This is a genomic window from Psychrobacillus vulpis (assembly GCF_006861825.1).
GTDB classification, from domain to species: domain Bacteria; phylum Bacillota; class Bacilli; order Bacillales_A; family Planococcaceae; genus Psychrobacillus; species Psychrobacillus vulpis.
This window is the reverse complement of record NZ_VDGI01000001.1, coordinates 305722-363392: the sequence shown is the minus strand read 5'-3', so window position 1 is coordinate 363392 and position 57671 is coordinate 305722. Positions and strand designations below refer to the sequence as shown.

Genomic DNA, 57671 nt, shown 5'->3' with positions numbered 1-57671 from the left:
ATACATTATATTGCACTATTTTTATTATTGTAAACAAAGTTTTAGGAGGCTAAGGGATTGAAATCACCATTTATCTCATACGCTGCTTTATTTTTTGGTGTGTTTGCACTATCTACCTCAGCAATTTTTGTGAAGTTAGCAGATGCACCTTCGACGATTACGGCGTTCTATCGAATGTTTTTTGCAGCAATAATACTTTTACCATTTTTATTAATAAACAAAGAGAGTAGACAGGAGATATATTCGCTATCTAAAAAACAATGGGGACTTGGATTATTATCTGGCTTATTTCTAGCAGTCCATTATGTATTGTGGTTTGAATCATTAAACTACACCTCTGTAGCTAGCTCTACTGTCATTGTTACTTTACAGCCACTCTTTTCAATGGTTGGTGGCTATTTTCTATTTAAAGAGCGCTTCAGTAAAGGGGCTGTAATAGGATGTCTTGTAGCTATTGGTGGGAGCGTCGTTATTGGATGGCAAGACTTTCAAGTTAGTGGGCAAGCTCTATTTGGTGATGTATTAGCCTTTATTGCAGCAGGTATCATTACAGCTTATTTCTTCGTTGGGCAGCATGTTCGTAAAGAGCTATCTCTTGTCCCATATTCAATTATCGGTTATGCGAGTAGTGCATTATTTTTAAGCATATTTGCATTCGGTCAACAAGCACCATTCGTTAATTATTCTGCACAAACGTGGTGGTCCTTTATTGGATTAGCGTTTATTGCAACGGTTTTAGGGCAAACAATTTTCAATTGGCTGTTAAAATGGCTTAGTACCTCTGTTATTTCTATGAGTATACTAGGTGAAACAATTGGAACTTGTATCCTTGCATATTACATTTTGGATGAGGTTATTTCTTTACAACAAGGTTTAGGCATCATGCTCATATTAATAGGTCTAGCATTATTTTTGCTACAACAAAGAGTAGTAGACAATAAGAAAAATACATATGAAAGCAAATGAGTATATTGACGATCTGATAAATGGAAAGTGATTTCATAAATAAGAGGCTGGGACATAAGTAGAAATTTCAAAGAAACTGACGGAAATTTTCGATAAAAATCTGATACTTTATAAAATTGATTGGAGTGTAGGGTCGACTCCTTCGGGAATAGCACGAGTGAGAGACTACAGGCTCGAGCCGTGCCCGCGGAAAGCGTACCCGAAACGAAAATCAATTTTTTTGGGGGTGTCCCATCTTCTTTTTGACATCATAACCGGTCAATCTAATAAGTGTTTATAAAACTTATCTGCTGCGACAGATAAAGAAATATTTTTTCTAGTTACTAATCCAATATTCCTCTTTTCTATTTTTTCATTTAAATAAACTTCAAATAATTCACCTTTTGATAACTCTTTCGAAACCAATTCTTTAGTTACAAATGCAATACCCATACCGATTTTTGCGCATTCTATTAGTAATTCTACACTTCCAACCTCGATTTCAGGATTAAGACTGAGTCCCTGTTTTAGAAATAACTGATTAAGAAAGCTCCTAGAACTACTTGTTTCTGAAAAAGAGATAATAGGATAGTTTAGCATCTCTTCAAGAGAAATATTTTTATTAGCCAACTCCTTATATTTTTCCCCAACTACAAAAGTGCTGCTTATACTTAAAAATTCAGTTAGTTGAATTTGACTATCGTTAATCGGCAAGTGAACGATACCAAGATCAATTCGCCCGTTATTCAATTTGTCTAATATTTGTGGTGTTGAGCCATGTTGAAGCCTGATTTGGATATTCGGAAATTCATTTTGAAACGTTTGTATATAGGGTAGTAAATAATGTTTGCATGTTGAATCACTGCCTCCGATTGTGACATGTCCACTTTCTAAATTTTTCAACTCTGAAATTTTCTGTTCGGCAGTATCAATTAATCCAAAAACTTTGTGAATATATTCAAACAAAGTTTCCCCCTCATTAGTTATTGCGACTCCCTTTGACGTTCTAATAAATAATTGTACTCCTAGTTTTTCTTCTAACTGTTTAATTGCATGACTGACACTTGGTTGAGTAATATACAATTTTGTTGCCGCTTTAGAGAAATTATTTTCTAGTGCTGTTACATAAAAAACATGATACAAGTCTAAGTTCATGGTATAGATCCCACCTATAGCTGTTATGAAATATATGAATTTCATTTATATTAGTCTCTTCATTATAATAAAGACACTAGTTTTTAGGAATAAGGAGGTACTTACTATTGCCAAAAAATGATTTTGATATAAAAGCTCGTAGTCCTTGGACACTATTAAATGGAGTAAAAATAATGGAAATATCACCGAGTGAAAAGAGGATAAACGGAAATCTTACGATTAGTGGAAGTAAAAGTTTAACAAATAGAGCTTTAATCATAAGTGCTCTAGCTAATGGAAAATCAAAAATAACAGGTATTTTAAAAAGCGACGATTCGTATTGGTGTATAGATGCTTTGAGAAAACTAGGAATAAATGTAGAGATTCAAGATGAGACAGCTTATGTTGACGGTAAGGGCGGAGAATGGGACACAGGCAGTTTATACATCGGGGCAGCAGGTACGGTTGCAAGGTTTTTACCTGGTGCATTAGCAATATCTAGTAAAGGGATATGGGAAATTGAAGCTAGTGAAAGTATGAGTAAAAGACCCATTTCAGATTTAATAGACGCTTTGAAAGAAATTGGTGCCGATATCGAGTATTTGAATCATGAAGGTTACTATCCATTGTCCATTAAGGGGACAGAATTAGTTGGGGGGAATGTGAGCATTTCTGGTAAGGTTTCTAGCCAATTTATAAGTGGCTTACTTATAGCATCACCTTATGCAAGAGAAACGATCACAGTAAATATTAAGGATCACATAGTGCAGCAGGCATATGTGATTTTAACATTACAATTAATGGAGCAATTCGGCGCTAATGTGCAATATGATAATAAACTAAATAAAATAATTGTTCATCCTTCGCATTATAATCCACAAGAAATAGAGTTAGAGGCAGATGCCTCTACAGCCTGTTACTTTCTTGCTCTTGCAGCATTGACGAATGGTAGAATTCGCATCAATAATCTAACATATCAAACAAGACAGCCAGATATAAAAATGGTAGATGTTTTTGAAAAAATGGGCTGCAAAGTAACAAAGGGGTCATCTTTTATTGAATTAGAAGGAGTTGCCCAATTAAAAGGGGGATTCGAAATTTCTATGAGGGAGATGTCCGATCAGACTTTAACATTGGCATCTATCGCTCCATTTGCAAATGGGCCAATAACGATTAAGGATGTTGAACATATACGCCATCACGAATCAGATCGTATTAGTGTTATATGCGAATCTTTAACTAGACTTGGGGTTAGAGTAGAGGAATATAAAGATGGCTTAAAAGTATATCCTAGTAAACCAAAGCCCGCTTTGTTAAATACTTATGATGATCATCGAGTCGCTATGTCCTTAGCGCTTATTGGTTCAAAAGTCGAAGGCATACAATTAAACGATCCGGGTTGTGTATCTAAAACTTGTCCTAACTATTTTGATTTGTTGGAGAGCCTAGGTTTGAACATATTACGTCATTAACGAATGGTAAAATGAGTGATTAGGAAAACATGCAGAGTGTGCATTGATGAGAATTTTTTCAAAACACACTCTCTTTTATTCATATCTTAAACCATTGGCAATTCGTTCGATAGCTTCCCAGTCATCTACGATGATTTGTTTCTTGTCTTTGTGAATAGTGTTCGTAACACTTAATTTATCGATAATACGATTTAAGTGGCGAGTTGTTGTGCCGATAAGGGAAGCGATTTCGTGATGATCAGTTGTGTGAATTTCTTTCCCGAACAGATTAGAAGTGTTTCTCGTCGTACATAGGTAACTTGCAAAACGAGTCTCCACTGAAACAAGTAAATTGATACGTGAAGCGGTTGTACATGTTTGTAGTTTGTAAGACATGTGGTTTAGAAGCTCTTGTAAAAAAGTAACTTCTTGTAGCAAATTACTTTTAACATACTGTTTATCGAGAAATATAAAATCTGTTCGTTCTTCCGTGCTAACTTGTGACTGTACATCAACGTGTTGAAGGAGCTCAATATCTCCCATAATGGAAACGGCAGAACAGAATCGAAGTAATAATGCTTTTCCTGTAATAACACTCGTCGTTATTTTGGTACGTCCAGACATTTGAATATATAAGCCGTCAATAGCTTCCCCTTCATGTAACACAATTTCTTTTGCTTCGTATCGTCGAATTTGAAATGGATGATCACAATGTGTAAAAAGTTTTTGGATATGTTCATTTTTTAAGTAAACTTCAAGCAGTAAACAATCTTCAATTTTTTTCATCATTTTTTCTCCTTTTTCGGACTTCTGTCCTGTTCATTATAAAAGAACTCTTTTACATTAAAAAGGAGGGAGGGATATATATGAAATTTGTTTTTGATCTAGATGGGACGATTTGTTTCAAAGGGAACCCATTATCAAAAGGGATAGTTCACGCTTTAGACGGAATTCGTGCAAAAGGGCATGAAGTCATATTTGCATCTGCTCGGCCAATTCGAGATTTATTGCCTGTATTGCCAGATCATATGCATCATTGTTCGATGGTTGGTGGGAACGGTGCGTTCGTTGCAAAAGAAAAGGAAATTATAAAAGTGACCACCTTTGATGCTAAAACAACGGAGGCCATTCGTTCTTTAATCGAGAAATATCAGCTTACCTATTTAATTGATAGTCATTGGGATTATACTTATACCGGTAGCCAAAAACATCCTATTTATCGCAACATAGATCCAAATCAGTTAGCGACAAATGTGCCGATAGACTGCATCGAAGAGATGGTAAAAGTTGTGTTATTCCCTAATGATAATGAAGAACAATTAGTGCAAGTACTACATAATCTCCCTGTTCAGGTGTATGAGCATTATCAAGAAGGCATTTTGGATATTAGCCCTCTTGGTATTGATAAATGGAAGGGATTACAGGTTTTAGGTGTAGAAGAAGGAGCATACATTGCATTTGGAAACGACTCGAATGATGTCTCCATGTTTTTACATGCAAAAGAGGGTATATGTATTGGGGAAAATGAAGCATTACGCTCCGTTGCAACGATGCAACTACATTGTGTTGAACAAAGTATTATAGACAAAATTACGGAGTTTTCGAAGATATTCGCTTAATTAAAAGAATCACTTTGATCATCAAAGTGATTCTTTTAGCTACGAAAGTTCTTTTCTATAAGTGGTATAAACGATAGTTAAACAGGCTCCCAAGAAAATGACAAAGTATATTATAGTGATTAATGCTGCTGTTTCAAATCCTGCTTGTAGCCTTCCCCCGTATTCGCACGATGGAGGGTCTAACTATTGGAACTTAGGAGCGATGGTGGAACAACTAATTAGAAGAGCCGTTGCAGGGGATGACAACGCTTTTTTACAATTGATGCAAATACATGGGGAGATGTATCAATAGATAGACTTGGTCAGGGTTATACAGAACATTTGAAGAAGGTTCTTTCGTAAATCCTGTCACATTTACACTGCAAGTCTATCCAAATTATCTAGAAGAAAGCGTTAAAATTAGAGTAAATAAATAAAGAGGCGTTTATAAGGGTGACATGTTGTATCATCGCCTGTTGTATAAGAAGGACTATTATATTAGAATTAACGGTAATGAATGGAGGAAATGTAATTATGTCAGCATTACCAAATTGCCCTAAATGTAATTCAGAATACACATACGAAGATGGAAGTCTTCTAATTTGCCCAGAATGTGCTCATGAATGGTCGTTAGAGGCAGAAAATGAAACTAATATAGATCAAAAGATTGTCAAAGATGCTAATGGGAACGTCTTAAATGATGGTGATTCTGTGACAGTTATCAAAGACCTTAAAGTAAAAGGAAGTTCATCCACTTTAAAAATTGGAACTAAAGTAAAAAGTATTCGATTAGTTGATGGAGATCATAATATTGATTGCAAAATTGACGGTTTTGGTGCAATGAAACTAAAATCTGAATTCGTTAAAAAAATATAAGTACATGCGATTTTTAGAACAAACGTCCATTAAGTTATTTATTTAACTTAATGGACGTTTTACTTTAATTGAAATTTATTACAGAATAATGAAAATTTTCATATGATACGAGTGATATAATGACAGTTATAAAAGTGTCCAAGAAAAGATAGTAGAAAGATAGTGGGTGTAAAATGAAGAAGATTCATTATAGTTGGGTAATATTAGCCGTCACATGCGGGAGGTTACTGCATAATCCCAACGGATTTGTCTAAATCTAAATTTGATTCGAAGACAGTTCTAATTCTGTTTTTATAAAGAATTAGAACTGTTGTTATGATTATTAAGATTCCTCTTTATTCGTAGGAAGTCTAATGGCACTCAATTGACGTTCTTGTTCTTGCTCTGCAATGATATCATTATCTTCAGCGTTATCCCGTGTGACTTTTTGTGTGAGTATTGCTCCAACCGCCACTAAAATCATAACCGCAATATAATATCCCTTTTCATTGAGCTGTAAGCTGTCCTCATTATAAAGACCGATACTAAACATGAAAACACCTGCAAAGAGTGTGAAATAAGCTAATACAGTAAATGCTACTGTATTTCGTTTTCTGTATTTCTTTTGATTCGCTGTAATCTCTCCTTCTATATTTAATGCTACTTCTTATTATATGAAGTCATCGTGTAAAAAGAATTTCAGGACGGTAGAAAAATATTCTATCCCCTATATAAGTTAAATTCGACTTTGATAAAAGTGGAAAAGCATACATACACTTTAGGGAGTATTCATATAGAAAAAATAAGAAGGAGTTATTACTTTTGATTGAAAAAGCACTTCTTTTCATGATTATATTGAGAGTTTTTTCAGGAAGTATAGATATAACAGCTGCAATGTTGATGTTAAAATTTAATGACTTAGAAAAAGCATTTCAAATTAATACGCTACTTGCTTTAGTTGGCCCTTTTGTGTTAATCGTTACGACAGGGATAGCATTATTTGGACTTGCTGAAAAGATCTCCTTAACTAGAATGATTTGCCTCTTTAGTGGAATTTTACTCATTCTTTTCAGTTTAAAATCGAACTGAGGACAAAATACTTCAAGCGAAACAATGTTAATATTCCTTATTTTAAAAAAAGGACTGACTCAGCGTTCATTGCTGTTCAGTCCTTCTTGTTTTTCTGTGGCATGAGTTACTATTATTTATCTACTATTTTTTCAAAATATGCTCCTGCTAATTTCATTCTAGCTCCGTACCAAAACATCTCTCCATCTACTAGTACGATTTTGGTGTTCGGAAGAAAAGCTTTAAATTCAGCTATATGCTTTTCTTGAAAAGGAAATGGTTCGGAAGCGAGCAAAAGGACATCAATGTTCGCTTCCGTAAATTGCTCTTTTGAAACTATAGGGTACCTTGAATCTTCTTTTCCAAAGGGATTATAGAAACCAAGCATATGTAATACATCATTAATATAAGTCGTTCCACCTACAACCATATATGGCTTTCGCCAAATAACATAAGCTGCGTTTAATTTCTTCTTGTGTAAAGGTGTTGGGAACGAGTCTTTGCAACTGGCTATGAGATAATCCGCTTCTTGTTGTTGATTTGTCAGAAATCCGAGGGTATGGATAAAACGATAGGCATCTTTAATTGATTGCACCTCCAGAACGAAAACAGGAGCAATTTTTTCAAGAGTATGCACTATTTCTTCTGTATTTTCTTCCTTCTCAGCAAGAATAAGGTCTGGTTGTAGCTCGCGTATTTTTTCTACGTTTACTTCTTTTGTACCTCCAACGATTGGAACTTTTTCAACAATTCCTTGTGGAAAAATGCAATATTTAGTGCGACCAACGATTTCTTTATCCAGCCCTAGGGCGAAAAGCGTTTCTGTAATCGCTGGACAAATGGAAACGATACGTTTTGGGGGCATAGAAATGTTCATTTGTCTCCCGAGATGGTCGGTTATTAGGTTTGCCATCGAATTCCTCCCTATATTAATAATCGTAAAAGCTTATCGTTATTTATTTCGTTACAAGAGGAACGTTATCCTTTCTTTCCGTGAAGAAGAACTATAGATAGAGGGAAATGTACAAAAAAACGAACTGTCCGTTTGGAAGTTCGCGAGTATTTAATCTATACGTGTTAAAGTATCTAGAAATAGCTTCTCCAGTAAATCATCACTCATTACGGAACGAATCATAGCTTGCATGTATTCAGAACGATTCATTGTGTCATATTTCCATAAGAACCCTTTCGATTTAGCGTAGGTTTGAAGGAATATACGAGTTGTACGACCGTTTCCTTCTCTAAAAGGATGGAGCATGTTGAGCTCAGATTTGAAGTAAGCTAATCTATTGGCTGCAAACTCTAGAGTGTCCCAATTGGGTTCAATTTTAAATTGATGGAATAAATCAGAGGCGTATGCTTCCATGAACTGTACTTGGCAAAAACGTGTACCGTCTTTCATCAATTGTACGTTTCGAAATTGACCTGCAAATGGGTATATGTCCTGGAAAAGGTGATAGTGAAGGGCAACAAAATCGTCTTTTGTAAAAGCAATAATTTTGTATGCACCTTGTTCGATTTGTGATGCTCGAATGGAGAAAGTAAAAGCTTCAGCTTCCTCAAGCTCTTCGAAATCGTGTATATCTAAAAGATTTGCTTTTAAAAGATAGTCATCATTTTCAAATTCATTGTACTTTGTCATTTGCCAAGGCTTCCTTGATCAAAGTCGGCGTTACTTTCCTACCGGAATTGACGATTTCAATAGCCTTTTCTTGTAGCGAATGACTCAAATATAAGTTTTCAAGCTGCATATTTTTTAAAACACGGTTAAACTCAGGAGAATTCAATTGAATTTTCTTCATCGGAACGACTCCTCTCTATACCTTAATTATAAGCTTTAAAACAGGATTTTTCTACTTAATACAATTGGGAGTTTATTCAACAAATTCCGGCAAAGAATGACTTTGTTGGGGTGAAATAAATTTCCACTGCAATGGATTTATCTGATGAAGAGCTAGGTACAAGACTTTAATTCGAAACTATAAAAGGCTATCGTCTATGTCGGTAATATTTCGACGTAGGTGATAGCCTTTTCTTAAGCCGGATAATATAAAATCATACTTATACGAGCTAGGGTTTCTCCTGAATTATGATACGTATGGGGTCTGTCTGCCTTGAATCGGATAGAATCACCACTTCTTACAGTGTACTCATTGTTATTTACCCGTATTGTTAGTTCTCCTTCAAAAATAGTTAAGAGCTCTTCAGTACCTTCCATATGTGGATCAGCACTTAGAAATCCACCTTTATCTATCTCGACGGAATAAACTTCGAAGCGTTTATCATCTTCAAAAGGAAAATTAGGATAGACCCGATATTTCCCATTGTCTTCGGATAAGGTTTGAATGTCACTTCTTAAAACAATTTTTGTATCTGACTGTGGAGTATTGATGAGTGAAGTAAAAGAAATCTTTAATCCATTCGCTATTTTCCAAATAGTTGTGATTGTCGGGGTCGATTCTCCTCTTTCAATTTGACCTATCATCGTTTTGCTTACTCCAGTTAATTCTGCAACCTTTTCAAGACTTAATTTTTTATTTTCTCTTAAAGCCTTTAAATTTTTTGCAATGATAAGATGTATTTCTTCCATAAACACACTCCTTTTCTTCTTGTGCTATATAACGTATATAATGTACAATAAAGAGTAAGTCGTTATATTGACCATATAGTGCATTATAACATATTTACAAGAAAGGGGTTCTAATATGCCATTGTTTTCACTTCTGTTATTTGCTTTTGTTGCTAGTTTTACCCCGGGACCAAATAACATTATGGCCATGATGTTTGCTAACACATACGGATTCAAAAAAACATTTAAATTTTGCTTAGGTGTTGGTGTGGGATTTTTTATCATTTTAATCATGAGTGCTTATTTTAATCTACTTCTTCATAATTTCATTCCAAAAATTGAATTTATGATGACGATTATAGGTGCAGCTTATATGTTGTATATAGCTATAAAAATTGTTACTAGTAAAAATAATGGTAACGATGATAATGTGGGCAATAATAACAGCTTTTTTGTAGGAGTTGTTCTACAATTTATAAATCCTAAAGCCATTTTATATGGCATAACAGTCATGTCAACTTTCATTCTTCCATATAACACGTCGCATCTCAGTTTCCTATTTTACTCTGTTTTCCTAGCTACTATTGGTATACTGTCAACTAGCAGCTGGAGTATGTTTGGTTCGATTTTTAAAAAGTTTATATCAAAGTATCGAAGTCAATTTAATATAGTCATGGCACTACTTTTAGTGTATAGTGCTATTTCGATTCTAATGGGATAATGAGTCGCCTTTTTATATAAAGGGGAAAGTCTAGAACATGATATACAAAATGTTATTATAGTATATTTTTATATGGACCATTATACAAAAGCTGTTTAACTGAGGAGAATTCCTTGTTAAACAGCTTTTTTTAGACTGATTATTTGATTAATTTCATGCCATTTAAAATTGGAGGAAGTGCTTTTTGGATATATTGCTCTGCTGTAAGTTTGCTATTATGCTGCCAATCTACAGAAGCACCATAAATACCCCAGCTTAACATCACAGAAGCAATTCGAAGTGTTTCTGGATCTTCCTGTGGTTGATTTTTTATTAAATGTTTGCAAAAAAGCTCTTCAAGCTGTGCCTTAAGTTTTGCTTCGATAGATGACATAAAGGCATCGTAACTGCGTTTACACTGTGTGGAAAGATCGGATTGAAATGTTGTAATCGACAGAAAGATTTTTATAATAGATTCTTCTGAAAGTTCATCATGCAAATTGATATCATTAAAGATTTTTGTCATGAGGTCTTCCGTTAAAACGGCATCTAATAATTGATATTTATCGGTAAAGTGAGAATAGAAAGTAGCTCGATTTACAGTAGCTTCGTCTGTTATGTCTTTTATTGTAATATCTTTGAACTCTTTTTTCATGGATAGCTGTACAAATGCGTCCATGATTAGATTTCGTGTACGAGTAATACGTGGATCAATTCGAGTTTGTGACATCTAAATACCTACTTTCTCCATTTTTATTAGACATTTTTGCGAATATGTTGCTTAAACAACTAATGATGAATATTATTGATTGAAATTGTATTGATTACCATATAAATTAACTATACAACACTTGTCGAATAAACAAAAGATGTTGTTTAGAAAAGTGTTAAATGAATATTTCATATGCCCTCACTTGTCAAAAGGGGATGAAAAGGGTGGTATGAGCGTTTCAAAATAAAATGTCGTGAATTAGAAGAATACATCGGTAAAATGCCAATTGTTTATCCTTAATCAGTAGAAGGCAGTTTTCTGTTCCAAGTCAAATTTAGATAATAAAAGGAGGAAAGTAAAATGACAATATTGAGTTGGATTTTACAAGGGTTGCTAATTGCGATGTTTCTAATGGCAGGATTGGGTAAAATAGTTGGTTCGCAAATGCATAAAGAAGCATTTGATAAATGGAACTTACCACAATGGTTCTGTTTAGTAACAGGACTTGTTGAATTGACGGGGGCTGTTTTATTAATCGTTGGATTTTGGAACACAACAAGTGGGATTGCAGGAGCATTAATTTTAGGAACTACAGCAATTGGTGGTGTATTAACACATGTTCGTGTGAAGGATAGTATGAAAGATACAATCATGATCATCGTGCTAGGCATCTTCGCATTTATCCTATTGTTTTTACTGATGTAATAAAGCAGAATACTGTTTTCAAAGGTTGAAGAGCAATTGATGTTTTAGCTAATGAAGTTGCGCCGCAAGTAAGGTCCATTTCGAGTCTAATAAATAGAATTCGTAGTAATTCTTATGGTAATATAATTAATTGTTACAATGATACAACTATTATCTAGTAAATATATATAGAAATTTTGGAGGAAAGAAATAATGAATATTTTAGTAGTTAAAGCAAATAACCGCCCAGCTTCAGAAGCTGTTTCAAGTAAAATGTATGAAACATTTATGGAAGAAGTAAAAGATGTAAAAGGCCTTAATGTAACAACTTTCGATGTGTTCGCAGAAGATATGCCATATTTTGGTCAAGACTTATTTAATGCATTTGGAAAAATGCAAAATGCAGAAGAGTTATCAGATGTGGAGAAACGTATTCTAGCTGCTAAACAAAAAGCAATGGATGCTTTAACAGCTGCTGATGTAGTTGTTTTTGCTTTCCCACTATGGAACTTAACAATTCCAGCGAAATTACAAACATTTGTTGATTATACGTATCAAGCAGGATATGCATTTAAATATAGCCCAGAAGGTCAAATGATTAGCTTAATGCCAGAGAAAAAAGCAATTCTTTTAAGCGCACGTGGAGGAGTTTATTCTACACCTGAAGCAGCACCGATGGAGATGGCTGCTACTTATATGCGTAATGTATTTGGTGGAGTATTCGGAATGTCAGTGGAAGAGGTAATTATCGAAGGACACAATGCAATGCCAGATAAAGCTGAACAAATTATTGCAGAAGGTCTTGTAAAAGTAACAGAGATTGCAAAGTCATTATCTGCTGAACCAGTTAATGCTTAATCTAAACTAGATTTAATTCATTTTCGCTTGTAAGAATAATATAGTTGTTTTAATAGTTAATCCCTTTTTGTTAATAAACAAAGAGGGATTTTTTTAGCATTTAATTAGAAATGAGGCTTTATCACAATTCAATTGTCCCAAACTACCACATATTCATAGCGAATTTCGATTGAAACATTAAATATATTTGCACCACTAGTTTCCAACAAAAAATGCACCATCGAAATTTCTATACATATTTTATGAGGTGTCGGATTAGTTCGTATTCGTTTTTTATCCTAATGACACAAATTATCCATATTTAGCTTTAATTCCTATTTCATCGCAATATGACACCTTGTCCCTCTCATCTGGAAATGTGTTAGTTTACCCTTTTTTGTATATTTTATAGTTATAGAAAAATTAATGGTTAAAAATTTCCTTATTATTGTCGATATAAGATTTGCTAAAAAAAAGGGAGATTTTCTATGAATATATTTAAAAAACTATCTTTTGTGACAAAATCTATTGCTACAACAACGGCATTAATTCTTTTAGTGGGAGTCGTACTTATCGTTTCCAGCCTAAAAGTTCAAAATGAAGTATTAATAACTGAAATGGAAAAACAAGCAACAGAAATTGCAGTTCTTTGGGGAAAGACTATTGATCCTAAGTTAGTAGAAAATGCAGCCAAAGAGAAGGATTTTGATGATAAGGCTCAAACAGAGTTGATAGCTATGTTCGACAATATATCTAAAACTAACCCAAATGTTGCCCAAGGATATCTTTTTAATTCTGAATTAATAGAAGGAAATAAATCAGCTATTATTGCTAACCCAACACACATTGTGGATGTATTGAAAGAAAACAACATCAAAATAGGTGACTTGAACGAGCATCCTAAGGCAACCGTTGAAGCTATTAGAGAAATGAATGAAACAAAAGAAATGACGGCATCAGAAATTTATGATGATCTATTAGGAACATGGATTACAGTTATGTATCCAATCAAAAATTCTTCCGGTGAAGTCTTTGCTTTCTTCGGAGTAGATGTTGATGCGAGCATGGTTAAGAACGGAACAAAAGAGTTCTTGTTTAATTCATTACTGATCCTTATTCCAGCAATGATAATTATCGTTCTTTTACAAGTGTTTTTTACACGAAGAAGTTTCAAGCCATTGAAACAATTATCATTTGGTATTAACGAAATGAGAAATGGAAATCTTGATATCAAGTTACCTACAAGAGAAGATGATTTAGGGAAAATAAATGAAGCTTTTAATGAGATGGCGTATGAATTAAAATCTATGATTCAGAGCATAAGAAAGACTTCTGACACAGTATTACAATCATCTGAATTAGTTACAAAAGTTACAGATCAATCAAAAGATCATTCTATAAAAATCAATGAAAACATTAAAGAAATGACAGCGGGAATACAGGCACAAGAAGTGTCTGTTATGGAATCAGCGGGCGCCATAGAACAAATCGCGAGTGAAATCGGTTCTATAGCAAATTCTTCTCAAGACGTTACTGCTATATCGAAAAATATGGAAGATTACGCAGTGCAGGGTCTCGACGCTATAAACAAAGTAGTTTCTCAAATGGAAATCATCAATGACACTGTGCAGAACTCAAGTAACATTATTGGTTTATTGAAAGAGCGTTCCGATGAAATTACAAGTATTCTAGATGTAATTACTGGTATTTCTAACCAAACAAACTTATTAGCTTTAAATGCGGCGATTGAAGCAGCTCGTGCTGGAGAACACGGTAAAGGATTTTCTGTAGTAGCACAAGAAGTAAGAATATTAGCGGAAGAGTCTAGCAAATCTACAGAGAAAATTTCGAAAATTATTGAAGAAATTCAAAATGAGACAAAGAATGCAGTTTCATCTATGAAAATTGGTACGATTGAAACAGACAAAGGTACAAAAATTGCTCAGACAACAGGTGAAATGTTCGTTAAAATCAAAGAAATAGCTGACCAAATTTCAAATCAAATTGAAGGAGTTTCTGCTGCATCACAAGAGATCTCAGCGGGAACAGAAGAAGTATCTGCCTCAGTTAATGATTTAACAGCAATAGCGCAGAAGAATTCAAATTCAACTTATGAGATAGAAGAAAGTACAAAGGAACAAGTAGAATCTATTAATCAGTTATCTGATGCAGCAAAGGAACTAAATGAACTAGCATACGAATTACAAACGTTGATAACGAAGTTCAAAGCATAATTGAACAAGACAATATAAAACACCTCCGTATGTGTACTTTTTGGACAAGTACATTTAACGGAGGTGTTTTTTTTGGATATTATTAAATCAAAACAAGTGATTTGTTATGGATATCCATATGTTCTTTTAAGAACGATATATATCTGTGTACTTCTTCTACAGTTGAGTAAGGAGAGGTAGTATAGAATTTATGGACATATACTGGCAAACGTTTAGACGAATCTGTAACAGATATAAGTCGTTGTTTCTTTGTGTTACCAAAGAAAATAACATCTCTTTCCAATCCGATTAATTCAGCAAAGTCCTCATTATATTGATTAATTTCCGTTACTTCTGTTGTTGTCAGATTTCCATCAAGCTCGGCACGCCATTTAACATTTTCTGGATAAAATCTAAAAGTAGTAACTGGAGATACTCCATTCGTCAGTTCCACATTTGAAAATTCCTTTTTCAAAGCATTTCTAAAGGAAATATTAACAAGTAAATAATTTGCTAATATTTGTTGATAACCCTCTAATCCAAATGCTAATAATGAGGTGTAAATAGAAATTGAACTTCCCATTCTAGAGCACTCTAATGTATAACTTGTATGATAGCTACCATATCCACGGCTACCAACATATGGAGTTTCGGAAGCATCTAAATCCAAATATTTTAAATCCGCTTTATCTTTTATAAGGAACAAGCTTGTAATGTATGGAGTCTGACCTAACTTATGAAAATCAAAAACCATACTGTCAGCAATATTCATATGTTGGAAGTGAACTTGATATTGTTTTAATACTGCACATACTTCCTCTTCAAATTGAAGTGGGTTATTTTTAAAATCGTAATCATTAAAGAATGTATACATCCCACCCATTGCTGAATCAGCGTGTATATAAACAGGTTCTAGATTATGGCGTTGTTCAATATCTTTTAATATTTGTTTAATACCATAAAGGTCATCAATACCAAATGTATCTGTTGTACCCATTGTTGCTAAAACATAGACAGGAATTCCACCATTCTCTATTACTTCTTCCATTTTTTCGATTAAATCATTTAAATCCATAGAATGATCGTCATTTGCTTTTACACGCACCATGTTATTTACACCAATGCCTGTTGCTTCTGCGGATTTATAAAGACTAAAATGAGAGAGTTCCGAACAGAAACAATAGAGGTTACTTGGAATACCTTCTTTATTTGATTCCGGAAATTGGCGTGCAATTGCTAAGCGTAAAGAGTTAAATACTGCACCTTGTCCTCCCCATGTAGTATACCCTGCGCTTTCATTTGGGTCATAACCAATTATTTTCGATAACATACTCGTTACTCGTACTTCTGCATTTGCAGCAGCTGAACCATCTACATCCCAAAGATTGTTACCGTTTAAGAGAACCATTACTAAGTTCCCGAGAATACTAGCGATGTTAGGTAATGGTGTTGCATTGGCTACGTAGTTACTATTTAAGAAACGATGACCTTTTACCAAGTCCATTAATTTTTCTATCGTTACATCCATAGAAACACCTTTTTCTGGTACTAATGCACTTTGGATGATTCGATTGTAGTAATCCTCAGTATAATTAGGCATTTCACCTAAAGTTAATTTAGAAGGATCCTTTAATTCATCCATTTTTGTTAATATTGTTTTAAAATGGCCTAATAGTTCATCTCTTTGTTGTTGATTTCCATCAGCACTTGGAAATAATTGTTGTAGTTTATTCATAGTTGTCATATGTAAAGCCTCCGTATAATATGTAAAATAGTTGTTTGTTACTTTGTAATTAAATCTAATAACCCTAGTACGTCAAGAAATACAATAATAATGGCAATTGGAGTTAAATATCTTAATAGATAGTACCAAACGTTAAAGAATAGTCTCCCTACTTTTGACCCCTGTTTCATTTCTTCAAATAGCTCTTCTTTAGAAATTTTCAAAGAAATAAATATAGAAATTAGCAATGCACCTAAAGGCATCATTACATTACTCACTGCATAATCGACTAAATCAAACATCGTTTTATCGAATAATTTAACTTCTGCCATTATTCCGTATGATAGACAAGATGGAATCCCAATAACAAAAATCAACATACCAAAAAGCCATGTGTGTTTTTTTCGCTTAGAAGGATCATTTTTGGCTGTTGTTGAAACAGCAATTTCAATCATCGAGAAAGCAGAAGTTAAAGCAGCAAATAAAAATAAAATTAAAAACGCAATAAAGAAGAATATCCCGAAGGACATCTGGCTAAACACTGCTGGTAATACAGCAAAAACCAATGGTGGTCCTGCATTTGGTTCTATGCCAAATGAAAACACACCTGGAAAAATCGCAAGTCCCGCTAATAAAGCGATAAATAAATTCAACATAATAATTGAAAAAGCAGACCTAGGTAGATTTTGTGTTTTCGGTAGGTAAGAAGCATAAGTAACCATTACTGAAGCGCCTAAAGTAATTGTGAAAAATGCTTGTCCTAGAGCAAACAAAATCGATTCGGATGTTAATTTTGTAAAGTCGGGTACAAGTAAAAATTTTACCCCTTCCATAGCTCCATCTAAACTAAGTGAACGAATAACGATAACTATAAATAATATAAAAAGAATAGGCATCATTATTTTACTTACTTTTTCAATACCCTTTTGAACCCCTTGAGCAACGATGAGTACTGTGATTAAAATAAAGATAAATTGACCCAGTAGCGTTGAAAATGGATTTGAGATAATTTCTCCAAATAAAGCTCCGTACTGTTCTTGCGAAAGTCCGTTAAGTCCTCCAGTAAGTGCTTTAAATAAATAAAGAATAATCCAACCTCCAACAACACTGTAAAACGATAAGACTAGGATACCTATTAATACTCCCATTCTGCCTAAAAGGTGCCATTTCGAATTAGGAGCTAGCTTCCTATAGATAGAAATAGCATCACTTTGCCCTTTGCGACCTACAATGAATTCACCGACTAATAGCGGGTATCCTAATAAGAAAGCAAACAACAAAAATATTAGGAAAAATGCTCCGCCTCCCCCGGTTCCCGCTACATAGGGGAATTTCCATATAGCTCCCAATCCGATTGCAGAGCCTGAGGTAGCTAATATGAAACCTAATTTTGATTTCCATTGTTCCTGTTGAGACATGCTTCCAATCCTTTCTTTTCTTACAAGAATGATTCTGATGGTCACTCCCTTCATGTATTAGTAAAATACCAATTTACGATCATAGAAAATCATGATTAATTGAGGAGTGACCACCTGAATAATTATCGGTTTAAACGCAAATATATTAACAATTCCTATCAATTTTTCAATTTTTTGTTTATTGTGTACAAATCAGCGTATTTCACTAGAAGAAATGGTGAAAGTGGGACTTAGCGGATTGGATTCTGCTACACATTATCGAACAATATTACGGTTTTTATCATCAGCATGAAGAATGAGGGATTTCGTTGCTCCTGAGGAAATTTTAGAATATGGGTTCTATATTTGGTGGTCTACTCGGAATATCAGTAAAGAGGTAATTATCGAAGGCAACTGGATCGAGACTGAGTAAAAAATACTTTCTTATTTTCAAAACAATCCCTCTTTGCTTTTTCACAAAGAGGGATTGTTAATCCTCTCTCAGCGCCTAGCCCCTAGCCCCTCGAGGTCAAATAACCTTTCCCAAAGAAGTCAAAGATCGACTTCTTTGTGGAATAAAATTTACTCCTGCGGTTACTCGTCGCAGCAAATTTCTTATTCAAAATGTTCTTTCTTAGTTGTCCACAAATTATCCTCATAAACATAGAATTACTTTTAAGTACGAGACCAAACAAAATGGACAAATCTATATGTTTGATCATTCATTACAAATTCTTCATCATCTGTTATGACACGAGTGAACCCGTTTCTCTCTAAAACTTTTTGTGATGCGATATTAATACTAGTTGTTTTTGCATGAAGCTTGTTAATATTCTCACTAGAAATATTTGTTAACAATAGCTTTAAGGCTTTGTTTGCAATTCCTTTCCCAGTATGAATTTCTCCAACTCTATAGCCAACATGCCCGATATTTTTTGTTCTATCAATATCAACCACATTAATTCTTCCAATAATTGAACTGGATTGATCCTTGATTAGATAGAAATATGATTCTTGTTTCTCTTGCTCTTCTAATAATTCTTTATGTTTGATTTTAAAATTTTCAATATTATAGTATTCGTCACCGCGGTTAGGAACAGATTTTTCAAAATAGGATCTATTTTCACTTTCAAATTTAAATAATTCAGCTGCATCTTTCTCCTGTAACCTCTCGATTATAATTTCCACAGTTACACTCCCATCCTCTTAATAGAGTTAATTTTCTTATATCGTAACAGGCAGTTTAACTAGCCCTTTCTACATTGCATATAGTTCATAGGAACCCTCTAAAGAATATATCGTCGTGTATTAGAAGGAGTGAATATAGTGAAAAAATCTATTATATTTGATATGGACGGTACGCTATTTCAGACGAATCTTATTTTAGAACCATCTTTGGAAGCGACGTTTGAAGTTTTACGAAAAGAAAATTTATGGAGTAAACAAACCCCACTTGAAGAATACCAAAATATAATGGGAGTACCGTTGCCTGTTGTTTGGGAGACGTTATTGCCAGGGCATAATGAAAAAGTTAGAAATAAAGCAAATACTATCTTTCATGAACAGCTTATTCACAACATTCAAAATGGAGTTGGAGATTTATACGACGGTGTTCAAACAACCTTATCCACATTAGAAGCAGAATATGACTTATACATAGCGAGCAATGGACAGATGGAATACTTACAAGCCATCGTAGAAAAATATAATCTGAATCGCTGGATTCAACAGACATATAGTATTCAACAAATCTCAAGTGGTAACAAATCAGATTTAGTTCAACTCATAAAAGAAAATCACCAAATAACGAAGGGGTTCGTCGTAGGTGATCGTTTGTCGGATATTAATGCAGCAAAGGATAATGACTTAATCGCCATTGGTTGTAATTTTGATTTTGCACAAGCGCATGAATTACAGCATGCAGATGCGATTATATCTAATTTTTCCGATTTAATTGAATTAGATGTAACGTCCATCTTATCAAAATTGGACGTTTGAATCGAAGGGGGTAGTACGTTGAAACATATTTGTATAATAGGTGGTACAGGAATGCTCGCTGATGTTACGAAATGGTATGCAGAGAGTAACTACATCGTATCTGTCGTTGCACGTAATGTGGATAAAATGAAACGTATGAAAAAGGTATGCAAAAATCCTGAACACATAAAATCCGTTTTTGTCGATTATCGTGATTCCATTCGATTAGCTGAAGCGCTCGAGCAAAGCATTCGTGAATATGGTCCATTTTCAGAGGTGATTGCGTGGGTTCATCATGATGGTCTAGACGTTATACAAACTGTATTTGACTTACTAGAGGAGAAAAGTATTGTCTGGCAAGTAGTAGGAAGTACTGCAAATGTGGAAAGTTTAAGAGAGCAATATAACCTTCCGAAAGAGATTCAATATCGTTTCGTTCAACTAGGTTTTATAAGGGAGAATAATAGACGAAGATGGTTATCTAATGAGGAAATAGCGGATGGTGTCATCCAATCTATTCGTTCAGGGGACTCGTATAATATAATTGGGGAAATATCTATAGACTCACCATAAAAATGGTTTGCTACAATCTAGCAAACCATTTTTTGTCTTATTAACCCGTCAACAGTTAGGACAAGATGTACTTAAATGAATTGACTTCGAATAATTTTCGACAGTGATTCTATTCCGTAAGCTAACTCTTCCTTTATAGTGGAAGTATGAAAGAGGGGAATTTTCATGGAAGCATTTATTCACGGATTTTTATTAGCATTAGGTTTAATCTTACCGTTAGGGGTTCAAAATGTATTTGTTTTCAACCAAGGAGCTATTCAACCGACTTTTAAGAAAGCTTTGCCTGTCACAATTACAGCTTCTATTTGTGATACTATTTAATCCTTTTAGCGATCTTTGGGGTTTCCATTGTGGTTATGCAATATGAATGGTTGCGATTCATATTAATTGGTGTTGGAGTTGTCTTTTTAATATATATGGGATTCATTACTTGGCGTTCGAAACCGAGTGAACATTCGGAGGCTCAACTAACAATGATGACCGCAAAAAAACAAGTACTTTTTGCAATGTCTGTATCACTACTAAATCCACATGCAATACTCGATACAATTGGTGTTATCGGTTCAAGTTCACTTGTTTATGGAGGTACAGAAAAAATTATTTTTACGACGACATGTATCGTTGTATCATGGTGTTGGTTCCATGGCCTTTGTTTTGCCGGGCGCATGATGAAAAAGATAGACTCATCAGGAAAATTACTTATCATTTTAAATAAAGTATCGGCTATTATCATTTGGGCAACTGCTATTTACATGATTAAATCGCTTTTATAAGTTTTTGAGAAAATAAAAAGGTATTCATTAGTTAAAAGAGAATTTAATAGTTTAATGAAGGAGTGTGGAAAAATGTTTCATGCAAAAGATGTATTAGCAGATCAGTTATTAGCAAATGCCAATGATCCTAGTTGGTACCTACCATTTTCAGACTCAGTAAAAAATTTGCCAGAGGAAGAGGCATTTTGGAAACCGAACGAAGATTGTAATAGTATCGCAGAAATTGTTCAGCATCTCCTATATTGGAATGAAACTTGGCAAACGAGATACGAAAAATCTCATGTAAATGCTGTACCTTCTATTGGAGATAATAATAATAGCTTTATCATTCCAAAAGATCAAACATTTATTGAGATAAAGGAACAGTTATTAGAGGTGTTATTACAATGGCAAGACTTACTTACAGAAGAAAAGCTGGAGAGTCAAGTAGATGGTTTCTCTGAGTCCGTGAAGTGGTGGGAAGTTATTGGGAATGTAACAACTCATAATGCCTATCATATTGGGCAAATAATTTATATTCGGAAGTTACAAAAAAGCTGGAATAGCTAATGTAGAAAAACGACCAAGTAGATTAAAAGAAAACTACTTGGTCGTTTGTATGATAAGGGGGAATTCACCTACATCATATAGAATCTATTCAAGCATTATATCAGTAAATAATCAGATGTGATGAAAACATACATTAAAAAAACTGGTTAGACTATTTCTAACCAGTTTTTCATTCAAAAGTATTGTGGTTAAGCTTTTGTTTTTAATAATTCCCATTCCTCACGTAAAATACCCATACGGATTGAATCATAGTAGACTCCGTTATATAATCGTACTTTTCGTATACGTGCTTCCATTGACATCCCTAGTTTCTCTCCAACCCGAATCATTCGTTCATTACCAGACCATGTCGTATATCCAACACGAACGAGTGGTATAGTTGTAAACAAATGCTCTGCCCAAAGTTTTAAAGCACGTGTCCCTAACCCCTTACCCCAACTCGGTGCTTCGTGGAAAACAATCCCCATTTCAAGCCATTTGGAAGGTTCATGTTCCCAGTAATACGAAATCGTTCCACAAACTATACCGGCTACTTCAATTGCCCAAATATTATCTCGGGCAACGTATGATTCTGCTTTTTCCATAAATGTTTCGAATGGAATCGCCTTATGCTCATAATATGGCGCGTCCCATTTCTTCCACTCTGGAGCTTCATCTTTAAAAGCTAATTCCCACAGTCTAGGTAAATCTTCAGGTTGAATTGGTCGAATGATTAATTCTTGCTCTTGATACATATAAACTTCCTCTTTTCATTCCATAGTTTGATAACAATTGAATCGGATTAAAAAGAGATGGCATTTGCCTTTTACTTTTCAATCACCATTAATAAGTTTTTCATATTGAACACTCCTCTCTAAAGTCAGTAAATGTCCAGTCTTTATGGGACATATTCATAAAGTCTTAGTAATTATCTATAAATTAATAGCAATAGAGAACCAAAACCCATAAATAATATGGAGATATACAGGTAGGTTGATGACCATGTAGGGGATATTAATACATCTATCACTAATTTCAACAAATACCAAACCTTTTTACCGATTTTCAAATCACTATTCCTCCCTAACTCCTCCCGTATTTGAAACATTCCTAAAGGTAATAGTATGACGCCAAACACTATAAATATCGTACCCATCAACCAACTCATGCATTTCCCCCTCTGAGCTAATTTTTGTAACCGTATTGTATTATAAATTATTATAATACAATATTTAGAAAATAGTATAATGAATACCAATTTAAAACATCAGTGCTGTTAAAATTGAAAAAGGTGTATGAAAGTCAAAAAAGTAGAGGGAGGGACCTAAACTATTCCCACACTCTACTCTTTAATTTCTAGAAAATCGTTGAAAAAGGTGACACTCCTGCGGGAATAGCGTTAGCCGAAGACCCCGCTAGCTGCGCGAGGAGGCTGAGGCAACGCCCGCGGAAAGGGAGGCCACTGAAAAACCAAAATTCAGAAAATAAAGTCACCACTTGAGAAGTATATTTGTATCAAAATTGGCATGACGTCCCCATAAACACCCTAAAAAGTGAAGGAATTATGGGATTTCGTTTTTATTTTTTGAAAAAAAGTGACTTTTTCAGTGGCCTCCGGAAAGGGAGCCGTTTCAACGATTTTCTTACTTATCGGATAACCCCTTGTCCAATATAGAACCTTAAAAAGTTGCAGTTTTTAATGCTTCCCCCAATTGTTCGATAGAGTTTACAATGACACCATTTTGTTTAATTAAACCGACAACAAACAAATTTCGATACATAAATTGATTTTCAGTTCCATCAGCAACTAATGCATCGATTTTTTTCGCATTGTCACGACCTTGTTGGCGTGTATCTGTATAAAGGGCAAATATAGGTCGATTTAACATAGAAAATGCACCTATTTCTGCAGCAACTCCAGCATCAATTTCAACACCATCAATAATAGCTACTAAAAAGTCGCTCTCCTTTAATGCTTCAATATCAGCGTAGGCAATTGCTAGACTATCTGCATAAGCCGATTTGTCATTAATGGCCATGTTTTCTTGAGGTACATATAGATTAACTCCTGGAATCATTGCTCGTACCTCTTTTGCTACTAACTCATTAACCAATCTATCACCTAAACCGAACAATCCATTTGCTAAATAACCTTTTTTCAAAACTACTCCTCCATTTCCATCTATATTATTTTAAGGAAAAGGAGAAATGAATACAACGTTATACCAAAGCTATGTAGGTTTTTAATCAGTATGAAAAAAAGAATTTTGTTAATACTATGCTGTATACGAATTTATAAATGTTTATAATCTTTACGTTAATGTACTGATTATTGAAAAGGGACTAGACTACAGGAAAGTTTGATTAAATTAAGTATGAAGGAGAAGGTAGTGTAATCTACCCTTTCTCTAATTCCCTTATTTTTTATTCTTTCTCTATCATCAGAAAGTATGAAAAATAAGGGTTTTTTGTTTATATTCACATCTAGGAGATGCTTTTATGTACTTTTTGCTTAATGTATTAGGTGTTTTCGTTGTTATGGGCGTTGTATTTTTATGTTCACCGAATAAGAGAAAAGTGAAATGGAGACCGGTTATTTCTCTTCTTGTACTTGAATTGATTATTACTTGGATTATGTTGGGAACTACAATTGGGAGCTGGGTTATTAATAAAATTGCATCTTTCTTTACGTGGTTAATTGAATGTGCAAGTGAAGGGATTGCTTTTGTTTTTCCAACTGCCATGGCAAATGAAACGGTAGACTTTTTCTTTAGTGCACTACTTCCAATAATTTTTGTTGTAACTTTTTTTGATATTTTATCCTATTTCGGTATTTTAACTTGGATTATTGATAAAGTTGGTTGGGTTATTTCAAAAGTGTCACGATTGCCTAAACTAGAAAGCTTTTTCTCCATTCAAATGATGTTCCTAGGTAATACGGAAGCGTTAGCTGTCATTCGTGATCAGTTATCTGTCTTAAAGGACAATCGTTTGCTTACCTTTGGAATAATGAGTATGAGTAGTATTAGTGGATCTATTATTGGTGCATATTTATCAATGGTCCCAGCAGAATATGTGTTTAGTGCCATTCCGCTAAACTGTTTAAACGCACTGATTTTAGTTAGTATTTTGAATCCAGTCCACGTGCCAAAAGAAGATGATATTATTTATGTGCCACCTAAATCCGAGAAAAAAGACTTCTTCTCAACAATCTCTAATAGTATGTTAGTCGGGATGAATATGGTTATCGTTATTTTAGCCATGGTAATTGGTTATGTAGCTCTTACAGCAGGACTTAACGGAATATTAGGTGTCATTGTAAATGGTCTTACGATTCAAAAAATCTTTTCATTCATCTTTAGTCCATTTGCCTTTTTACTTGGCTTGCCACTGCAAGATGCAATGTATGTAGCGCAATTGATGGGTATTAAATTAGCCACGAACGAATTTGTAGCTATGATGGATTTAAAGAATCATTTAGATACTCTGCCACCGCATACAATCGCTGTTGCAACCACTTTCTTAACATCATTTGCGAATTTTAGTACTGTTGGTATGATTTACGGAACGTACAATTCAGTTTTATCAGAAGGAAAGTCAGCGGTTATTGGTAAAAACGTATGGAAGCTTCTCGTAAGCGGTATTGCTGTTTCATTATTAAGTGCAATGATTGTTGGTTTATTTGTTTGGTAATAAAACTTAGAAAAGGTGACTCGATAATATTCGAGCCATCTTTTTTTGTGCTTGAAATGGGAAACAATTGAAACAAAAAAAGGAAAAAAACAAACTGGTGACGAATTTGAACTAGATGCATGAGTAAGGTAGCAAAATGACCGAATAAATTATTTTCTGACCGGATAGATTAATGAAGCCAAGGGGGATTTAAATGGATTTATCCATAATAGAACAAGCAGAGATCCAATCTTTATCATCGAGATTGAGTGCAATTCAATCAATAAAAGACAATCCAATGGGTGTCCATCAACTAGTTAGAGGAACAACGCATGCTTTTGCGGTTAAAAATATTCCAGGGCCAGCTTTTAATACCGTTCGTGGATTAAATGAAAATGACATTCCATACATAGAGGATATATTTAATTTCTATCAGGAGTCTTCCATTAATTTTCGTATTGAAGTTACACCTCTAAATAGTTCAGAGCGGTTATTCAGAGCGTTAACTGATAAAGGATTTTATCAGTCTGGTTTTCATGCATCCTTTTTTGGTAAAGCGTTGGAAATAAAGGAGTTAGGTAATAAACCCGATATAGAAGTTCGGTCTTTAAAGGAGGACGAATTTGATACATTTGCTTCTATCTATGTGAAAGCTTTTGGACTTCCTTCTTTTATTCAAAGCGGTATAAGACAAAATAATGAAATCTTATTTGATGTGCCAGAATGGGAATTTTTTGTAGCATATGTGAAAGATGTTCCTGTTGGAATTGCTGTGTTATTTGTAAAAGATGAAATAGCTACGTTAGCTGCGGCAGCAACATTGCCAGAATACCGTCGAATCGGTGTGCAATCGGTATTACTCCATAAGCGTATTCAGGCTGCTATTGAAAAAGGAGCAAAGTTTATTGCAAGTGAGGCTGCTTTTGGAAGTGCTAGTCATCGAAACATGGAACGGGCGGGACTAAAATTAGCTTATACAAAAGCCCTTTGGAATAGACTCTGAGTAAGGAAAGGAGAATCTATGTTTTATAGAAGAAAATTATATAACGTAAAGAAGAGATTCGTAGAAACGTTTAATAATTTGTTCACTGGCATCAATCTTCCTAATCAACTCAAGCATGGTGCTAGGTTAATTGGCAGATGGATGCTATATGTCAAGGAAAATAAGGTGGAGATTTAGATTGCATTAAAAAGCTAATAACAAATGGAAAGAAATTAAATGCGAAGCCTAGTGAATAAAAGAAAGAGTTGTGATGTTAGCTTATGTCTATCACTAATAGAGTTATTAAAGGAATTACACAATTAGAGAAGATGGATCGACCTTATATTATTGGTATAGATGGATTAAGTGGAGCAGGTAAAACGACGATAACGGAAAAAATAAAAGAAGAACTGATGAGTGAAGAATATAATGTTGTGATTATTCACATTGACGATTTAATAGTAGAGCGAGCGAAAAGATACAACACAGGTTATCCAGAGTGGTATGAATACTATATGCTGCAGTGGGACGTAGAATATATAAAGGAAAATCTATTTGAAGCGGTTCATCAAAAACTAAATCATATCGATATAAAATTTTATGAAAGCGCAAATGATCGGTGTCATTCAAAAAATATTGACTTAGAAAAATGTACTTTGATACTAATTGAAGGAATATTTTTACAAAGAAAAGAATGGAGAGCTTTTTTTGATTATGTGATTTATTTGGATTGTCCAAAAGATATACGTTACGACAGGGTTTTACAAAGAGATACATACTTAGGTGATATGAAAGAACGTTTGGAAAAATATGAGCGAAGATACTGGATGGGGGAGGATTATTATTTACAAGAAGAAAATCCAATCCAAAATTCGGATATTGTTATAAATAGTCTTTGAAGCACTTTAGTTGAAAGAGGGATGAAGTTGAAAAGTATTTTAGCGTTTGAATCGTCACAAGAGGCGGTCAGCTATGAAATGATAACGAAAGAAATGATGGAAAAACTAAAAGGCTATCAGCAGGTGTTGGAAAAGCATTTTCAGTTAACCACACTTCCAAAAGGGGTTATTTGGACTAATGCTGAACTTGCAATGACGACTTTTTCGAATATACCAATACCAGCGTTTACGAGGGAAGATTTTATTTATATGTCACCGCAAGTAGAGGTTTGGCAAAACTTGATGGTTGCACAGTTAGAAGATAAGGAAATGGTTGATATTCGTACTTTTTATCAAAACTTTAATTCGGAGCATTTATTTATAGTTCTTGCACATGAACTGACACATCATATTGATTTATTTGTAGATGAGTTTGAAGACGATCGGCACGATAGTATTTGGTTTGAAGAAGGAATGTGCTTTTACTTACCAAGAAAGTATTGTTTGTCTGAAGGAACTTTTCAAGAAATCACAGGAATTGAACAGTTATTAGTGGAAAGTTTTACAGAAGCTTATGGTTCACATAATTTAGATGATTTTGGGTATGCCTCTTATCAAGGTTCACTCTCAAGCATTATGTTTGATTACTGGAGAAGTTATTTAAAGGTGAAGTCGTTAGTTGAGTTCGCTGATGGTGACGTTGAACAAGTATTCAACTGGTATAAAAAATGGCATGAAAAAGGTCGAGAAATTCCCTTGACGAAATATTTTGATGAAATTCAGAAAAATGATAATTGATTGTTATAGACTTATCAGATTCAAGAAACCTCTTTAGATATATTAATTTAAAGAGGTGTTTCAGATTGTAGACAAACTCAAGAAACGAGTTGTCTACAGTCTTTTTATTTAGGTTTTCTCGAAGCTTACAGCTTTTCTCGAGCGAGCGACGAGCCGCTTGGGCCAACACGATGTTGGTCATGAGGCGTTGCCTCAGGAAGAGGCGCCTTTTGTCTTTAATCTGAAACGGGGTTGTCTAAAAAGCTAAAAAAGTAGGGGGGAACTTCAATAATTCCCACACTCTACTCTACTTTTCAATTTCTAGAAAATCGTTGGAAAAGGCGCTACTCCCGCGGAAAGGAAGGGCACTGAAAAAGTGTTATTCTAATAAATTTTCTATCAAATAGTCCTAGGAGAATTTATCGCTTTGGCATTCGCTTTCCGCGGGCGAGCGACGAGCCTCCTCCTTCGCTCTGCTTCGTGCGGGGTCTCGTCTGTCTCGCTTTCCCGCAGGAGTCTCATGCGTCGCACTAAATTCTCTTAAATACAGCAAATTGTTTGTAAATGATAATTTAAGCATGTACAAAAATGATTGTTTAACGATGTACATTTTTGACACTTGGCATTATTACTACTTTACTTGGAGCGGCGGGCATGATAGCCTCGAATGGCTAACCAGCCCTTGATACGGCTGGTTTTTTGGCGGTATAGTCATGCCCGTAGAGGCTCCATGTCAAGTTGTAATAATTTATCACGTTATGCTGTTGAGAGTAAAAAAAACAATAATGTACATCCTTATACGAGCAAAAATGTACATTTTTATATTCACATTTACAAATTGTTCCTACAAAAATACTAATTCGAGTTTTTCAGGGCCTCCCGGAAAGGGAGCTGTTTCAACGATTTTCTTATTTTTCCTCAATGAGTTGTTAGAGCCATGATGCCCAAAATTGTACAAAATGGATACCCTCAGCTAGAGAAGGTTACATCTATTTTAATAAATCGTGTGAAGACTAGTTGAGTATGGAAAAAGCTACTCGCTTTCCGCGGACGAATCGCCAAGCCTCCTCCTCGCTACGCTCGTGTGGGGTCTTGGACGCTCCGTTTTTCCGCAGGAGTTGAGCAGCTTTTTCCTCTACGTTTTATTAAAGGGGAACATACTGAAAAGCCGTCATTTATTAAGCTAAATACTTTTTCAATTTCTAGAAAATCGTTGGAAAAGGCGATACTCCCGGGGGAATAGCGTTAGCAGAAGACCCCGCTTGCTGCGCGAGGAGGCTGAAGCAACGCCCGCAGAAAGGAAGGGCACTGAAAAAGTGTTATTCTAATAAATTTTCTATCAAATAGTCCTAGGAGAATTTATCGCTTTGGCATTCGCTTTCCGCGGGCGAGCGACGAGCCTCCTCCTTCGCTCTGCTTCGTGCGGGGTCTCGTCTGTCTCGCTTTCCCGCAGGAGTCTCATGCGTCGCGCTAAATTCTCTTAAATAAATTCAGCAAATTGTTCCTACAAAAATACTAATTCGAGTTTTTCAGTGCCCTCCGGAAAGGGAGCTGTTTCAACGATTTTCTTACTTATTGGACAGCCTTATTTTTATATAATAAAAATTCATTTTCTGCATAGTGGTTCTTTATGATTCTGGAATAATGGTAAATGCTATAGTACGCGTGGAAACATTAGAATCTTCATTTTTTTTCTCATAATATTTGAGCATTAGATCGTTTAACTCGCGTTGGAAATTTTCGAAATGTTGATCATCCATTTTTAATTCTAATAGAGAGAAAGTTGCTCGATCCTCTGAACTGCTTTTCTGTTCTAAGTTCGAAAGGTAATTTTGATACTGGGTCATTAAGGATAGCTGATAGTAAGAAATATAACTCAGCTTTTTTTCCTTGCTTAAATTTCTCCACTCTTCAGCATTAAGACGGGCGGCATCTTCATTAAGCGTGTAGTATTTTTCAGTCACGGATCTGATTTTTTTTTCTTTTAATATTCGTATAACACCAGCATCCATTAAAACTTGAATATGTCTATATAATGTGGCTTGCGGGACATCTTGAATTATTTGTACCATCTCAAGAGGGGTTAAGCCGTTTTCTTTATTGCGCATGAGAGCCTGGGAGATTTTCATTCTTACAGGGTGCATTAAAATTTCAGCTTTATTAACCAATTTTCTCTTTCACCTCCTTGTTATTCTTAATGAGAATATTATCATAATTAGTAATAATCATAGCATGTGTAAAAAAACAATTGCAAATGACTAGTTATTACATTATCATTATCAATAATGATAATAAAAAATACAAATTTTTTTTGATGGAGGAGAGAAAAGTATGCAATTACATTATGGATTGGAAGAGTTAGGAGATATTGATTGGATGGGAATATTGCCTATTATTTTGCCATTTCTGGCGGTGGGCTTCATCCTCATTCTAATAGCATGGATAGATTTATTTCGGTATCGGAAAACAAGAAAAAATGTTCTCATGTGGGCACTCATCATTTTACTTATTAACACAATTGGACCGATATTATATTTTACACTTGGAAGAAAGGATGATACGGCAAAATGAAACTTGAAATAAACAATGTATCGAAGAGATTTAAAGATAAAACAGCAGTTAATCAATTTTCAATGGAACTTGAAATTGGACAATGTGTGGGGCTCATTGGCCCAAACGGGGCAGGCAAATCTACATTAATTAAAATTATTGCGGATATTCTACACTCGGATGAAGGTGAGGTCCTTCTTGATGGCAAGAGGATTTCAAAAATGAAGCGAGAGATTGGGTATCTACCTCAATATCCAAATTTTTTTCAGTGGATGACAGCGCGTGAAACTCTGCTATTTATGGGACAACTTTCGGGAATTTCGAAAAAAAGACTAATTGAAGATATTCCCACTATTTTGGCGAAAGTAGGGCTCACTGGTGAGCAGAATAGGAAAGTTCGTACGTTCTCCGGGGGGATGAAGCAAAGACTTGGAATTGCCCAGGCGCTACTTCATAAACCATCATTAATCGTGATGGATGAACCAGTTTCCGCACTGGATCCTATCGGGAGAAGGGAAGTATTAAATTTAATTCAGGAAATAAAAAAGGAAACGACGATTTTGTTATCTACTCATATATTGAGTGATGCGGAGGAAATTTGCGAACGTTTCGTAATTATTAAAGACGGCACGAAAATTGAAGACACAACGATGACTGAATTGATAAGTCGCAACCATGAACCAGTTGTATATGTCGAAATTGCACCAAAAGATCATTCTTGGATTCAATTGGTTGATCAGCTGCCTTATGTAAAGAAAACAGAGATGATGGGGAGTAAAGTGAAAATTACACTTGAAAACATCGATGTACATAAAAATATGTTGATTCAAAATGCACTGGATAATGACGTAGATATTGTTCGATTTGAAGTGAGCGGTAACGATACGCTAGAAGAAATATTTTTAAAATTGGTGGTGAGCGCATGAAGCCCTTTTTTATCTTGATGAATAAAGAATATTTTCAAATGATACGTGACTTTAAAATTATTTGGCTACCAATCGTTTTTATATTTTTGGGTATGACTCAGCCAGTGCTCACTTATTATTTGCCAGCTATTTTAGGAGCACTTGGTGGAGGACAAGGTATTACGATTGATCCGACAATGGTTCAACAGGAAGGTGGTCAAGTGTTGGCAACGACGCTGGGATCCCAATTTGATCAGCTAGGTATTATGATTATTGTTATCTCTATGATGGCTATGATTCAGGCTGATAAAGCTAGTGGAATGCTTGCTTTTATCTTGACGAGACCTGTAACAGTTTGGTCTTACATTGCCGGGAAAATCATCTCGAATTATTTGTTAGTGATAGTAAGTGTAACGTTTGGCTATTTTGTTTCTTACTTATATGTCAGTTATCTTTTTACAGATGTGCCTATTTCACATATGCTTTTAGCGCTTCTAATCTACTTAACTTGGGTTCTTTTTATGGTTTCTTTCACTCTAATGATTAGCACGATTTTTAATGGACAAGGTGTTATAGCTTTAATAGGAATTGTGTTTCTTCTTATTTGTAGAATGATAATCGGAATTCATCCGACGATTGATTTAATAAATCCGGCAGGAATGAGTCAGCATGCCATGTCCCTACTTGTCACTGGTTCTGTTGATTCTAGTCTATATGTAAATTTAATCATCACATTTCTCTGGGTCTTGTTCACATTATTAGTTTCGCATTTTTGGATTAGCCAGAAAAAATTCCAGCAAGATTAAACAATATAGGAGGAGAGAAATCGTTGTTAACCATTAAGAACTTGAAAAAACGGTATGGTAGCAAAGAGATTTTACAAGGTGTTGAACTACATATTGAAAAAGGTGAAATACTCGGGTTTGTAGGATCGAACGGTGCAGGTAAGACTACTACCTTAAACAGCATTACAGGGATTTTAGAACCTGATGAGGGAATGATCACTATTAATGGCATTTCTAAATTAGAAAAACTTACATATAAAAAACAGTTCTTCTATATTCCCGATACGATTAATGTGTTTAAAAACATTTCTGGGTATGATTGGATTCATTTCGTCATGAAATTATACGATAATAAGCAAACGGGAAAGCTAAATGAGTTTGTTAGAAATTTTGACATGGAAGAAGCAATTCATAATCCGATGGGATCGTATTCTTATGGAATGATGCATAAGATGTCACTTATTGCAGCTTTCACAATTAATCCGCCTATTATTATTATGGATGAACCGTTAAATGGCTTGGACCCTACGGCAGTATTAATGTTTAAACGACTTTTAAAGACGTATGTAGAAGAAGGGGGCACTGTCTTTTTCTCTACCCATTTACTTGATGTAGCTGAAAAAATTTGTAGTACTGTGGCGATCTTAAAAGATGGAAAGATTGTTTTACATGAAGATATTAATAATGTAATTGGTGAGCACACACTGGAAGCAATCTTTATGGAGAAACAAGCCAATGAAGCATAAATTCCCACTTACAACTTTTTTTATTTCCTCTTTTTATTCAAGGCCAAAACAAACGATGCTTCAGGTTGTTCTAATTATCGCCTTTTTCTATCTATACCTACAGTTGACAGCAGTGAATGTGGCTATTTATTTTTTAGGTGATATACAAGAATACATGTTATACAATCTGGTCATTTCGAACATTCTAGTTTTCTCTCTTGTTGCATATTTGTCGATTTCAACTGTTTTTCACTATCACGAATTCAATATGATGGCACCTCTTCCGATTGAACCAGAGCGAATCGTTGCGTCCAAAGTTTGTAGCAGCTTGATTGTTCCTGTCTGTATATCGATTGTTATACAAATTCCAACTCTGCTATTCATCATTATCTCAATGGAATTCGTTGAAGCAGTAAAGCTAATATTATTTATACCTATATCCAATGTGTTTACTTCACTGCTCTTAATGTCTATCCTGTCAGTGATCAGTCATTTCCGCCATCTTTTTATCAGCAATGTTATGTACTTGATTACCAATATCTTAGTAGTATTTATGATAGTGGTAGCCTTTTCATTGTTTATTAAACATAACCTAAGAGGGGGCTTTGGCCTCGTTTTTTCAGAACTCGGTCTTTCAAATGTGTCTGAATTGAAAGGGTCAATCTCTATTTTGTTGAATTTAATATATGAAATAAGTTTACATCTCCCGCTCATTAGTACAGTTGTAGGCGAGTTTACATCTGGAAGTCTGTCCTGGATGTTTTTCTTCCTCATTAGTTTATTCATTATTATAAGTTCACTACTTTTTTTCATGATAACAAAAAACATTTCTATGAATTATTTTAAAAATGGTCATCTCGAAATAAGTCAAACCAGTAGGAAAAAGTCTAGAATGTACAATATGAAAAGCGAATGGGGATATTATTTGCAACGAGAGTTATGGGTTATTCAGTCGGAAGCTTATTTTAAAATGCAAATCGTTCTTGGTCTCTTATTTCCACCTGTGATTTCATTAATTTTATTAATAACCCTTCAAAAAGATTGGCTTTTTTTAGATACGGAATCAGTGTATTTTGAGAAGTACTTTGCCTATACACTTTTGTTAATGAGTTGTATGAATAATATTAGTGGTACGCCGTATTCGAGAGAAGGAAAGTATTCTTACTTGAGTCTCTACCTTCCGTTTAATGAGAGAAAAATTTATTTTTCAAAAGTGATCGTTGCTTCTGCAACGAGTATAATTGCGGTCATTACAAGTTTTCTTGTGTATTCTATGTTTGGATACATGAATGTGGATTCTTTCATGATGATGTTGATTGTGTTATTCCTTGTTACTTGTTATAACTTGCTCGCTCCTATTTATGATATGAAAAACCCTAGTACAGAATGGGGAAATCCATCTGAGGCTGTCAAATCTAATCCGAATGTTCTAATTAGCCTTTGTTATGGGATTCCAGTCATAATTTTGATAGTGCTAATTCACTTTGTCGTCCTACTGTTAGGTATTTCATCTTTTTGGTCGACAGTATTGATATTGATGATAGCGGTATTTTGTACTTTTGGTTTGCTTAAATGGCTCTCAAAAAGCTATTTTCAGCCAAAGAGTGCTTAGTTTAAGAAGTGTTTCTGTTTTCTTTACTGAAAACAGAAACTGCAAATATTTTGTGTATTAGATTAGCTAAACTCAGGATTCTTCAAATTATTATTAATAACTACGACATCCGCATGAAGCTCCGGTACGTGTTGCTCCAAATAAAGTTTGGAAGCAGCATGATATCTATTGGTGAACATGTCTTCTGCTTTTTCATAACTACCGAAAGCTTGCTCTTCTCTTTTCGCTCCCCTTTTTCTAGCTATCTCAAAATCGGTTTTAACGAATATTTTAAAATCATATAGGTCTATTAAATTCTTTTTAAATAAAAAAGTTCCATCCACAATTAAAATCATATCCTTCGATGCGATTTGCAACTCAGGATGAACGAATTCATCCTTTTCTAAATCTAGAGAGATCGTTTGATATTGCAGGTCCCCTTCAGGTCCTAAGGGAATTAAGAGTTTTTCTTTGAATGAATCATAATCGTGCGCATCCTCATAGTAACCAATAGCCGATTCTTTGCCTTGGCGATATCGAATAATCTTGGGATGATGGAAATTATCAATACTAGTTCTAATTACACTTTTGTTCTTATTTTGAAGTTCCTTAGCTAGCTCATTAGCTAGGGTAGTTTTTCCGGAAGCTGTAATTCCACTTATCCCAACTCTAATAGGGTGATCTATTTTTAGTTGCGATATTCTAATCGCTAATGTAGAAACAAGTTCATTTCTTAACATAATTAACTCCTCTCTAATATTATATTATTCTAAAAATTCTACAAAAAACCTTCTTCACCTTCTAGAGATATGGTATTTTTAATTATAAAGGAGGCGGTTTTTATGACAATCAAAATGAACAAGGTGCTTAAGCAGAGGAATTTAGTTTCATAATGAAAAGGAGTGTTTTTAGTGAAACAGGCTTTATTAATCATTGATGCTCAACAGGAATTGATAGAAGGAAATCAAAATGAGAAAAGTGTTTTTAAGAAAGAAGCATTAGTTGCTAATATTAACCTTGTCATCGAACAAGCTTTAGAATCAAATGCTTTAGTACTCTTTGTAAGAGATATCGATGTTGCTGAAGGAAAAGGTGAAGGCTTTCAAATACATCGAGATATCACAATCCCACCTACTTTCGAAATTTTTGATAAAGCAGCAACGAATTCGTTTTATGGAACAGCATTGAAAAGTTTCTTAGAAGAAAATGAAATTAAGCATGTGGTCGTAATGGGATGTAAAACTGAACATTGCATCGACACAGCTGTAAGAACTGCAACAGTGAATCATTTGGATGTCACATTAGTGGGAGATGGACACTCCACAACTGATAGCTCCATTTTAACTGCTGAACAAATTATCAATCATCATAATAAAATACTGCATGGTCATTATAATGTTGATCATTTTTCAATGGTAAGAGATGCGAAAGAGGACTTGTTTAAACCAACACACGATACGTATAGAGAGTAAAATAGAAATTACATTTATTTTTCCTTACCCGTACCTTTTCAATTAATTTTTTCGTTTATATAAGTGAAAGACAAATTTGGAGGAGGGGAAAACATGCGGCCGCTTGTTGAAAAAACTCCCATTGAAATAACTGAAGAATTTGAGATGGCTATTATGCCTTATATGCACGATTTGAGAAAGTATTGCTTTTCCCTAACGAGAACTAAGTGGGATGGAGAAGATTTAATGCAGGAGACCTTAGTAAAGGCTTATGAAAGCTGGATGAAAATCCCTAAGCAAATGGCTAAGGCATATTTGTTTCGCATTGCTTCTAATACATGGATTGATAAACATCGTAAACGAAAAATAGAGGAAGACATGAATCAAGATTTATCTCAAATTACACAAGAAAATGCACATACATTGGAGGCATTTTTTCCGACAATTATGGTATTACTAAACGAACTGTCAGCCAAACAACGAGCGGTAGTTTTATTCGTATTAGGATTCGATTACACAATAAAAGAAACCGCAAGCTTGCTTTCTGATAGTGAAGGATCTATCAAAGCAGCCCTTCATCGTGCACGAAAAAAGTTAAAACAAGTTAACATTCATGACTACTCATATGACCTGGATGAAGAAAACTTATTTCCATATGTAACTGCTTTAAGTAATGAAAATTCAGAAGCTGTCTTACGACTTTATCAAAAGGAAATGCAAGAACCTTCTATGCATGCTAGAAGCAATCAGAACATTATCCATTCATCCCCAATAGTTCATTCTTTTGTGGGCGGCATTACTCCTTATGTGCTAATCTCAATTCCAAAGAAAAATGGTGGAGTCCTATTCATTCCATTTTATCAATTAGAGTTATCAGCATTATTATCGCAGATAGCTTGGTTGAAACAAAAGGAATTTTCAGCTGTAGCATAGAAAGGAGATTTTAAATGTCTAATCTTATTCCGTATGTGGTGGAGCAAACAAAATTTGGTGAACGTTCCTATGATATTTATTCAAGATTGTTGAAAGATCGGATTATTTTCCTTGGTTCAGAAATTAATGATGTAGTTGCGAACAATATTGTAGCGCAAATGTTGTTTTTAGAGGCGGAGGATCCGGAGAAAGATATTTCTCTATATATTAATAGCCCTGGCGGATCAGTTAGTGCGGGATTTGCTATATATGATACAATGCAAATCATTAAGCCTGATGTACGCACAATCTGTACAGGATTGGCAGCATCTTTTGGAGCGACGATACTCGTTGCAGGTACAAAAGGAAAACGCTTTGCACTGCCGAATAGTGAAATTATGATCCATCAGCCGCTCGGAGGGGCACAAGGGCAAGCAAGTGATATCGAAATTAGTGCTAGACGTATAATGCTAATGAAAGAACGAATAAACCGAATCTTTTCAGATCGTACGGGTCAGTCGATCGATAAAATTGCAAAAGACTCCGATCGTGATTATTTCATGACAGCAGAAGAAGCAATGAGCTATGGGATAATTGATCAAATTGTTTAATAAGAACTCCTCATCTAATTGGATGAGGAGTTTTTTTAAAAAGAAAGTTTATAAAAACAATAAGCAATTTGTTTTCCAAAACTTAAACTCTCGCTTTCCATGGGGCGAGCGTCATGCAACCGTTGCCATGGGATGTGGCAAACTTAGATTGGAGGCGCCATTAGCCTTCCTCTAACTCACTGAGGACGTTGGAAAAGTACATATAATCAGCTTTTCTAGAAGGAGTTGTAAAAAAACAATAGATAAGAAAATCGTCGAAATGGCTCCCTTTCCGCGGGCGTTGCCTCAGCCTCCTCGCTTCGCTGTGGGGTCTTCGACTAACGCTTATCCCGCAGGAGTGTCGCCTTTTTCAACGATTTTCTAGAAAAGAATAAAGGGTGCTCTTCGCTTCTCCATTTAGAGATACTGCTTCTTTTCTTTTATCAACATGCCATTTCTAGAAATGGATAGTGCTTTAATAGAGCATACATCAAGTTGTTTGGAGAAGCGTCCGCTCGATTCCTACAGGAAAAGCTAGACAGCCTAGACCATGCGGTAAATTATATCCTTGTGCCCTGCTTTAAGAGTTTGAAAGTACTTTTTCTTTAATTAGTCTAAAGGAAAAGCAATCTGACCCCAACCGTTTCAAGCGAGCGATGGACAAACGACAGCCATAGGATTACAAAAAAGAGGGACAGGAGGTGGCTGGTCACTTCCCGTCCTTCTTAAAACTTATTCGGTAATGATATAGTCGACGTACTGTCCAAAAGCATGCTAGAAACAATGAAGACTAGATGCACTTAAAGGGCTGCCTGCGTTTTTCGTAACTAAAAAAAAGGAAGAAACAAACGTCTTGTCGAATCTGTTTTGTAGATAGAAACACATTAAATTGAGGTGATTGCGATGGTTAATGAAATGAAAATGGAACAATTAATATCTACTGAAGAACATATGGAAGAGTTATCAGAGCTTCTAATTCAGGTAGTAGAAGATGGAGCATCGATTGGCTTTTTACCACCAATGAAACTGTCAGATGCTATGACCTATTGGGAAGAAGTATTAAATCCAGGAGTATTACTATTTGTTGCTAAAAGAAACAATAGAATCGTTGGAAGTGTTCAGCTACATTTATGTACAAAGCAAAATGGTGTTCATAGAGCTGAGATTGCTAAGCTAATGACACATCCTAATTATCGACGAAACGGAATAGGTCGTTTTTTAATGGAAAAAGCCGAAGAGAGGGCTATTAAAGAGGAAAGATCCTTATTAATACTCGATACAAGAGAAGGAGATCCTTCTAATCTTCTTTACACTTCATTAGGTTATATTCAAGCAGGAATGATTCCTAACTATGCTAAATCGGAATTTGGTGAATTACAAGCAACTATTATTTATTACAAGACATTAGTAAAACGGTAATAGCGATTCATGTCCAGCCACTAAGTTGGAAGTTGGCTGGAATTTTATATAGGTAGGTGCCTATCCTTACAAGTGCTTTGAGGGATTAAAAACGTATACAACTAGGGGGCTTTAACTCATATGAAACTTAAAAGTATAAATATTGATGAACGTATGCAGCATTATAATGTTCAAGGTATGAGTATGGCACTTATCAATCAAGGTGAGATCAGGTTGGCTGAGTTTGGGGTTCTTGAGAATGGTACTAATAGGAAAGTAAACGAGGACTCCCTTTTTAATGCTTGTTCGATAAGTAAGTTTGTCACGACAATGCTCGTATTAAAGCTAGTTGAACAAGGGATTCTAGATTTAGATGAGGATGTAAATAATAGATTGAAATCATGGAAGGTTCCTGAATGTCCCTTCACTCAGATTAAAAGAGTGACTTTACGAACACTTCTTAGTCATCAATCGGGTTTCATGGACCCAAAAGGGAGTTTTGAAGTATTGGATCCCACCGATAGTATTCCTACAATGGTTGACCTATTAGAAGGTAATACTGTTTATTGCCCAGAACCTATTAAAGTTAAATATGAACCTGAAAGCGACTTTCAATATTCAGACGTAGGATTTTGTGTAATCGAGCAATTGTTAGAGGACGTTTTAGAAAAGCCTTTTAAAATGATTATGCAGGAGCAGATATTTGAACCGCTAAATATGAAAAGTAGCACGTTAGATTGTTTAATACCAGAGGATAGAAAAAATTATTATAGTAGTGGACATAATAAAGAAGGTAAATTAGTAGATAGAAATTTTCCGATATATCCATATTCAGCGGCTGCTGGACTTTGGACAACACCAAAAGATTTATCTATTCTAGTAAATGAATTGATAGAGTCTTTAAAGGGTAATGGAAAACTCGGTATTTCTGAAAGTAAGATTAAGGATATGATCTCTCCTCAAGGTAGTTTTAAATGGACTGGTTTAGGAATTTTTCTAGATAAATCAGGGCAAGAAATTGAAATCTCTTCACTTGGTTGGGGTATAGGATTCCAATGTATGATGGTAGCCTATCCGTTGCTAGAAACAGCGGTTATTATCATGATAAATACAGATGTAGGAGTACATCAAACTAGTAGTATCATTGGAGAGATATTCAAATCAGTTGAGTCACAATTACTTTCGATTAATTAAAATATTGCATGAATACTGATCAAAGGAAGGGTAAGGTAACAATAAAATACTCTTACTTTGATCTTTATTTTGATAAAAAAATGTACATAACACGGAAGAGATTATAGAGAGTGGGGATTGAATTGATATCAAAGCAAGCATTAGCAGTGAAGAACAATGCAGAATGGTGTGAAATAATAAGTCTACTTCATAGATGTCAGACTAGGGTGGAAAACAATTTATGGGGTTTAGATAAAAAAGCTCCCACATATTATCCGGATGTTATTACATTAAATAATGATGTTACTAACTATGAACTCTTGAATTTTATCAAAGGCACACAAGCAGAATTTATTAAAGATAGTTATGCATCTTTGAAATTAGATGAAGAAAAGTTCAAAGCTTTATTTGAAGCTAGTTGGATTTACTATGACAATAGTAAAATCGTAAGTTCCAGTAAAAATTCTTATAGAAAAATTCAGTCAATCGAGGAACTGCTGAACTGGAATACTGCAGCAGAGTTAGATGGAATTATACAGCCAGATATATTATCTAACACCTGCGTCTCTATATATGCAAATGAAGGAGAAGTAATCACTGCTGGTTTTATAGTAAATATCAGTGGTGACACGATTGGAGTATCGAATGTATTTTCTACTAAAGAAGATAGTGATTCCATTTGGACAGACATTGTAGTAACAATTAATCAAAATCACTTTGCTGATCATATAGTTGGCTATGAATCTAATGAAGCGCTCATAAAGGCATTAAATGCGGACTGGGAAAGAATAGGTAAATTAAAAGTGTGGAAACTTAAATGAGCATATCTAGCAAAAACGCAGCGTAATCAATACGCTGCGTTTTTTTGTTAGTTGAATACCTTAAAGGAGGCAACTATTTTCTGTAGCTCCTCAGCCAAGTACTTCTATATATAAAAATTGGATAATCGCAATAATATTGGACAATATTGGTCATAAATATTGAACATATTGGAATAGATTGAAGAAGGGCAAATAGAAAGGGGAGCAATCTATAAAAAAGATACTTGTAATCTTTATACTCATTACTGTTTTGTTAGGATCTAGTACGATTTATGCAAGTGGTATACCACAAAACTCTCTTTCTAAATGGTATGGACAATCATTCCAAAAGGAGGGGGAGAAAAAAAGAAATATTGTATCCACTGATATTACCGAAACCTTTGGAGAGGCTAGTAGTTTCATAATGGAATCAATCCACAGCTTTGATTCTGCAATAGAAAATTTTGGGGACAATCAGAAAAAAGAAGCACAAGCAAGTATTCAAAGATATCAAAGTGACAAGAGAAGTGAATTAGAACAAACTGTTTCAGACTTACAAAATAATAGCTTCGACAATTATGTTGAAAATGTGAAATTAGATGGCGAAATTGATTCAGAAATTCATAACATCTTAACAGAAGTATTTAGTCATTAAAATTAAAGGGAGATGGAACATTGATAAAAACAGTAAAAGGTAAAATTATTGCAGGAACATTAGTGATAACTTTAGCATCTGGTGCTGGAGTAGCATTTGGAGCTTCAGGTGCTGGAGAAAATTTAAAAGCTTGGTTTGATACACAGTTTAATGGTGCTAAAGCTGATATGGAGAACGAAATAACCGAATATGCAAATGGAAAAAAGGAAGATTTAAAGACTGAATTTAATGAACTGAAAGTAGGCGCTACTACAAAAATTAATAGTAGTGAGGAAACTGCTCGTACAACTGCGAATACTAATATTGATAAGGAACTTAGTCAACACCTTCAATCAATAAATACAAAGAAAGTAGAGATTGAAGGGTATATGAATAAACAATTTGAAGACATTATAGTAGATGCCGAGCAAAGAATTTTTGATGCTGGGACTGAGGCTGCTAGAAAAGCTTCTGAAAATATGGCAAGCCATACAGATGAAGTTGGACAAGCTGCTCAGACAAAATTAAATACAGAACTTACATCAACAACTGACCAAGCTCTTAGTGATTTGCGGACTGCAATTGAAAATGCTAAATCTAGTCTACAAACACAATTAGACAACCAAGCTTCATCTACTACAGATGAAATTAAGAAATTAATAGATACAAGAATCGGAGAAGTTCGAGTTTGGGTAACGATGATGACAAACTTTATGGTACAGGAACAAGAAGAGCTTATCGCGGATAGAGCACAAGAATTAGAAGACGCTGCTAAAACAGCGATGCAAGATTTAGTAGACGGTATTTAATTATCTTTATTAAATTCAAAAAGTAATTTACTGTTCTTGTAATATATAGAAGAACCTCAGTGGAGGAACGTACATGATAAATAGACTCGAGAAATACAAAAAAAAGCACCTGGTCAAAAAAATAACAATCGTTGTTGGAGCTCTATTTTTAAGTATTGGCCTTGGAAGTGGTGTAAAAATTGCTTTAGCAGATCAAGATATTCAAAGTTTAATGACTAGTTGGTTTTATAATAAAAAGCAAGAATCTATTGAAGAAATAGATACGGCTATAGCGTTAGAGAAAGCTGTTCTTATGGGGCAATTAAAGGATCAATTACAAGTAGAAAAGCAAAATGCAGAAGCAAATTTAGAGCAATTTACTCAGAATGAAAAAGCTAATAAGATTGAAGCTTTAAGAGACTATGCAGACCAATTAAAATTAGAGATGAAAATCGATAACAGTGAACAAGAAGCTGCCATTTTAGCTAATTTAGATGCAATTATAGAACAAGCTAAAGCACAAATGGATGGACAGGCTGCTCAATTACAGCTAGTGCCAGTGCCATTAGTGCCAGTTCAAGAACCTGAAAAAGTTCCAACACCAGGTTCTGAGGAAAAACCTGAGGCTCCGGAAACTGAAAATGAAGCAAAACCCGAACCAGAATCTTCAACCGAAGAAAAAGGTGAATCAACTGTAATCACAGAAACAGTAGAGGGAGATAGTGCACAAAATCTTGTCGAAGTAGACATCTATTCAGTTACTGATTGGTTTAAAATGCCGAATTTACTCAATGTAGAAGTAAAGGAGCTAACTATAACTGATGATGTATTCTCAATAGACAGTACTTTCTCAGATATATTGATGAATCAAAAGGCAAGAGGAATATTAAACAATATTTTAAGAGGTATTGAAGAACACCCACAGTTCCATCAGATTCAATACAAGACAATTGATGAAATGTCTCGAATAGCACCAAACCAGTTCAATGAAAAAGTGATGTTTTTACTTAACAATTCATTAAGCACAATTGTAAAGTAATCAAGACAAATAAAAGTACGAGGCTTATATACCTCGTACTTTTTTTAATACAAGAATGCTTCATTATTGTCCCCAATGTTCTATATTACAGGCACTTAGCTGATTTCCATCAGGATCTTTGAAACCGAAGCCGCCAATGCCTTCTTCATTAATATTCAATGGACCGACTTCCACCTTTTTCTTTTCAAGCCAGTTATAAAAGTCCTTTAACGTGGGAGTGTAAAAATCAATAACACTATGCTCGACATTTGAATGTATATTATTAAAGGACAGTTGCTGGAAGTTCTTCGTTTCTACCAAATAAATAGTTGGCACTCCTTTTTGGTGAAAAGAAAGCATAGCCGCATTCTCCCCTTTAAAATCGGTCTGAACACCTAATACTTCTGTATAAAAACTAATGGAATTATTTAAATTGCTTACCGGAATCTCTATTGTTGCTATACGAGTAACAAAATGTGACATATGCAAACAAAACCTCCTTTAGTATAGTAAAGTATAATTCCGCATAAAGGCTTACTATTCCTTCTTTCTTTTATTAAAGTTTAATAAATTTTTTATAAAGTTTAAGAGGTTATGATGAAAAGTATATATTATTTTTCTTTTTTACTAGACAACATTTTTTCATTGACTAATTTAAGTAATCCAATGGATAAGTGTGCAATAAGTAACTAAATATGAAAGTTTTTATCAGGTTCTTATACAATATTATATTGTGTAAGAACCTGATTATATTTACTAGATACTTTTCAAGAGTAAAAAAAATTACTTTTTAAAGAAATTATCGTTGCGTTAAAGGGAAAAATTAATTACTATAAAAAGTAAGGGAGGAGAATTGTTATGGATTCTATACGACTAAATGTAGCTTTATTAAGAAGAAAGGTTCCAAACCTAACAACAGCGGCAAAATCGATAGGTATTCGGCCAGCAACTGTATCAAATTTATGTACAGGAAAAATTGATTTGGGAAAAGCAGAAGTAAGAACACTAGTAGGTCTTGCAATGTTAGCTAATTGTACGTTGGATGAGTTAATCATAAGAGGGGAGAAATTGAATATGATTGAAACACAAATTAAAACATTGGATTTCTTTGCACCGCTAGTAAAAGGGGGAACAACTGGATTAGTTGCTCGCCCGGGTATGGGGCAAGTAGTTATTCTAGCTGAATTGATGCATCGTTTTAAAAAAGGAGACTACACGACTGTTTTTTTATTACCAGTAGCTGAACACAGTGTGCTGGAGGGGACAACGGAATTAGCAGATTTTGTTACGACAAACATTGAAGATACATTTGCAAAATTGACAGAGTTAGATGGAGATATAATTTTTATAACTGATAAAAGTTACATTGTTACTGGAGAACTTTTAGATCTTCAAGAGAAATTAGCAACAGAAGGAGTTTCTAATATTACGACTATATTACTGGACCTTTCGGGTGAGGTTGTTGATGAGGATATTCCTTATGGTCCTTTAGAAACCGTATGGCAATTAGATGCCGACTTAGCGACACGTCATCAATATCCTGCCGTACATCCAATTTACTCCACATCATCCATTCTAGAAGGTGTAGATGTTGATCAACGTCACTTCAACTTAAGACAACGTGCGCAGAAATTACTTCGTCGATACAGAGAATTACGATCGATCGTAAATGTTCACGGAATTGAAAAAATACCTGATGTTGAATTAGAAGTATATAATCGCGGAGAGCGTTTAGAAGCATATTTTACACAACCATTTTTTGTTGCGGAGGCTTACACAGGGGGAGGAAAAGCGGTAGCTTTGGCACAAACATTGAAAGATGTTGAGTTCATATTAGACGGAAAAGCTGATCAAATGTCAGTAAAGGAATTACAATACCAAGGTAGCTTATCTTAACAATCATAATAGGTGAATGGATTATATCAATTCACTTCATATTGAAGACAAAAGGTTTCGGGAATGTTGGACATTCCTGAAACCTTTTAATGTGCGCCGGCATGCGTATGAACTATAGGGTGCAAGTCCTGAGCCACGAAGGCAGAAGTAGTGGTTAGCCAAGAGCAAGGGTGTCCATGGTGACGTGGAATCTGAAGGAAGCTGGCGGCAAATCTCCGGTCCGAGGAACACGAATCTCATATAAGGCTAGGTCTGTTTGGATGAGCGTGCATTTCAACGCAAAGTCCTTTCTGTCGAAGGATAGGTTTAGTAAATGAGGCGGATAGATGGAGAGAAAGTGCATACGCTTACCCGGGGAGGTCTGATGGAAACGTGAAGTGCCCTTCATAACCTACTTAATGATAAGTAGCTGAACCATCAGAAGTCAGCCGAGGTCATAGTACCAATGGATCTAGAGCTATTGTTATGCGGACGATTGTAATATTTATGTGAAATCTAAACGTTCGGGCGAACGTGTCATGGAAAGTGTCCAAACATTCATTGAAAGAAAACTTCGATTGAAGGTAAATGAAAAGAAATCCGCCGTGGACCGTCCTTGGAAACGTAAATTTTGGGGATTTAGTTATACTTCTAATAAAGAACCAAAGGTTCGTATCGCAAAAGAGAGTTTACAACGAATGAAGAAGAAAATCCGGGAAATCACCTCCAGGAAGAAACCGTATCCAATGGAATATCGCATTGAACAACTAAATCGTTATTTAATTGGTTGGTGTGGTTATTTTGCGTTAGCGGACACGAAATTAATTTTCGGAGAAATAGATGGTTGGATTCGCAGAAGACTTCGTATGTGTCTATGGAAGAATTGGAAGAAACCCAGAACCAAAGTGAGAAATCTCATCCGATTAGGTATTCCAGATGGAAAAGCATTTGAATGGGGAAATACTCGCAAAGGTTATTGGAGAATCTCCAATAGTCCAATATTAAGCAGAGCCCTTAACAACTCCTACTGGAGTAACCAAGGGCTCAAAAGTCTGCAAGCTCGTTATGAAATCTTGCGTTATTCATCTTAATTGAACCGCCGTATACGGAACCGTACGTACGGTGGTGTGAGAGGACGGGAGTTATTCACTCCCTCCTACTCGATTTATAATTCGACGTTGCCAGATGATGTTGTCTAATATTCCAATAAATAAGAAAATCGCTGGAACTGCTCCCTTTCCGCGGGCGTTGCCTCAGCCTCCTCGCTTCGCTCCGGGGTCTTCGACTAACGCTATTCCAGCAGGAGTGTCGCCTTTTTCAACGATTTTCTAGAAATGAAAAAGTATTTATCAAAACAAAGAAGGGTTTTCATTGCCCTTTTTTTAGGACATCATCGCAAACTACTCCTTGATTAAATACATAGAGGAAAAAGCTGCTCGACTCCTGCGGAAAAACGGAGCGTCCGAGACCCCGCACGAGCGTAGCGAGGAGGAGGCTTGGCGATTTGTCCGCGGAAAGCGAGTGGCTTTTTCCGAACTCACTAGTCTCCCTTCCATTATAAGAAAAAAGAATGTATTCATCTAAATCTGGATTTATAGATAATTTCTTCTACAATCGGGCAAAGACAGGTGCTTTTGTTTTTTTTCAGTCCAATAACAAGAAAAGAAATTTAATGCATGATGATTTTTCTATTGGTTAACCTAAGGAGATTAAAAAATGTAATAGGAGATGAGTTAAAGATGGAAAATATCCAACCTAAATTCACGGTTGTTGGTACAAAAATTGAGGAAGTAAAAAAGCAAAATGCAAATTCAGGACTGACTTATAACGAACTAAATGAGTGGTTCGCTAAACAAATTGAAAATGAAAGGAATAACACTACAAGTTATACAAAGCTTAACGAAAAAAATCAATAACAATCCAATATTGAAAGGAGTTAAAAGCTATTGTATTTCAAATCTTTAATCATAAAATTTATCATAATCACTGCTGTTTTATCGGTTATTTTAGGTTGGTATTACGGTATTAACTTTACCAATATTTTAATAATAAGCATCCTATTAACCGCTATTGGTTTTGTGAGCGATATACTTATCTTACCCCGTAGTGGAAATATATTAGCTTTAATAATTGATTTTGTTCTGACAATCGCAGTAATTTGGATAGTGGGATCTTTTATATTTAATCAGCAGATTGCATTGGGGACCGCTTCTACTATATCTGCTTTAGTTCTTATAATAGGTGAGTTATTACTTCATCGCTATATGAGTAAACGAATTTATGATAAGAAAACATCCAATTCTGATGAAAGAATTGATTACTATCAGAGAGCCAGTTTACAAACAGAGTTTGCTGAAGAGGCAGATATAGAAGTAGTTACTAAAAGAGCAAAAGATGAAGGATAAATATTCGAGTAAAATCAAAAAAATTGATGAAGTAAGCATAATATTATCCAAATGGAACAAGATATACAGGTCAAGGAGGTGAACATTCATGGCTAACAACAATAACAGAAATAATAATCAAAATCAAAATCAAAATCAAGCTGAGTTTGGTGAAGGTTTCAATTTTGAAAATCAAAATGAACCAAATCAAAAAGAATCTAATAAAAACAATAATAAAAACAAAAATAAAAACAATAATAAAAAGTAAAACTAAGTTAAAGAAAGCACAGCTCTTCCTAAATTATTAGGTAGGGCTGTATTTTTTTGAGTTAATACGTTGCGCCAAGAGAAATTTTTCAATTAAATAGTATGTTTGACGAGGTGAATCAAACAATTTATAAAGTAAAAAAACCAGGGGTAAACTGAACCCCTGGTTTTTCAAATTTCTTTATTTAGCTTCGAAAATAGCTTCAATTTCATCTAGCATTAAGTTAGCGGCTAAAACTCCGCCAGCTGTATTCCAAACAGCGTCACTAACTTCATGTACATTTCCACTTTTTACAGCATTTAAATTTTTCCAAAGTGGATCACTTGTCCATTCTTTTGCTGTGTCAAGTGCAGCTTGGTCACCTTGTGGTGCATATGTGAAGTAGAATAGAACATCTCCATCCATTTTAGGAATTACTTCTTTACCTACCTCAATTGCAAGATTACCAAGTTTGTTATCTGCTGCGAATAGCTCAGCTTGTGCTGCAGTACGCTTAAATCCTAATTGATCGAAAATTACTCCAGAGAAGGAATCAGTATAGTAAATACGAGATTTTCCTGCCATGAAACGTACCACTGAAATTTCTTGATCGACTTTATCGCCAAGATTTGCTTTAACATCTTCTACGTGTGTATCAAACTCAGCTAAAACTTCATTTCCTTTTTCTTCAAGGTTTAATGCTTTTGCATATAATTTAAAGTTTTCTTTCCAGTCTCCTCTTAAAGTATCAGAGAAAACAGTAGGTGCAATTGCACTTAATTGATCGTATACAGCTTCTAAACGTAATTTGTTTCCGATAATTAAATCAGGTTTTAATGACGCGATTTTTTCTAAATTTACTTCTGATTCAACGCCTACTACTTCAACGTCTTTCATATCATCTTTAATATGATCATACCAAGGATCACCTAACCAAGATTGAACAGCTCCTACAGGTGTTACACCTAATGCAAGAAGTGCTTCTGTACCTTCATTTGTAAGGATAACTACTCTTTCAGGTGTTTTTTCAATAGTAGTTGAACCCATTGCATGTTCAACTGTATAGCTTGTATCTTCTGTTTTATTGCCTGTATCTTCAGCCTTGTCAGCTTTTTCCTCTGTATTTCCACATGCAGCCAATAATAATAAGCTCATAATAGAAATAAGAGTGAATATTAGTTTAAAAGATTTCATCTAAAAAAATGCCTCCTAAGTTCTTGTTAATGATAATCATTTTCAATACTTTTAATATCATAAGACTATCCTATTAACATGTCAATGTTTAATTGAAAATGATTTTCAAACTCATTGACAGTACATATAATGATGGAATAGACTTAAGTGTGTAATTTATAGAAAAGATATTGGAAAGGTTTTTGTTATGTTATTAAAAAATAATGGGCAAAGATTAATTGGTATTTTAATAGCCATTTCTTTATTAATACTTTTAATGTGTGCAAGCATTGTTTACGGATATACTGATACAACGTGGAGAATGGTTTTGGACGCTTTTCAAAATAATAATGGTTCAAATGAACATATAGTAATTGAAACAGTAAGATTACCACGTGCTTTAATTGCAGCTGCAGTAGGAAGCAGTTTGGCTATTTCTGGAGTGCTTATGCAAACTCTTACGAAAAATCCTCTAGCTTCTCCTGGGATTTTCGGTGTAAATGCAGGAGCCGGATTTGCAGTTGTTTTGGCAGTAACTCTATTTTCAGTAGGAAATCTACAAGCTTTTACTTGGATTTCCTTTTTTGGTGCGGCCGTTGCCGCATTAGCTGTTTATACGATTGGCTCTTCAGGTAGAGAAGGACTTACTCCGATGAAATTAACTTTAGCTGGAGCAGCTATTTCAGCTATGTTTGCTTCCTTTACTCAAGGCTTTCTTGTAATAAATGAAGCTGCCTTCGAGCAAGTTTTGTTTTGGTTAGCTGGCTCTGTTGAAGGTAGAAAAATGGAAATTCTAACTACTGTATTACCTTATTTAGTGATTGGTTGGCTTGGATCCCTCGTCATTGCTTCTAAGATGAACGTTTTATCGATGGGAGAAGATGTTGCAAAAGGATTGGGTTTGAATACAGGACTCTTAAAAATAATGGTTGCTATTATTGTTATCCTTTTGGCAGGTGGTTCAGTAGCTATTGCAGGTCCGATTGGTTTTATCGGTATTGTTATTCCACACGTAACGAGATCTATTGTTGGAATTGATCATCGTTGGCTAATACCTTTTTCCGGGATTTTAGGAGGCATACTTTTACTTGCGGCTGATATACTGGCGAGATACATCATTATGCCACAGGAGGTTCCTGTTGGTGTGATGACAGCTATTATTGGAACTCCATTCTTTATTTACATTGCGAGAAGGGGGTTTAATGCACGATGAGTCAATATAAGAATTTTAGAATGTTAAAAGGGAAAGTGTCCTTTCTTTTAGATAAAAAAGCAACGATTGTTTTAATAGCTTTGGTGATAATAGCTGCTGCAATTTTTGTTTTGAGCACTGGAATTGGCGATATGAAGTTAAGCCCATTAACCGTTCTTCAAGTGTTTTTTGGTGGAGGAACAGAAATGGAGACATTAGTCGTTCAGTCCTTTCGACTACCAAGGATTATTGTTGCACTAACAGTCGGGATGGCATTAGCAGTAGCAGGAGGAATACTCCAAGGAATGATTCGGAATCCCCTAGCATCACCTGATATTCTTGGACTCACTGGTGGAGCATCGGTTGCTGTTGTAAGTTTTTTAGCCTTCTTTAGTGATACTAATAATTCTTTAACCGTAAGCATAAAGTGGCTTCCTTTAGCTGCCTTTGCTGGCGCAGGAATTATTGCGATGATTGTGTATTTTCTAGCGTGGAAAAATGGAGTATCACCAATTAGAATCGTTTTAATAGGAATAGGAATTTCAGCTCTTATGCAAGCATTAACGACTCTAATGATGATATTAGGGCCAATTTATAGAGCAAGTCAGGCTAATATTTGGATTACAGGAACAGTGTACGGTTCCAACTGGACCAATGTAGCAATATTAGTGCCGTGGACAGTCATATTTATTGTAATTGCATTGTTCATGGTAAAGAACATAAATATTTTAGAACTTGGCGATGACATTGCGACTGGTGTGGGAGGTCGAATTCAGCGTCATCGATTCTTATTATTATTAATTAGTACAGCACTTGTTGGTGGTTCTGTCGCATTTGCAGGAGGAATTGGGTTTGTAGGTTTAATGGCACCTCATATGGCAAGAAGATTAGTAGGTTCTTCGTTTGGAGCGTTATTACCTGTTTCCGCATTCATTGGTGGTATTTTAGTGATGCTAGCTGATTTAATCGGAAGAACGTTGTTTTCTCCACTTGAAATTCCGGCAGGAGTGTTTACTGCGGGTATAGGAGCACCTTACTTTATTTACTTATTGTTTAAAACTCGGAACGCATAAATAATTTTGTAGCTATTTTGGAAAAAGGAGTGGTGGATATGAAGCAAGCGATTGAGACAAAAGAATTAACCCTTTCATATGGGGATAGTATTATTATCGATGGATTAGATCTTCAAATTCCTAAAGGTGAAATTACGGTGTTTATTGGTGGAAATGGCTGTGGAAAATCTACACTCCTGCGTTCTATCGCTCGGTTGTTAAAACCTAAGATGGGGGCTATCTTGTTAGAAGGAGACGCTATTTCTAAAATGTCTACAAAGGACGTTGCAAAACAAATGTCTATTCTTCCTCAATCACCTGTTGCACCCGAGGGATTGACTGTCCTTCAGTTAGTAAAACAAGGTCGATATCCTCATCAATCTTGGTTAAAGCAATGGACAGAAGAAGATGAAGAAAAAGTAACAAGTGCATTAATAGCTACAGGAATTGAAGATCTAAAAGATCGTCCGGTGGATTCTTTATCGGGGGGCCAACGTCAAAGAGCGTGGATTGCTATGACCTTAGCTCAAGATACGGACATCATATTATTAGATGAGCCAACAACTTATTTAGATATGACGCATCAAATAGAAATTCTAGATTTACTTTATGAGTTGAATGAAAAAGAGCATAGAACGATTGTAATGGTACTGCATGATTTAAATTTAGCATGTCGCTATGCCGATAATATTGTTGCGATTAAAGACAAGAAAATATATGCACAAGGGAAACCAGAGCATATTATCAGTTGCCCTTTAGTGAAGAATGTATTTGGTATGGATTGTCAGATAACAATGGATCCATTGTTTGGTACTCCGTTATGTATTCCATTTGGAAAAGGTAGATGTATTTTAAAGGAAGTAGTGTTGTAATTGGATCTAAAGATAAACAAGTTACGCAAACTACGTCTTACTACGGAAAAAATGCAGTCTACACTTTCTATAGAAGTAAGCAATCTTCTATATGAACAATCTATGAGGAAATATTTAGATACTCTTAGCCATCATATTGAGTCTTCAAATTCTAAAGTTGCTGCGTCCTTATTTGTGAAACGGTATGCTTTTTTATCAGTAATATATTTATATGCGATGACTGCTTGGAACGAAAAACTAAATGTCAATTTCGAAAATATATCCATAGAAACAGATGATAATGAAAAACTATGGCTACCAAATTTCCATTTTCATAGTTTGGAGTCGGAATCTTTACGGATGGATAGAGAGAAATGGCGGACAAATTGTATAGAAACTCTTTTTAAAGGGCATTTATCCCCTATACTGGATCTCCTTTCACAGACGACAAAAGTGTCTAAGTTGATCCTTTGGGAAAATATATCTGTATACATATATTGGTTATATGAAACAGTATTAATGGAAGAAGGTACGCCTTCAGAGGTAACCTTTCGTTCAAAAGAAGATTTTCGATTCATTGTTTATCGAGCTTCAGGTGAAATTTTCGGGGATTACGACGTAAATCCATTAACAAGATTTTATTATGAGGTGCATGAAAACGAAGTTCGGAAAAGAAGTACTTGCTGCTATTCTCATTTAACTAATAGTGATAAGTATTGTGCAACATGTCCTCATATTTGTAAAAGAAAAGCGTGATCTAAAAGTTCAAAGAGGACTTTAAGGTCACGCTTTTTATAATTATGTGGAAGTGGCAGAAAAAGCGTTACTCCTGCGATTCGATTTTGTTCAAGAATAAGAAAGTATATAAATTTATAGAATGGATTCCGTTACAAGCGGAGGATTTCCGCGGGTGTTGCCTCAGTCTCTTCGCTTCGAGTCCACTGAAAAAGTGTAATTCTAATAAATTTTCTATCAAATAGTCATTAAGAGAATTTATCGCTTTGGCATTCGCTTTCCGCGGGCGAGCGACGAGCCTCCTCCTTCGTGCGGGGTCTCGTCTGTCTCACTATCCCGCAGGAGTCTCATGCGTCGCGCTAAATTCTCTTAAATAAATACAGCAAAAGTTCCTACAATACATAGATGAGTCGAATCTTTTGAGCAAGTTTTTCTCTTTTTAGAAATAGAGTAAAAGAAGTAGTCATGCTATCTTTGTTTCGCTTACTATTCAAATGTTCATCATTTTACTTATAAACAGCTGCAATTATGAATAGATTCATATTAGTTGATTAGAGCGTAGGTGGCGACTTCAGCGGGAATAGCAGATGTTTTCTGCACCGAAAGCGAAGCGGCAGGTGCATGAGCAGAAGGAGCCGCAGGAGAGACACCGGCCGAACTTTATTTGGCCAGTGTCTTTGCAGTGACAAGGAGACTGAAGCCATGCCCACGAAAAGCGTCCGCCGTAGCGGAAATCCACGGCATTTCGTTACTCTTCTTAAAAGGACCGGGCGTCTCTTTGCCCGATTTTTCTTATTTTTATTGCTTTATAAATAATGGTATAACACTCCCGATTCTGTCCTGTTTTTGGTAAACACTTTATTTTCTCCTGAATTTTGTTTTTGTTCGCTTATGTATTTGGAACGATTTTTGGCGTGTGTCCAGTAAGCTGCAATTGGGTCCGCATATAGTAAGGAAAAACTAGAGGGAGATTAAATATGAAAACAATCGTTACAGCCCAATCAAAGGTGAAGAAGCTCATATTTACTAGCAATTCTGATGTTTATGCAAATATATACAGAAAGCTTCCTAACAAGAACGACGATTCCTTTAAAGCAACTCATCGCGGTTTGTCCAAATCGACTGCGAAGTCATACATAAGGCTTTTTTATGAGCTTTATAGACAATCTTTTACTATTTTGAGGTATGCTATTGTATATGGTCCTAGGCAAGTACTGAAACGTGAAGATGGGGTAATATCTGTCTTTTTCGATAGTAATAATAAGGGTGAAATTATCATGATTAATCCATACTCTGATAGTAAGTGTATGCTAACATGAAAAGTAAACCTCGATTATTAATAACAGGAGCAAATGGTTTTACAGGAATTCATGCATGTCATTACTTCAAAAAGGCGGGATATGAGGTAATTGCAGTAACAAGAAGCCCCATGTCACGAATATTTGATGAAAGAATTCGTTTAGAGCAATGCGATTTATCGGATAAATATCAAGTGAAAAATTTAATTCAAAAGACGCGACCGGACAGACTACTTCATTTAGCAGGACAAAACCACGTCCAAGAATCATGGACGGATCCAATTACTTCCCTTGAGGCAAACGCAATGTCCACAGCGCTTCTAATCGAAGCAATTAGGCAAGAAGATATTGATTGTAAAATAATAATTATAGGATCAGCTCTGCAATTTGATTTAAGTAAATTTTCTTCTCTTCAACATCCTTATAGTTTAAGTAAAACGATTCAAGTATTAATAGCTCAATCATGGGAATTACTCTACGGGATGGATATCGTTATTGTTAAATCGTCCAATTTAATAGGACCTGGGGTTTCTAATGGGGTATGTTCAATACTGGCAAAAAAAGTAGCCGCAATGGAATTGCATGATACAGAGAGAGTACTTACTGTAAATAACTTGTTTGCACAGAGAGATTTTGTAGATGTAAGAGATGCCATACGTGCATATGATAAGCTCTTCAATGTCGGAAAGGCAGGTACAATTTATGATATTTCATCGGGGAAGCCTAGATACTTAAAAGAGATCACGGATACTCTTCAAGCACTATCTTTTGTAGATATAGAGATACAGTCTTTGGAGAATAAAAAGGAAAAAATAGATGTTATTAAACCTTCATTGCTATTAGATGTAGGATGGTCTCCTCTTATTCCTTTTGAAAAATCTATAGAAGAAGTTCTAAATTATCAACGGAAAAACCTCCTTTAGAATTTATATTCTAAAGAGGTTTTTAACTGTGTGGAACGATTTTGTAGTTTGTAAATTTTAGTCGTAGTTGTAAAGGAGAACTAGTCATGAACAAGTATTTATACACGCAACCACTTGCAATTGAAACAACATCGCTTATATCTGTATATAATAACGAAGGTATAGAAGCATATAAATTCCAAAGGTACTACTCGAATAAGTTAAAAAGATTTTTTGATAAGTTAATGGACTATCGTTATTTTTTGCAATATAACGTTTATGACACACATGGCCAAATTATTTTCACTTGTAAGAAAGTTTCCCAAAAAGGTAGAGTCTATTATGAAGCAACCGACTATGCGGAGCATCGAAAATACATGGTTACATATGATAAATGGAAAGAACTTATTCCAGATCTTCTAATTACAGATGGAAACATGCAAATCAAGTTAGATAAGGAATTGGAAGGATGGTCAAGATTTATCTACAACGACAAAGAAATTGCTCGTTGGAAAGCAGATTTAAGCGAAGGATTTTTAGTGCAATTAGAAATAGAAGAAGATTCACCTATTCAAAACGGTGCATTCTTTATAGGAATTAGTCAATGTGCGTTGTTTATAGGTGCATAATTCAAAGACCCATTAAAGTATTTAAGTTTAAATCCAGATAAATATGAGTTATTAACAGGAAAGAAAGTATGGCAGATAGATCTATTTTATAAGTATATTTAAATAGTACGGACAACTCTGAAAATTATTGAACTGGATGTTTTGAAAAAATATAAAAGATGGTTGGTAAAATGAAATTTTTAGATAAAAAAATAATGATTCCAATTGTAATAGTTATATTATTTACTTTCTACGCTTCCTATATTTCCGTGCAGTCTCCAATTGTTGCTTTAAGTGTCATAGAGGATGAAGGACATTTGGTAGTAGATGAAATATTGGATAATGGGTGGGCGTATCATCAGGAAATTAGTTCAGGTGATATCCTTCTAAAAGTGAATGGATTAGATCCTTTCGAAAATAGACAAGTTATGGGGGAGCATTTGATAAGAAATGCCAAGAGTCTTGTTTTTTTGGATGCAGATGGAAACAGGAAAGAATTTGAAGTCAGCTACGAGTCGGAAATTCAGCAGCTTTTCTCTCACGTGATCTTTCCTTTTGCATATATGCTTTTGACAGTATATGTAGCTATTTATATATATCGAAAACAAAAAACGGACGCTTCCGCATTTATATTAATTCAGTTTTTATTATGTATTGCTTTAGCGTACGGCAGTGCTGCAGCTTCGAGTCGTGGAGATGTATTAGCTAGGCTGGTCAATGCGCTAACGTTTGCAGGATGTCTTCTTTTATATATTCGTTTTTTAAATGTGTTTTTAAAACGTTTCAACTTTACATTTATAAAACAAAAAAACTTATGGAAATTGTATAGTCTGTTGCTAATAATACTTATTGAGTACGCAGTTACTCTTATAGTTCCAAACCAAAAGCTATCAATGATTGAATTAGGCATCTTTACTTTTTTACTTATTTTTATCATCGTATTACTTATAAAAAACTACTCGAAAAATAAAGATAAACCTGGAAATCAGGCTATCAAAATGCTAGGTTTCATATTTATCATTGCATTGAGTCCGTTTACTCTGTTGTATGCAATCCCAACAATATTATTGCAACATTATTTGATGAATGCTGAAATTGCCGTCATGTTCTTACTCCTTATCCCTATTAGTTTTATCTATCTACAATTAGCCGAAAGACTGTTTGATATAGATTACATGATTGGTAGGCTTAAGTATTATACATTACTAGCTTTTCCATTTTCTTTAATATTAAGTGTAATCTTTGGGTTGAGTTTCGATAATGATTTTTCTAATATCCAATTAGGTTTTATTTTTATAATGCTATTTGTAGGAAGTATTATCTTTCTGTATGCAAAAGAGTGGATAGATTATAAAAATAGAAAATATATGTTCTCTTCAAGGGGGGATTTACAAACGAACTTGTATACGTTCTTTCATAAAACAAGAGGTGAAAACAAAGTACAAGATGTTATAAATCGTATCTTGAAGGAATTGGAAGATACCTTAATGGTAAAAAAAGCGATTTTTTTAGAAATGATGCAGATAGAGTCGACAAAAAAGTGGACTATAGGTAAAGCTACTTCAGAGATTTTTATTGATCCGAACGAAATTAAAAAAATATTATGGGAATATCAAGATAATGGATCAATTACATATTTTTCAAGAGGTTTTGGAATAGTTGTTGGCAGCGAAGTAGGCGTTAAACAAATCATATTGTGTGATGAGAAAAAAAATGGTACTAATTTGAACATAGAAGAGAAAATATGGATTGAAATGATGGCATACTTTTCTAGTGTTGTAGTAGAAAATATGAAATTAATAGAAGGATTAGTAGACCAAATTAGCAAATTAAAAGTACAAGAAACAAGCCAACACCCTATATGGTTATCAAAATTATTATTTGCTATATCTGAGAAAGAAAGAGCAAATCTGTCAAATGATCTTCATGACTCAATATTACAAGAACAGCTTCAGCTTTTAAGGGAAACAGACAGCATAAGTGAAATG

At 34.8% G+C, this 57671-nt stretch carries 61 protein-coding genes and 3 pseudogenes (1 of these 64 running past the window's edge); 46 read left to right on the top strand and 18 right to left on the bottom strand.

What is annotated here, in order from left to right:
- Positions 1-57: 57 nt before the first annotated feature.
- The gene (locus tag FG384_RS01835) at positions 58-966 is read left to right on the top strand and encodes a DMT family transporter (RefSeq protein WP_142640844.1); all 909 of its coding nucleotides are present in this window, start codon (positions 58-60) and stop codon (positions 964-966) included.
- A gap of 258 nt (positions 967-1224) precedes the next feature.
- On the opposite strand, the gene FG384_RS01830 is transcribed toward FG384_RS01835, so the two are convergent.
- Complete coding sequence (locus tag FG384_RS01830) at positions 1225-2100, bottom strand: LysR family transcriptional regulator (RefSeq protein WP_142640843.1); 876 nt, start codon at positions 2098-2100, stop codon at positions 1225-1227.
- Positions 2101-2273: 173 nt separating this feature from the next.
- Here FG384_RS01830 and aroA point away from each other — a divergent pair, with 173 nt between their 5' ends.
- Entirely contained in the window at positions 2274-3551 is a 1278-nt protein-coding gene (gene aroA, locus FG384_RS01825) for a 3-phosphoshikimate 1-carboxyvinyltransferase (protein ID WP_142640983.1), read from the top strand.
- A 75-nt stretch (positions 3552-3626) separates the two neighbouring features.
- Here aroA and FG384_RS01820 read toward each other — a convergent pair whose 3' ends face one another.
- A complete protein-coding gene (locus tag FG384_RS01820; protein WP_142640842.1) occupies positions 3627-4316 on the bottom strand; it encodes a Crp/Fnr family transcriptional regulator in 690 nt (229 codons plus the stop codon).
- An 80-nt stretch (positions 4317-4396) separates the two neighbouring features.
- Here FG384_RS01820 and FG384_RS01815 point away from each other — a divergent pair, with 80 nt between their 5' ends.
- From FG384_RS01815 to FG384_RS01805, 3 genes are all read left to right on the top strand, one after another.
- Positions 4397-5149, top strand: a complete 753-nt coding sequence (locus FG384_RS01815) for an HAD-IIB family hydrolase (protein ID WP_142640841.1) — start codon at positions 4397-4399, stop codon at positions 5147-5149.
- Between the two features lie 97 nt (positions 5150-5246).
- Positions 5247-5441: a hypothetical protein gene (locus tag FG384_RS01810; protein WP_142640840.1), complete on the top strand. Its 195-nt coding sequence runs from the start codon at positions 5247-5249 to the stop codon at positions 5439-5441.
- Between the two features lie 221 nt (positions 5442-5662).
- Positions 5663-6004, top strand: coding sequence for a zinc ribbon domain-containing protein YjdM (locus FG384_RS01805; protein WP_142640839.1), 342 nt, complete (start codon positions 5663-5665; stop codon positions 6002-6004).
- 322 nt (positions 6005-6326) lie between these two features.
- Here the strand turns inward: FG384_RS01805 and FG384_RS01800 are convergent, their stop codons facing one another.
- Complete coding sequence (locus FG384_RS01800) at positions 6327-6623, bottom strand: YiaA/YiaB family inner membrane protein (RefSeq protein ID WP_142640838.1); 297 nt, start codon at positions 6621-6623, stop codon at positions 6327-6329.
- Positions 6624-6805: 182 nt separating this feature from the next.
- Here FG384_RS01800 and FG384_RS01795 point away from each other — a divergent pair, with 182 nt between their 5' ends.
- Positions 6806-7072, top strand: a complete 267-nt coding sequence (locus tag FG384_RS01795; protein WP_420849934.1) for a YqhV family protein — start codon at positions 6806-6808, stop codon at positions 7070-7072.
- A gap of 112 nt (positions 7073-7184) precedes the next feature.
- Here FG384_RS01795 and FG384_RS01790 read toward each other — a convergent pair whose 3' ends face one another.
- The 4 genes from FG384_RS01790 to FG384_RS01775 all read right to left on the bottom strand — a co-directional run bounded on the left by FG384_RS01790 (position 7185) and on the right by FG384_RS01775 (position 9641).
- Positions 7185-7964, bottom strand: coding sequence for an ABC transporter substrate-binding protein (locus FG384_RS01790; RefSeq protein ID WP_142640837.1), 780 nt, complete (start codon positions 7962-7964; stop codon positions 7185-7187).
- Between the two features lie 150 nt (positions 7965-8114).
- The gene (locus FG384_RS01785) at positions 8115-8693 is read right to left on the bottom strand and encodes a Fic/DOC family protein (RefSeq protein WP_142640836.1); all 579 of its coding nucleotides are present in this window, start codon (positions 8691-8693) and stop codon (positions 8115-8117) included.
- Positions 8677-8853: a Zn-dependent hydrolase gene (locus tag FG384_RS01780; RefSeq protein ID WP_142640835.1), complete on the bottom strand. Its 177-nt coding sequence runs from the start codon at positions 8851-8853 to the stop codon at positions 8677-8679. Before FG384_RS01780 ends, FG384_RS01785 begins: the two co-directional genes overlap by 17 nt.
- 233 nt (positions 8854-9086) lie before the next feature.
- Positions 9087-9641 carry a helix-turn-helix domain-containing protein gene (locus FG384_RS01775; protein WP_142640834.1) on the bottom strand — a complete coding sequence of 185 codons (555 nt, stop codon included), beginning with the start codon at positions 9639-9641 and terminating at the stop codon, positions 9087-9089.
- A gap of 115 nt (positions 9642-9756) precedes the next feature.
- Between FG384_RS01775 and FG384_RS01770 the strand changes: the two genes are divergently transcribed.
- On the top strand, positions 9757-10341 hold the full coding sequence (locus tag FG384_RS01770; protein WP_142640833.1) for a LysE family transporter: 585 nt from the start codon (positions 9757-9759) through the stop codon (positions 10339-10341).
- 139 nt (positions 10342-10480) lie between these two features.
- Here the strand turns inward: FG384_RS01770 and FG384_RS01765 are convergent, their stop codons facing one another.
- Positions 10481-11050 (bottom strand): TetR/AcrR family transcriptional regulator, encoded by a 570-nt coding sequence (locus FG384_RS01765; protein ID WP_142640832.1) that lies wholly within the window; start codon positions 11048-11050, stop codon positions 10481-10483.
- Positions 11051-11392: 342 nt separating this feature from the next.
- Between FG384_RS01765 and FG384_RS01760 the strand changes: the two genes are divergently transcribed.
- The 3 genes from FG384_RS01760 (at position 11393) to FG384_RS01750 (ending at position 14787) form a co-directional block, all read left to right on the top strand.
- Positions 11393-11737 carry a DoxX family protein gene (locus FG384_RS01760; RefSeq protein ID WP_142640831.1) on the top strand — a complete coding sequence of 115 codons (345 nt, stop codon included), beginning with the start codon at positions 11393-11395 and terminating at the stop codon, positions 11735-11737.
- A 192-nt stretch (positions 11738-11929) separates the two neighbouring features.
- The gene (locus FG384_RS01755; protein ID WP_142640830.1) at positions 11930-12574 is read left to right on the top strand and encodes an FMN-dependent NADH-azoreductase; all 645 of its coding nucleotides are present in this window, start codon (positions 11930-11932) and stop codon (positions 12572-12574) included.
- A 467-nt stretch (positions 12575-13041) separates the two neighbouring features.
- Entirely contained in the window at positions 13042-14787 is a 1746-nt protein-coding gene (locus FG384_RS01750) for a methyl-accepting chemotaxis protein (RefSeq protein ID WP_142640829.1), read from the top strand.
- A gap of 82 nt (positions 14788-14869) precedes the next feature.
- On the opposite strand, the gene FG384_RS01745 is transcribed toward FG384_RS01750, so the two are convergent.
- The 3 genes from FG384_RS01745 to FG384_RS01735 form a co-directional block, all read right to left on the bottom strand.
- The gene (locus tag FG384_RS01745) at positions 14870-16501 is read right to left on the bottom strand and encodes a pyridoxal phosphate-dependent decarboxylase family protein (protein WP_142640981.1); all 1632 of its coding nucleotides are present in this window, start codon (positions 16499-16501) and stop codon (positions 14870-14872) included.
- 47 nt (positions 16502-16548) lie between these two features.
- Positions 16549-17907: a sodium-dependent transporter gene (locus tag FG384_RS01740; RefSeq protein WP_142640828.1), complete on the bottom strand. Its 1359-nt coding sequence runs from the start codon at positions 17905-17907 to the stop codon at positions 16549-16551.
- 654 nt (positions 17908-18561) lie between these two features.
- Positions 18562-19074: a GNAT family N-acetyltransferase gene (locus tag FG384_RS01735; RefSeq protein ID WP_142640827.1), complete on the bottom strand. Its 513-nt coding sequence runs from the start codon at positions 19072-19074 to the stop codon at positions 18562-18564.
- Positions 19075-19212: 138 nt separating this feature from the next.
- Here FG384_RS01735 and FG384_RS01730 point away from each other — a divergent pair, with 138 nt between their 5' ends.
- From FG384_RS01730 to FG384_RS01715, 4 genes and pseudogenes are all read left to right on the top strand, one after another.
- Positions 19213-19884 carry an HAD hydrolase-like protein gene (locus FG384_RS01730; protein WP_142640826.1) on the top strand — a complete coding sequence of 224 codons (672 nt, stop codon included), beginning with the start codon at positions 19213-19215 and terminating at the stop codon, positions 19882-19884.
- A gap of 18 nt (positions 19885-19902) precedes the next feature.
- Complete coding sequence (locus FG384_RS01725; protein ID WP_142640825.1) at positions 19903-20436, top strand: Rossmann-fold NAD(P)-binding domain-containing protein; 534 nt, start codon at positions 19903-19905, stop codon at positions 20434-20436.
- 165 nt (positions 20437-20601) lie between these two features.
- Positions 20602-21209: pseudogene (locus FG384_RS01720) on the top strand (LysE/ArgO family amino acid transporter).
- A gap of 72 nt (positions 21210-21281) precedes the next feature.
- Positions 21282-21758, top strand: coding sequence for a DinB family protein (locus FG384_RS01715; protein WP_142640824.1), 477 nt, complete (start codon positions 21282-21284; stop codon positions 21756-21758).
- Between the two features lie 188 nt (positions 21759-21946).
- Here the strand turns inward: FG384_RS01715 and FG384_RS01710 are convergent, their stop codons facing one another.
- The 3 genes from FG384_RS01710 to FG384_RS01700 all read right to left on the bottom strand — a co-directional run bounded on the left by FG384_RS01710 (position 21947) and on the right by FG384_RS01700 (position 23899).
- On the bottom strand, positions 21947-22492 hold the full coding sequence (locus FG384_RS01710) for a GNAT family N-acetyltransferase (protein ID WP_142640823.1): 546 nt from the start codon (positions 22490-22492) through the stop codon (positions 21947-21949).
- 173 nt (positions 22493-22665) lie between these two features.
- On the bottom strand, positions 22666-22905 hold the full coding sequence (locus tag FG384_RS01705; RefSeq protein ID WP_142640822.1) for a hypothetical protein: 240 nt from the start codon (positions 22903-22905) through the stop codon (positions 22666-22668).
- Between the two features lie 511 nt (positions 22906-23416).
- Positions 23417-23899: a nucleoside 2-deoxyribosyltransferase gene (locus FG384_RS01700; RefSeq protein WP_142640821.1), complete on the bottom strand. Its 483-nt coding sequence runs from the start codon at positions 23897-23899 to the stop codon at positions 23417-23419.
- 337 nt (positions 23900-24236) lie between these two features.
- Between FG384_RS01700 and FG384_RS01695 the strand changes: the two genes are divergently transcribed.
- From FG384_RS01695 to FG384_RS01675, 5 genes and pseudogenes are all read left to right on the top strand, one after another.
- Entirely contained in the window at positions 24237-25430 is a 1194-nt protein-coding gene (locus FG384_RS01695; RefSeq protein ID WP_142640820.1) for a NupC/NupG family nucleoside CNT transporter, read from the top strand.
- A 193-nt stretch (positions 25431-25623) separates the two neighbouring features.
- The gene (locus FG384_RS01690; RefSeq protein WP_142640819.1) at positions 25624-26412 is read left to right on the top strand and encodes a GNAT family N-acetyltransferase; all 789 of its coding nucleotides are present in this window, start codon (positions 25624-25626) and stop codon (positions 26410-26412) included.
- A gap of 18 nt (positions 26413-26430) precedes the next feature.
- Positions 26431-26577, top strand: a pseudogene (locus tag FG384_RS20095) (NIPSNAP family protein); the annotation flags it as partial.
- Positions 26578-26672: 95 nt separating this feature from the next.
- Positions 26673-27290: a kinase gene (locus FG384_RS01680; RefSeq protein WP_142640818.1), complete on the top strand. Its 618-nt coding sequence runs from the start codon at positions 26673-26675 to the stop codon at positions 27288-27290.
- 27 nt (positions 27291-27317) lie between these two features.
- Positions 27318-28067 carry a hypothetical protein gene (locus tag FG384_RS01675; protein WP_142640817.1) on the top strand — a complete coding sequence of 250 codons (750 nt, stop codon included), beginning with the start codon at positions 27318-27320 and terminating at the stop codon, positions 28065-28067.
- Between the two features lie 1607 nt (positions 28068-29674).
- On the opposite strand, the gene FG384_RS01670 is transcribed toward FG384_RS01675, so the two are convergent.
- Positions 29675-30214 carry a helix-turn-helix domain-containing protein gene (locus tag FG384_RS01670; protein WP_142640816.1) on the bottom strand — a complete coding sequence of 180 codons (540 nt, stop codon included), beginning with the start codon at positions 30212-30214 and terminating at the stop codon, positions 29675-29677.
- 163 nt (positions 30215-30377) lie between these two features.
- On the opposite strand from FG384_RS01670, the gene FG384_RS01665 reads away from it, so the two are divergent.
- Genes FG384_RS01665 through FG384_RS01645 form a run of 5 tightly spaced genes read left to right on the top strand, consistent with a single transcriptional unit; the run spans position 30378 to position 34623 of the window.
- Positions 30378-30617 carry a PLD nuclease N-terminal domain-containing protein gene (locus FG384_RS01665; protein ID WP_142640815.1) on the top strand — a complete coding sequence of 80 codons (240 nt, stop codon included), beginning with the start codon at positions 30378-30380 and terminating at the stop codon, positions 30615-30617.
- Positions 30614-31522, top strand: a complete 909-nt coding sequence (locus FG384_RS01660; protein WP_142640814.1) for an ABC transporter ATP-binding protein — start codon at positions 30614-30616, stop codon at positions 31520-31522. The genes FG384_RS01665 and FG384_RS01660 overlap by 4 nt, the downstream gene beginning before the upstream one ends.
- Positions 31519-32307: an ABC transporter permease gene (locus FG384_RS01655; protein WP_142640813.1), complete on the top strand. Its 789-nt coding sequence runs from the start codon at positions 31519-31521 to the stop codon at positions 32305-32307. The genes FG384_RS01660 and FG384_RS01655 overlap by 4 nt, the downstream gene beginning before the upstream one ends.
- Positions 32308-32330: 23 nt before the next feature.
- Positions 32331-33032 carry an ABC transporter ATP-binding protein gene (locus tag FG384_RS01650; RefSeq protein WP_166462348.1) on the top strand — a complete coding sequence of 234 codons (702 nt, stop codon included), beginning with the start codon at positions 32331-32333 and terminating at the stop codon, positions 33030-33032.
- Entirely contained in the window at positions 33022-34623 is a 1602-nt protein-coding gene (locus FG384_RS01645) for a hypothetical protein (protein WP_142640811.1), read from the top strand. Before FG384_RS01650 ends, FG384_RS01645 begins: the two co-directional genes overlap by 11 nt.
- Before the next feature lie 62 nt (positions 34624-34685).
- Here FG384_RS01645 and FG384_RS01640 read toward each other — a convergent pair whose 3' ends face one another.
- Complete coding sequence (locus FG384_RS01640; protein ID WP_142640810.1) at positions 34686-35342, bottom strand: nucleoside/nucleotide kinase family protein; 657 nt, start codon at positions 35340-35342, stop codon at positions 34686-34688.
- 171 nt (positions 35343-35513) lie between these two features.
- On the opposite strand from FG384_RS01640, the gene FG384_RS01635 reads away from it, so the two are divergent.
- The 9 genes from FG384_RS01635 to FG384_RS01595 all read left to right on the top strand — a co-directional run bounded on the left by FG384_RS01635 (position 35514) and on the right by FG384_RS01595 (position 43387).
- Positions 35514-36074: an isochorismatase family protein gene (locus tag FG384_RS01635; RefSeq protein ID WP_142640809.1), complete on the top strand. Its 561-nt coding sequence runs from the start codon at positions 35514-35516 to the stop codon at positions 36072-36074.
- 93 nt (positions 36075-36167) lie between these two features.
- Positions 36168-36986, top strand: a complete 819-nt coding sequence (locus FG384_RS01630) for an RNA polymerase sigma factor (protein WP_142640808.1) — start codon at positions 36168-36170, stop codon at positions 36984-36986.
- Positions 36987-37000: 14 nt separating this feature from the next.
- Positions 37001-37576 carry an ATP-dependent Clp endopeptidase proteolytic subunit ClpP gene (clpP, locus tag FG384_RS01625; protein WP_142640807.1) on the top strand — a complete coding sequence of 192 codons (576 nt, stop codon included), beginning with the start codon at positions 37001-37003 and terminating at the stop codon, positions 37574-37576.
- 882 nt (positions 37577-38458) lie between these two features.
- Positions 38459-38974, top strand: coding sequence for a GNAT family N-acetyltransferase (locus FG384_RS01620; RefSeq protein WP_142640806.1), 516 nt, complete (start codon positions 38459-38461; stop codon positions 38972-38974).
- A gap of 120 nt (positions 38975-39094) precedes the next feature.
- Positions 39095-40147, top strand: coding sequence for a serine hydrolase domain-containing protein (locus tag FG384_RS01615; protein ID WP_142640805.1), 1053 nt, complete (start codon positions 39095-39097; stop codon positions 40145-40147).
- A 122-nt stretch (positions 40148-40269) separates the two neighbouring features.
- The gene (locus FG384_RS01610; protein WP_142640804.1) at positions 40270-40947 is read left to right on the top strand and encodes a hypothetical protein; all 678 of its coding nucleotides are present in this window, start codon (positions 40270-40272) and stop codon (positions 40945-40947) included.
- Between the two features lie 403 nt (positions 40948-41350).
- Entirely contained in the window at positions 41351-41581 is a 231-nt protein-coding gene (locus FG384_RS01605; protein ID WP_142640803.1) for a hypothetical protein, read from the top strand.
- Positions 41582-41601: 20 nt separating this feature from the next.
- Positions 41602-42369, top strand: coding sequence for a hypothetical protein (locus FG384_RS01600; RefSeq protein WP_142640802.1), 768 nt, complete (start codon positions 41602-41604; stop codon positions 42367-42369).
- A gap of 73 nt (positions 42370-42442) precedes the next feature.
- On the top strand, positions 42443-43387 hold the full coding sequence (locus FG384_RS01595; protein WP_142640801.1) for a hypothetical protein: 945 nt from the start codon (positions 42443-42445) through the stop codon (positions 43385-43387).
- Positions 43388-43450: 63 nt separating this feature from the next.
- On the opposite strand, the gene FG384_RS01590 is transcribed toward FG384_RS01595, so the two are convergent.
- A complete protein-coding gene (locus FG384_RS01590; protein ID WP_142640980.1) occupies positions 43451-43849 on the bottom strand; it encodes a VOC family protein in 399 nt (132 codons plus the stop codon).
- A 375-nt stretch (positions 43850-44224) separates the two neighbouring features.
- On the opposite strand from FG384_RS01590, the gene FG384_RS01585 reads away from it, so the two are divergent.
- The 5 genes and pseudogenes from FG384_RS01585 to FG384_RS19670 all read left to right on the top strand — a co-directional run bounded on the left by FG384_RS01585 (position 44225) and on the right by FG384_RS19670 (position 47893).
- On the top strand, positions 44225-45262 hold the full coding sequence (locus tag FG384_RS01585; RefSeq protein ID WP_142640800.1) for a F0F1 ATP synthase subunit beta: 1038 nt from the start codon (positions 44225-44227) through the stop codon (positions 45260-45262).
- A gap of 464 nt (positions 45263-45726) precedes the next feature.
- A pseudogene (locus FG384_RS01575) lies at positions 45727-46332 on the top strand (group II intron maturase-specific domain-containing protein); the annotation flags it as partial.
- A 648-nt stretch (positions 46333-46980) separates the two neighbouring features.
- A complete protein-coding gene (locus FG384_RS19675) occupies positions 46981-47157 on the top strand; it encodes a hypothetical protein (protein WP_166462347.1) in 177 nt (58 codons plus the stop codon).
- Positions 47158-47187: 30 nt separating this feature from the next.
- Positions 47188-47646: a DUF2512 family protein gene (locus FG384_RS01570; protein ID WP_142640797.1), complete on the top strand. Its 459-nt coding sequence runs from the start codon at positions 47188-47190 to the stop codon at positions 47644-47646.
- Between the two features lie 88 nt (positions 47647-47734).
- Positions 47735-47893 (top strand): hypothetical protein, encoded by a 159-nt coding sequence (locus FG384_RS19670; protein WP_166462346.1) that lies wholly within the window; start codon positions 47735-47737, stop codon positions 47891-47893.
- Positions 47894-48073: 180 nt separating this feature from the next.
- On the opposite strand, the gene FG384_RS01565 is transcribed toward FG384_RS19670, so the two are convergent.
- Positions 48074-49066, bottom strand: a complete 993-nt coding sequence (locus FG384_RS01565) for an ABC transporter substrate-binding protein (RefSeq protein ID WP_142640796.1) — start codon at positions 49064-49066, stop codon at positions 48074-48076.
- Positions 49067-49253: 187 nt separating this feature from the next.
- On the opposite strand from FG384_RS01565, the gene FG384_RS01560 reads away from it, so the two are divergent.
- From FG384_RS01560 to FG384_RS01525, 8 genes are all read left to right on the top strand, one after another.
- A complete protein-coding gene (locus FG384_RS01560) occupies positions 49254-50258 on the top strand; it encodes a FecCD family ABC transporter permease (protein ID WP_142640795.1) in 1005 nt (334 codons plus the stop codon).
- Positions 50255-51310 (top strand): FecCD family ABC transporter permease, encoded by a 1056-nt coding sequence (locus FG384_RS01555; protein ID WP_142640794.1) that lies wholly within the window; start codon positions 50255-50257, stop codon positions 51308-51310. The genes FG384_RS01560 and FG384_RS01555 overlap by 4 nt, the downstream gene beginning before the upstream one ends.
- A gap of 38 nt (positions 51311-51348) precedes the next feature.
- A complete protein-coding gene (locus tag FG384_RS01550; RefSeq protein ID WP_205961725.1) occupies positions 51349-52161 on the top strand; it encodes an ABC transporter ATP-binding protein in 813 nt (270 codons plus the stop codon).
- Entirely contained in the window at positions 52162-52896 is a 735-nt protein-coding gene (locus FG384_RS01545; RefSeq protein WP_142640792.1) for an IucA/IucC family C-terminal-domain containing protein, read from the top strand.
- 956 nt (positions 52897-53852) lie between these two features.
- Entirely contained in the window at positions 53853-54194 is a 342-nt protein-coding gene (locus FG384_RS01540; protein ID WP_142640791.1) for an NAD-dependent epimerase/dehydratase family protein, read from the top strand.
- Complete coding sequence (locus FG384_RS01535; protein ID WP_142640790.1) at positions 54191-55096, top strand: NAD-dependent epimerase/dehydratase family protein; 906 nt, start codon at positions 54191-54193, stop codon at positions 55094-55096. The genes FG384_RS01540 and FG384_RS01535 overlap by 4 nt, the downstream gene beginning before the upstream one ends.
- 86 nt (positions 55097-55182) lie before the next feature.
- Positions 55183-55704, top strand: coding sequence for a tubby C-terminal domain-like protein (locus tag FG384_RS01530; protein ID WP_142640789.1), 522 nt, complete (start codon positions 55183-55185; stop codon positions 55702-55704).
- Between the two features lie 170 nt (positions 55705-55874).
- Positions 55875-57671, top strand: partial view of a sensor histidine kinase gene (locus tag FG384_RS01525; RefSeq protein ID WP_166462345.1) — the 5' portion only. 519 nt of this gene lie beyond the right edge of the window; 1797 of the gene's 2316 nt are visible here — the first part of the coding sequence; its start codon is at positions 55875-55877; the stop codon falls past the right edge of the window.

Excerpts from the sequence above, each read along its gene's own strand:
- FG384_RS01830 (WP_142640843.1), bottom strand. The coding sequence starts at position 2,100 with ATGAACTTAGACTTGTATCATGTTTTTTATGTAACAGCACTAGAAAAT.
- aroA (WP_142640983.1), top strand. The coding sequence starts at position 2,274 with ATGGAAATATCACCGAGTGAAAAGAGGATAAACGGAAATCTTACGATT.
- FG384_RS01820 (WP_142640842.1), bottom strand. The coding sequence starts at position 4,316 with ATGAAAAAAATTGAAGATTGTTTACTGCTTGAAGTTTACTTAAAAAAT.
- FG384_RS01815 (WP_142640841.1), top strand. The coding sequence starts at position 4,397 with ATGAAATTTGTTTTTGATCTAGATGGGACGATTTGTTTCAAAGGGAAC.
- FG384_RS01810 (WP_142640840.1), top strand. The coding sequence starts at position 5,247 with ATGACAAAGTATATTATAGTGATTAATGCTGCTGTTTCAAATCCTGCT.
- FG384_RS01805 (WP_142640839.1), top strand. The coding sequence starts at position 5,663 with ATGTCAGCATTACCAAATTGCCCTAAATGTAATTCAGAATACACATAC.
- FG384_RS01790 (WP_142640837.1), bottom strand. The coding sequence starts at position 7,964 with ATGGCAAACCTAATAACCGACCATCTCGGGAGACAAATGAACATTTCT.
- FG384_RS01785 (WP_142640836.1), bottom strand. The coding sequence starts at position 8,693 with ATGACAAAGTACAATGAATTTGAAAATGATGACTATCTTTTAAAAGCA.
- FG384_RS01780 (WP_142640835.1), bottom strand. The coding sequence starts at position 8,853 with ATGAAGAAAATTCAATTGAATTCTCCTGAGTTTAACCGTGTTTTAAAA.
- FG384_RS01775 (WP_142640834.1), bottom strand. The coding sequence starts at position 9,641 with ATGGAAGAAATACATCTTATCATTGCAAAAAATTTAAAGGCTTTAAGA.
- FG384_RS01770 (WP_142640833.1), top strand. The coding sequence starts at position 9,757 with ATGCCATTGTTTTCACTTCTGTTATTTGCTTTTGTTGCTAGTTTTACC.
- FG384_RS01765 (WP_142640832.1), bottom strand. The coding sequence starts at position 11,050 with ATGTCACAAACTCGAATTGATCCACGTATTACTCGTACACGAAATCTA.
- FG384_RS01760 (WP_142640831.1), top strand. The coding sequence starts at position 11,393 with ATGACAATATTGAGTTGGATTTTACAAGGGTTGCTAATTGCGATGTTT.
- FG384_RS01755 (WP_142640830.1), top strand. The coding sequence starts at position 11,930 with ATGAATATTTTAGTAGTTAAAGCAAATAACCGCCCAGCTTCAGAAGCT.
- FG384_RS01750 (WP_142640829.1), top strand. The coding sequence starts at position 13,042 with ATGAATATATTTAAAAAACTATCTTTTGTGACAAAATCTATTGCTACA.
- FG384_RS01745 (WP_142640981.1), bottom strand. The coding sequence starts at position 16,501 with ATGAATAAACTACAACAATTATTTCCAAGTGCTGATGGAAATCAACAA.
- FG384_RS01740 (WP_142640828.1), bottom strand. The coding sequence starts at position 17,907 with ATGTCTCAACAGGAACAATGGAAATCAAAATTAGGTTTCATATTAGCT.
- FG384_RS01715 (WP_142640824.1), top strand. The coding sequence starts at position 21,282 with ATGTTTCATGCAAAAGATGTATTAGCAGATCAGTTATTAGCAAATGCC.
- FG384_RS01710 (WP_142640823.1), bottom strand. The coding sequence starts at position 22,492 with ATGTATCAAGAGCAAGAATTAATCATTCGACCAATTCAACCTGAAGAT.
- FG384_RS01705 (WP_142640822.1), bottom strand. The coding sequence starts at position 22,905 with ATGAGTTGGTTGATGGGTACGATATTTATAGTGTTTGGCGTCATACTA.
- FG384_RS01695 (WP_142640820.1), top strand. The coding sequence starts at position 24,237 with ATGTACTTTTTGCTTAATGTATTAGGTGTTTTCGTTGTTATGGGCGTT.
- FG384_RS01690 (WP_142640819.1), top strand. The coding sequence starts at position 25,624 with ATGGATTTATCCATAATAGAACAAGCAGAGATCCAATCTTTATCATCG.
- FG384_RS01680 (WP_142640818.1), top strand. The coding sequence starts at position 26,673 with ATGTCTATCACTAATAGAGTTATTAAAGGAATTACACAATTAGAGAAG.
- FG384_RS01665 (WP_142640815.1), top strand. The coding sequence starts at position 30,378 with ATGCAATTACATTATGGATTGGAAGAGTTAGGAGATATTGATTGGATG.
- FG384_RS01660 (WP_142640814.1), top strand. The coding sequence starts at position 30,614 with ATGAAACTTGAAATAAACAATGTATCGAAGAGATTTAAAGATAAAACA.
- FG384_RS01655 (WP_142640813.1), top strand. The coding sequence starts at position 31,519 with ATGAAGCCCTTTTTTATCTTGATGAATAAAGAATATTTTCAAATGATA.
- FG384_RS01645 (WP_142640811.1), top strand. The coding sequence starts at position 33,022 with ATGAAGCATAAATTCCCACTTACAACTTTTTTTATTTCCTCTTTTTAT.
- FG384_RS01640 (WP_142640810.1), bottom strand. The coding sequence starts at position 35,342 with ATGTTAAGAAATGAACTTGTTTCTACATTAGCGATTAGAATATCGCAA.
- FG384_RS01630 (WP_142640808.1), top strand. The coding sequence starts at position 36,168 with ATGCGGCCGCTTGTTGAAAAAACTCCCATTGAAATAACTGAAGAATTT.
- clpP (WP_142640807.1), top strand. The coding sequence starts at position 37,001 with ATGTCTAATCTTATTCCGTATGTGGTGGAGCAAACAAAATTTGGTGAA.
- FG384_RS01620 (WP_142640806.1), top strand. The coding sequence starts at position 38,459 with ATGGTTAATGAAATGAAAATGGAACAATTAATATCTACTGAAGAACAT.
- FG384_RS01615 (WP_142640805.1), top strand. The coding sequence starts at position 39,095 with ATGAAACTTAAAAGTATAAATATTGATGAACGTATGCAGCATTATAAT.
- FG384_RS01605 (WP_142640803.1), top strand. The coding sequence starts at position 41,351 with ATGGAATCAATCCACAGCTTTGATTCTGCAATAGAAAATTTTGGGGAC.
- FG384_RS01595 (WP_142640801.1), top strand. The coding sequence starts at position 42,443 with ATGATAAATAGACTCGAGAAATACAAAAAAAAGCACCTGGTCAAAAAA.
- FG384_RS01590 (WP_142640980.1), bottom strand. The coding sequence starts at position 43,849 with ATGTCACATTTTGTTACTCGTATAGCAACAATAGAGATTCCGGTAAGC.
- FG384_RS01585 (WP_142640800.1), top strand. The coding sequence starts at position 44,225 with ATGGATTCTATACGACTAAATGTAGCTTTATTAAGAAGAAAGGTTCCA.
- FG384_RS19675 (WP_166462347.1), top strand. The coding sequence starts at position 46,981 with ATGGAAAATATCCAACCTAAATTCACGGTTGTTGGTACAAAAATTGAG.
- FG384_RS19670 (WP_166462346.1), top strand. The coding sequence starts at position 47,735 with ATGGCTAACAACAATAACAGAAATAATAATCAAAATCAAAATCAAAAT.
- FG384_RS01565 (WP_142640796.1), bottom strand. The coding sequence starts at position 49,066 with ATGAAATCTTTTAAACTAATATTCACTCTTATTTCTATTATGAGCTTA.
- FG384_RS01560 (WP_142640795.1), top strand. The coding sequence starts at position 49,254 with ATGTTATTAAAAAATAATGGGCAAAGATTAATTGGTATTTTAATAGCC.
- FG384_RS01555 (WP_142640794.1), top strand. The coding sequence starts at position 50,255 with ATGAGTCAATATAAGAATTTTAGAATGTTAAAAGGGAAAGTGTCCTTT.
- FG384_RS01550 (WP_205961725.1), top strand. The coding sequence starts at position 51,349 with ATGAAGCAAGCGATTGAGACAAAAGAATTAACCCTTTCATATGGGGAT.
- FG384_RS01540 (WP_142640791.1), top strand. The coding sequence starts at position 53,853 with ATGAAAACAATCGTTACAGCCCAATCAAAGGTGAAGAAGCTCATATTT.
- FG384_RS01535 (WP_142640790.1), top strand. The coding sequence starts at position 54,191 with ATGAAAAGTAAACCTCGATTATTAATAACAGGAGCAAATGGTTTTACA.
- FG384_RS01530 (WP_142640789.1), top strand. The coding sequence starts at position 55,183 with ATGAACAAGTATTTATACACGCAACCACTTGCAATTGAAACAACATCG.